Annotated in this window: 38 protein-coding genes, 2 tRNA genes and 1 pseudogene; 19 read left to right on the top strand and 22 right to left on the bottom strand. The window is 45.7% G+C overall.

Translation table 11 applies throughout. The features are described 5' to 3' along the window. Nucleotides 1-478: 478 nt before the first annotated feature. On the bottom strand, nt 479-739 hold the full coding sequence (locus RIG27_RS09885) for a hypothetical protein (RefSeq protein ID WP_446344698.1): 261 nt from the start codon (nt 737-739) through the stop codon (nt 479-481). A 193-nt stretch (nt 740-932) separates the two neighbouring features. Here RIG27_RS09885 and RIG27_RS09880 point away from each other — a divergent pair, with 193 nt between their 5' ends. After that, the gene (locus RIG27_RS09880; RefSeq protein ID WP_446344696.1) at nt 933-1,646 is read left to right on the top strand and encodes a tyrosine-type recombinase/integrase; all 714 of its coding nucleotides are present in this window, start codon (nt 933-935) and stop codon (nt 1,644-1,646) included. A 4-nt stretch (nt 1,647-1,650) separates the two neighbouring features. Further along, on the top strand, nt 1,651-2,649 hold the full coding sequence (locus tag RIG27_RS09875) for a deazapurine DNA modification protein DpdA family protein (RefSeq protein WP_446344694.1): 999 nt from the start codon (nt 1,651-1,653) through the stop codon (nt 2,647-2,649). Nucleotides 2,650-2,772: 123 nt separating this feature from the next. Here the strand turns inward: RIG27_RS09875 and RIG27_RS09870 are convergent. Further along, nucleotides 2,773-2,845 (bottom strand) — tRNA-Phe (locus tag RIG27_RS09870). A 216-nt stretch (nt 2,846-3,061) separates the two neighbouring features. After that, nucleotides 3,062-4,933, bottom strand: coding sequence for an alpha/beta hydrolase (locus RIG27_RS09865; protein WP_446344692.1), 1,872 nt, complete (start codon nt 4,931-4,933; stop codon nt 3,062-3,064). Between the two features lie 201 nt (nt 4,934-5,134). On the opposite strand from RIG27_RS09865, the gene RIG27_RS09860 reads away from it, so the two are divergent. Next, on the top strand, nt 5,135-6,058 hold the full coding sequence (locus RIG27_RS09860) for a nucleoside hydrolase (RefSeq protein ID WP_446344704.1): 924 nt from the start codon (nt 5,135-5,137) through the stop codon (nt 6,056-6,058). A gap of 470 nt (nt 6,059-6,528) precedes the next feature. Beyond that, nucleotides 6,529-7,617, top strand: coding sequence for a hypothetical protein (locus tag RIG27_RS09855; protein WP_446344690.1), 1,089 nt, complete (start codon nt 6,529-6,531; stop codon nt 7,615-7,617). 44 nt (nt 7,618-7,661) lie between these two features. On the opposite strand, the gene RIG27_RS09850 is transcribed toward RIG27_RS09855, so the two are convergent. Next, a complete protein-coding gene (locus tag RIG27_RS09850; RefSeq protein WP_446344688.1) occupies nt 7,662-7,817 on the bottom strand; it encodes a hypothetical protein in 156 nt (51 codons plus the stop codon). A gap of 459 nt (nt 7,818-8,276) precedes the next feature. On the opposite strand from RIG27_RS09850, the gene RIG27_RS09845 reads away from it, so the two are divergent. The 4 genes from RIG27_RS09845 (at nt 8,277) to RIG27_RS09830 (ending at nt 16,458) form a co-directional block, all read left to right on the top strand. After that, nucleotides 8,277-12,536 carry a two-partner secretion domain-containing protein gene (locus tag RIG27_RS09845; RefSeq protein ID WP_446344686.1) on the top strand — a complete coding sequence of 1,420 codons (4,260 nt, stop codon included), beginning with the start codon at nt 8,277-8,279 and terminating at the stop codon, nt 12,534-12,536. Between the two features lie 347 nt (nt 12,537-12,883). Continuing rightward, a complete protein-coding gene (locus RIG27_RS09840; RefSeq protein WP_446344684.1) occupies nt 12,884-14,827 on the top strand; it encodes a tetratricopeptide repeat protein in 1,944 nt (647 codons plus the stop codon). A gap of 180 nt (nt 14,828-15,007) precedes the next feature. Then, nucleotides 15,008-15,934 carry a CHAT domain-containing protein gene (locus RIG27_RS09835; protein ID WP_446344682.1) on the top strand — a complete coding sequence of 309 codons (927 nt, stop codon included), beginning with the start codon at nt 15,008-15,010 and terminating at the stop codon, nt 15,932-15,934. A gap of 203 nt (nt 15,935-16,137) precedes the next feature. Then, nucleotides 16,138-16,458, top strand: a complete 321-nt coding sequence (locus RIG27_RS09830) for a DUF433 domain-containing protein (protein ID WP_446344680.1) — start codon at nt 16,138-16,140, stop codon at nt 16,456-16,458. 221 nt (nt 16,459-16,679) lie between these two features. Here the strand turns inward: RIG27_RS09830 and RIG27_RS09825 are convergent, their stop codons facing one another. The 4 genes from RIG27_RS09825 to RIG27_RS09810 form a co-directional block, all read right to left on the bottom strand. Next, complete coding sequence (locus RIG27_RS09825) at nt 16,680-17,420, bottom strand: DUF928 domain-containing protein (protein WP_446344678.1); 741 nt, start codon at nt 17,418-17,420, stop codon at nt 16,680-16,682. Nucleotides 17,421-17,436: 16 nt separating this feature from the next. Beyond that, the gene (locus RIG27_RS09820; RefSeq protein ID WP_446344676.1) at nt 17,437-19,908 is read right to left on the bottom strand and encodes a CHASE2 domain-containing protein; all 2,472 of its coding nucleotides are present in this window, start codon (nt 19,906-19,908) and stop codon (nt 17,437-17,439) included. Nucleotides 19,909-20,068: 160 nt separating this feature from the next. Continuing rightward, a complete protein-coding gene (locus RIG27_RS09815) occupies nt 20,069-21,406 on the bottom strand; it encodes an AAA-like domain-containing protein (protein WP_446344674.1) in 1,338 nt (445 codons plus the stop codon). A gap of 503 nt (nt 21,407-21,909) precedes the next feature. After that, complete coding sequence (locus RIG27_RS09810) at nt 21,910-22,074, bottom strand: hypothetical protein (protein ID WP_446344672.1); 165 nt, start codon at nt 22,072-22,074, stop codon at nt 21,910-21,912. Here RIG27_RS09810 and RIG27_RS09805 point away from each other — a divergent pair. Next, the gene (locus RIG27_RS09805) at nt 22,073-23,005 is read left to right on the top strand and encodes a PEP-CTERM sorting domain-containing protein (protein WP_446344670.1); all 933 of its coding nucleotides are present in this window, start codon (nt 22,073-22,075) and stop codon (nt 23,003-23,005) included. The genes RIG27_RS09810 and RIG27_RS09805 overlap by 2 nt on opposite strands. Nucleotides 23,006-23,597: 592 nt before the next feature. On the opposite strand, the gene RIG27_RS09800 is transcribed toward RIG27_RS09805, so the two are convergent. The 3 genes from RIG27_RS09800 to RIG27_RS09790 form a co-directional block, all read right to left on the bottom strand. After that, nucleotides 23,598-25,040 (bottom strand): DUF4335 domain-containing protein, encoded by a 1,443-nt coding sequence (locus RIG27_RS09800; protein WP_446344668.1) that lies wholly within the window; start codon nt 25,038-25,040, stop codon nt 23,598-23,600. 63 nt (nt 25,041-25,103) lie between these two features. Beyond that, nucleotides 25,104-25,730, bottom strand: a complete 627-nt coding sequence (locus RIG27_RS09795; RefSeq protein ID WP_446344666.1) for a DUF3038 domain-containing protein — start codon at nt 25,728-25,730, stop codon at nt 25,104-25,106. 14 nt (nt 25,731-25,744) lie between these two features. After that, nucleotides 25,745-27,082: an RNA-guided endonuclease InsQ/TnpB family protein gene (locus tag RIG27_RS09790; RefSeq protein ID WP_446344702.1), complete on the bottom strand. Its 1,338-nt coding sequence runs from the start codon at nt 27,080-27,082 to the stop codon at nt 25,745-25,747. A 407-nt stretch (nt 27,083-27,489) separates the two neighbouring features. Between RIG27_RS09790 and RIG27_RS09785 the strand changes: the two genes are divergently transcribed. From RIG27_RS09785 to RIG27_RS09775, 3 genes are all read left to right on the top strand, one after another. Beyond that, entirely contained in the window at nt 27,490-28,008 is a 519-nt protein-coding gene (locus RIG27_RS09785) for an adenine phosphoribosyltransferase (protein WP_446344700.1), read from the top strand. A 58-nt stretch (nt 28,009-28,066) separates the two neighbouring features. Beyond that, on the top strand, nt 28,067-29,131 hold the full coding sequence (locus tag RIG27_RS09780) for an ABC transporter permease (RefSeq protein WP_446344664.1): 1,065 nt from the start codon (nt 28,067-28,069) through the stop codon (nt 29,129-29,131). A gap of 188 nt (nt 29,132-29,319) precedes the next feature. Further along, nucleotides 29,320-29,616 (top strand): hypothetical protein, encoded by a 297-nt coding sequence (locus RIG27_RS09775; protein ID WP_446343217.1) that lies wholly within the window; start codon nt 29,320-29,322, stop codon nt 29,614-29,616. Between the two features lie 162 nt (nt 29,617-29,778). On the opposite strand, the gene RIG27_RS09770 is transcribed toward RIG27_RS09775, so the two are convergent. Continuing rightward, nucleotides 29,779-30,177 (bottom strand): DUF6464 family protein, encoded by a 399-nt coding sequence (locus tag RIG27_RS09770; RefSeq protein ID WP_446344662.1) that lies wholly within the window; start codon nt 30,175-30,177, stop codon nt 29,779-29,781. A gap of 241 nt (nt 30,178-30,418) precedes the next feature. Here RIG27_RS09770 and RIG27_RS09765 point away from each other — a divergent pair, with 241 nt between their 5' ends. Then, on the top strand, nt 30,419-30,637 hold the full coding sequence (locus RIG27_RS09765) for a hypothetical protein (protein ID WP_446344660.1): 219 nt from the start codon (nt 30,419-30,421) through the stop codon (nt 30,635-30,637). A 172-nt stretch (nt 30,638-30,809) separates the two neighbouring features. Here the strand turns inward: RIG27_RS09765 and RIG27_RS09760 are convergent, their stop codons facing one another. Then, a complete protein-coding gene (locus RIG27_RS09760; protein WP_446344658.1) occupies nt 30,810-32,183 on the bottom strand; it encodes an aldehyde dehydrogenase in 1,374 nt (457 codons plus the stop codon). 53 nt (nt 32,184-32,236) lie between these two features. Between RIG27_RS09760 and coaE the strand changes: the two genes are divergently transcribed. Next, nucleotides 32,237-32,842: a dephospho-CoA kinase gene (coaE, locus tag RIG27_RS09755; protein WP_446344656.1), complete on the top strand. Its 606-nt coding sequence runs from the start codon at nt 32,237-32,239 to the stop codon at nt 32,840-32,842. Nucleotides 32,843-32,957: 115 nt separating this feature from the next. Here the strand turns inward: coaE and RIG27_RS09750 are convergent, their stop codons facing one another. From RIG27_RS09750 to def, 6 genes are all read right to left on the bottom strand, one after another. Continuing rightward, nucleotides 32,958-36,977, bottom strand: coding sequence for a S8 family serine peptidase (locus RIG27_RS09750; protein WP_446344654.1), 4,020 nt, complete (start codon nt 36,975-36,977; stop codon nt 32,958-32,960). A 524-nt stretch (nt 36,978-37,501) separates the two neighbouring features. Beyond that, nucleotides 37,502-38,275 carry a helix-turn-helix domain-containing protein gene (locus RIG27_RS09745; protein ID WP_446344652.1) on the bottom strand — a complete coding sequence of 258 codons (774 nt, stop codon included), beginning with the start codon at nt 38,273-38,275 and terminating at the stop codon, nt 37,502-37,504. Between the two features lie 127 nt (nt 38,276-38,402). Next, a complete protein-coding gene (locus RIG27_RS09740; RefSeq protein ID WP_446344650.1) occupies nt 38,403-39,797 on the bottom strand; it encodes a TldD/PmbA family protein in 1,395 nt (464 codons plus the stop codon). Nucleotides 39,798-40,014: 217 nt separating this feature from the next. Then, nucleotides 40,015-40,434: an HNH endonuclease gene (locus RIG27_RS09735; RefSeq protein ID WP_446344648.1), complete on the bottom strand. Its 420-nt coding sequence runs from the start codon at nt 40,432-40,434 to the stop codon at nt 40,015-40,017. Next, nucleotides 40,431-40,856, bottom strand: coding sequence for a hypothetical protein (locus tag RIG27_RS09730; RefSeq protein ID WP_446344646.1), 426 nt, complete (start codon nt 40,854-40,856; stop codon nt 40,431-40,433). Before RIG27_RS09730 ends, RIG27_RS09735 begins: the two co-directional genes overlap by 4 nt. Before the next feature lie 112 nt (nt 40,857-40,968). Further along, on the bottom strand, nt 40,969-41,496 hold the full coding sequence (gene def, locus RIG27_RS09725) for a peptide deformylase (RefSeq protein WP_446343236.1): 528 nt from the start codon (nt 41,494-41,496) through the stop codon (nt 40,969-40,971). Nucleotides 41,497-41,633: 137 nt separating this feature from the next. Here def and dnaA point away from each other — a divergent pair, with 137 nt between their 5' ends. The 3 genes from dnaA (at nt 41,634) to RIG27_RS09710 (ending at nt 47,015) form a co-directional block, all read left to right on the top strand. Next, nucleotides 41,634-43,013, top strand: a complete 1,380-nt coding sequence (dnaA, locus tag RIG27_RS09720; RefSeq protein ID WP_446343251.1) for a chromosomal replication initiator protein DnaA — start codon at nt 41,634-41,636, stop codon at nt 43,011-43,013. A 371-nt stretch (nt 43,014-43,384) separates the two neighbouring features. Next, the gene (gene dnaN, locus RIG27_RS09715; protein ID WP_446344643.1) at nt 43,385-44,587 is read left to right on the top strand and encodes a DNA polymerase III subunit beta; all 1,203 of its coding nucleotides are present in this window, start codon (nt 43,385-43,387) and stop codon (nt 44,585-44,587) included. A 592-nt stretch (nt 44,588-45,179) separates the two neighbouring features. After that, the gene (locus tag RIG27_RS09710) at nt 45,180-47,015 is read left to right on the top strand and encodes a CHASE2 domain-containing protein (protein WP_446344641.1); all 1,836 of its coding nucleotides are present in this window, start codon (nt 45,180-45,182) and stop codon (nt 47,013-47,015) included. Nucleotides 47,016-47,115: 100 nt separating this feature from the next. On the opposite strand, the gene RIG27_RS09705 is transcribed toward RIG27_RS09710, so the two are convergent. Next, nucleotides 47,116-47,189 (bottom strand) — tRNA-Arg (locus RIG27_RS09705). 52 nt (nt 47,190-47,241) lie between these two features. Between RIG27_RS09705 and moaC the strand changes: the two genes are divergently transcribed. Next, complete coding sequence (gene moaC / locus RIG27_RS09700) at nt 47,242-47,742, top strand: cyclic pyranopterin monophosphate synthase MoaC (RefSeq protein WP_446343242.1); 501 nt, start codon at nt 47,242-47,244, stop codon at nt 47,740-47,742. A gap of 859 nt (nt 47,743-48,601) precedes the next feature. Here the strand turns inward: moaC and RIG27_RS09695 are convergent. Next, entirely contained in the window at nt 48,602-54,463 is a 5,862-nt protein-coding gene (locus RIG27_RS09695; protein ID WP_446344639.1) for a beta strand repeat-containing protein, read from the bottom strand. A 495-nt stretch (nt 54,464-54,958) separates the two neighbouring features. On the opposite strand from RIG27_RS09695, the gene RIG27_RS09690 reads away from it, so the two are divergent. Then, nucleotides 54,959-55,240 (top strand): hypothetical protein, encoded by a 282-nt coding sequence (locus tag RIG27_RS09690; protein WP_446344637.1) that lies wholly within the window; start codon nt 54,959-54,961, stop codon nt 55,238-55,240. Nucleotides 55,241-55,545: 305 nt separating this feature from the next. Here the strand turns inward: RIG27_RS09690 and RIG27_RS09685 are convergent. Next, a pseudogene (locus RIG27_RS09685) lies at nt 55,546-55,670 on the bottom strand (transposase); the annotation flags it as partial.

Here is a 55,670-nt window from a genome sequence, read left to right as displayed (position 1 = left end):
GCGGGAAATGTCAGTAGTGAGACGGTTAAGCGTTACATTGAAAATCAGAAGACCAGATAGTTTGGTCATCTCCGTACCTCCGATGACCCGCCTTATATCCCACACCTAAAAGGATGTGGGTTTTACGGCGTTTCTATAAAGGCTTTAGACGGTGATGAAGGTCCTGGCGCTGAAACCGTAACCGGTGATGAAGGTCCTGGCGTTGAAACCGTAACCACCTCAGATATATTTGATCGGATTCAGGTAGGCGATCATTTGCAATCAATCAAGGACTCTACCTGTATTTGCATCAAGAAAACGCTCAATCCAAAACAAATTACAGTCAGGTGGGGCGGGGGGTCTGTAACCGAATTGGATGATGTTTGTATTGAAATCATGCGATTCCAAATCAAAACTTGCCTAAAACCTGGGCTGCGTGTACGTTATCAACATTGGCATGGACGTTTGAGTTCCAAGCTAAAAAATAATAAATGGTACGTCAACTGGGAGGGATTTCCCAACAAAGGATTACGCCAAAAATATGGGGAACCACCGACAAAGGCGATCGCACCCCAGGACTTTGAGGTAGTCGAATGACTCGCCGCCCAAAGGGAACCGTAGCAGTAGAGTCTGTGCAGGGACGGCTGCGGTTACGGCTCCCCCGCTCTTGCCCCATACGGTATCTATCTTTAAACCTTGCCGACACCGTTCGCAACCGAAAAATAGCATCAGCCAAAGCAGGGCAAATAGAGTCAGACATTGTATTTGAGCGGCTTGACGTCACTCTCAGCAAATACAAAAATCCATTACAGCTCCCCCAAAACAAAATTCCATTACTAGGAATCTGGGATGCATACGTTGAGACAAGGACAGTTAGCCAGACCACTAGAAACACCGACTTTAAGCGGGTACGTGATCGATTAACTACCCACCCTACCACTTTGGATAAAGCGGTGATTTTTAAACACTGGCTAGCTAAAAACTACAAGCCGGGAAGTGTGCGGCGAATCTTAAGCCAACTTCGATCGGCGTGTGAGTGGGCAGTGGAAGAAGGCTTAATCGAATCCAATCCGTTTAAGCAGCTTCCCAAGACCCAAACCACCGGATCTGCGCCAGACCCATTCACCCGAATGGAACAGTACATTATCATCAAAGGCTTTGAGGCAGACCGTTACTACAGCTATTACACGGATTTTGTACGGTTCCTTTTTTGGACTGGGTGCAGGACAAGCGAGGCGATCGCGCTTCAGTGGCGACACGTTGATCAGGAATTGAAATTTATCACGTTTGAAGAGGCGCTGGTCAACGGGGTCAGGAAGGATACCAAGACTCATAAACCCCGCCGATTCCCGATCAACACCGCTATCCGAAACTTATTGGAGAGCATCCAACCCGACCAACCCGACCCCACCCGATTAATTTTTCAGTCCAAGCACGGACTGGCAATCGACTCCCACAACTTTTTAAATCGGGCATGGCGATCGGTGTTGGGGGGATTACCTATCAGATACCGAAAACAGTATTGCACCAGGGCGACCTTTATCACTCTTTGCCTTGAAGAGTGCGTTCCAGTGGCACAGGTTGCCGCTTGGGTGGGAAATTCGCCTAAGACTATCTGGCAGCATTACGCCGGAATTGTCAGTGCGATCGCAGTGCCAGAACCATGAATACATGAATAATACAGCGGATAACGATAACGTACAAAATCGTTTGGCGATCGCGGGACGATTTTGTACAAAATCACAACAGGCGGAAAAACCTCTCTTCTTCATTGGAAGCTCTCCCAGTATGGCGGCTAAAATCATCGCCCCCGATTATCCGGCTGCGGGTGTGATGGTTAGCGCCAATGCCCTGCGATCACGTAAATCCGATTTTGCCGTGGGCAATTGGATTTTGGATAGTGGGGCTTTCACTGAAGTAGCACGGCACGGTGCATATCGGTCAGGGTCTCAATCTTATTACGAGCAAATTTGCCGATGGGCGGCTTGCGGTAACTTGCTAGCAGCGGTAGCCCAAGATTGGATGTGCGAACCGTTCGTACTTCAACGAACTGGGTTGTCCGTAAGTAAGCATCGAGAACTAACCATCAATCGATATGATGATTTACTTGACCTTAACCCCCCTGTGCGAATTATGCCAGTGATTCAGGGATACCAATCAAGTGAATATCTTCAACACTTAGTTGATTACGGCGACCGATTAACGCCAGGGGCTTGGGTGGGAGTTGGTAGCGTGTGCCGCCGTAACGGAAAGCCTGACGAAATTGCAAATATCCTCAGAACCATCAAGCTGGTTCGACCCGATCTAAAATTACACGGGTTTGGATTGAAGGCGACGGCGTTAGAGTCTCCTGAAGTGCGATCGCTTCTTTTCTCTTGTGATTCTATGGCATGGTCGTACTCACTTCGGTTTTCCGGTGTTGATGATTCCGTACAAAATCGTTCCCAGGTCGATATGGCGCATAAATATCAGGTTGGGGTGGCGGATAGAATAGCAGGGGCTTACCATCGCCCAATACCGAGAACTGCTGGAGCTGGAAACGGGCAGGGTCGGAAATCAAAATGGAACAGTGGGAAAACGATCGCCATTCGAGTGCCGGAAAAATTTGCCCCGAAACTGCTCGATCTAGCTAGGCGGTGGGATACAGAGCCTGACCCAGAGGACAAATAATATCCAAACCATATCCATTTTGACTCAAAACCCCTAAAAACTTCCCTCTAGCCACAATTAGTATATAAATACCAAAAAGCGCTACACTCTCGCCGCGTAGCGCTTTTTGGTGTGGTATATTGATGCCAGGAGGCGGACTTGAACCGCCGACACGGGGATTTTCAGTCCCCTGCTCTACCGACTGAGCTATCCCGGCTTGTTATCCTTGCGCCTTAACTAAGGTAGCAAACTTAACCAGGTGTTGGCAAGCCTGATCAGGAATAAATGTGATTTAGCCTATCAATTGAATCTTGCCATTAGCTGATTATAGACCAATCGATTACAATTCAACAACTAGATTTGAAATTTATTCGAGTGTCATTTCAGCTACGCTTTTACCACAGTTTAGCTTAATTGTCAAGGCATACAAGGGTTAGCTAATGCCCGTCAAACGCCGATTATAGGTATTCATGAAATTGGTAAAAATCTGATTGAGTTGTCCTGTACAGCAATCGGTTTGGGTGAGAACCTTGGGAGAATTGGCAAAAGGTGAAAAAAGCTTGCCGATCGCACCGTGATTCAGGGTGGGGAAGCGGATGGCAATCTTCTGGTTACTCACGTTTAACACTTGGAACCAAGTGGTTAAGCTGGGTGGGAGTTGAGTACTCAGGCGTAGGGATAAGCTGGGAGTGGAAAGCGATTGGGCGTAGGCGGGTGTCAAGAAGGGTTTATAACGTTGAGCTTCGGGGGTTAGCTGTTTAATGAAGGCTAAACTCACCCCTCGAAACAGCCGACGTAGGGGTTCGGCTTCTTGATCAGTGAGTTCTTTGACCAAAGTACTGCTGGTTACAGCTTCATTGAGACTAGCGCGATCGGTGACACTTAGGTGAGTTCCCCCTAATGCCACCAGCAGATACTTGAGTCCGCTTAACTGATCAAAAGCCCGAAGTTGGTGTTCCAGAGAGGGAGTAATCGCGTCATCGGTTCCCGTTAACAGCAACGTGGGAATTTTTATCTCCTCTAGACCCGTGCTACCAAATAAATGTCCCGTGACGGCGTTGAGAGCCATCACCTGAACCACCCGCCGATCGCGTAACTGCACATTGTCTTCCTGTAAGTCTGTGGCAGAACATTGAAACCAGTCAGCAGGTGAGCGTTCTAGAGGACTACGCTTTTGACAAAACTCTCGCAATTCCTCTAGGTCAAGTTGTCCTCCGGCTAAGGCTAAAGCGGTGTAGCCGCCTAGGGAATGACCAATAACTGTAACTTGTTCCGTATTCAATTTGCCCCGCAATGATCCGTAGCCTCGATTAATTCGCGCCAACCGATCTAAGACAAAGCTGACATCCTGAGGACGGTCGATAAACTCCGATGCGGGTAACACCTCTCCAATGTTACTCCTGAGAGAAACGCCACTGAGCCAGCTAAAATTACTGCCGGGATGTTCTATTGCCACAACGGTTAAACCATTAGACGCGAGATGACGTGCTAGGTAGGTTAAAAATTTGCGGTCAGACCCAAAGCCGTGGGAAAGAACGACCAAAGGTCCTGAAGTATTGCCCACCCAGTAAACATCCACGGGAATAGCCCGATCGCGATCGCGATCCCGTAACCTCAGGGTACGTTCCCGGACATATTGATAACCTGTCACTGTTGGATCAAAATCAGCCGTAAAAGTTGGCGTATCCGCTACCGTGAGTTCCTGTTCCAGGATCGGATTAACCACTTGAGATTGTAAGTAAGGCAGATTCATTTGCAGTACGATCGCGATCGCGGATGAGGCATTGATCGTGACCGTCTCTTCTGGGTAAGCTCTTAAAAAACTTAGCACCGACAATCCATTCGCTTGGCGTGCCGCTAAAAATAGAGCCGCTTTTAACTGATCAAGACTGCTATCCGGGAGTACTTTACCAATTTGATCCAGTAAGCGGGCGCCATCGGTGGACAGTAGCAAATCATTGATAAATTTCTCAGCCAGATTGGGGTCGAGTTGCAGGCGTCTGTTGAGTACCTGCTGGACTTGGGGGGTGAGTAAGGAACGGTAGGGTGTGAGAGTCGGCGGTAATTGACCCGTCTGTGCCCATTCTTCTAGATCCGCGATTTCCACCGATTGCTGAAACGGACCTAATTGCAGGGTAACTCGTTCCGCCGCATTCAGGGGAGTGGCGATTCCCCAAGAAATGGCGACGCCGAATAAAAAAATGTGGTGTTTAACTTTCTGGATTAGCCCTCTGGACTTCACTCCTTTTCTCGGTTGAGTACACCGAGAGTCTTTGCTATCAAACCGATTAACTTGAAACGTCATGATGTAATGATTTGACTGGGGTGGATGGAGGATAAAGACTTTCAAATAAAGCGACCCAACACCGTATAGATAAGTTTCCCTGACATTGTTCCTACTACCGCGAAAAAATACTTATGCTTTTCCTATATATATAAGACATCTAGTCAGGGATGAGAATTGAGAGATAATAATCAAGTGTATGCTTGCGGAAACTTTCTCCTCGTGTGCAAACCTCTCGTCCTCATGGATCATGATGGCGGTGTCGATGATTACTTGGCAACCGTCTTGCTGATGACAATGGATCACATCCAACCTTTGGGTATCGTTGTCACCCCAGCTGATTGCTATATTCAACCCGCCGTTAGCGCCACGCGCAAAATTTTAGACCTAATCGGATGTTCTCATATCCCCGTTGCCGAGAGTACGGTACGCGGGATTAATCCCTTTCCTCCCCTTTACCGTCGGGATGCGTTTATTGTGGATCATCTGCCGATTCTTAACCAGAATGACGCCATCCAAACCCCCCTGCTAAAGGAAACGGGTCAAGAGTTTATCGTGCGATCGCTGCGAACGGCTGACCAACCCGTTACCCTAATGGTGACAGGACCTCTCACCACTGTCGCCACCGCCCTCAACCTCGCCCCGGATAGTGCCGCGAAGATTAAGCAAATCGTCTGGATGGGGGGTGCGATTCACGTTGCTGGTAATGTGGAAAAAAGTCTAGAACCCGGACAAGACGGTTCAGCCGAATGGAACGCCTACTGGGACCCCCTCGCCGTACATCAGATTTGGCAAACTCAGATTCCTATTGTCCTTTGTCCCCTTGACCTCACCAATACTGTCCCCGTTACCTCGGAGTTTGTTTACAAATTGGGGAAACAGCGTCGCTATCCCATTTCAGATTTTGCGGGTCAATGTTACGCCTTAGTGATTCCCCAAGACTATTATTTCTGGGACGTTCTCGCCACCACCTATCTCGCCCATCCGGAGTTCTTTACCTGGCAAGAGTTGGAAACCTCGGTAATTCCTCAGGGTTCCAGTCAAGGTCGTATCCAGGTTGAGGCGGGAGGAAAACGGATTCGGGTTCTGGATACCGTCGATAAGACAGAATACTACTCCTATCTCTTACATCAGTGGGCAAGGTAACATATAAAGTGTGATTTAAGTCACTTTACTCACGCTCAGCCGAGTTGTCTGAGAATCATGCCTCCCCCCACCCTATCAACCGTTAACCCTTTCCTGGAAGGCGATTGAGGGGTTATCCCCTGCCAGTCTCACCCTTTGGGTGAAAACTAAATGAGAATGGTTCATTTCTTTTAATAATTGTGATCATCCTGTATTATAAATGATAAAAACAGCAAAAATATGACAGAAGCGATTTTTGAGCAGAGTCGTTACAGCAATACTCGCCCCCTGCTTGTCTGGGAGAAGGACTCAGACGCAGACTCTGCTCTTTTAGAGTTTCCACATAACATCCGACTTTTTTTAACGCTGAGAGAACGCTGAGAGGATAAATAATCAGTGCTGATTGACACTCACCTGACTACAGGTGAGACAAATTGGTTTTTTGTATCCTCTCCATTGAAGGGAAATTAGAGTGTAACGGGATTTTTACCATGACCTATTCTATCGCATCCACAGAACGTTACGTGTCCCAGCCGAGACCGCGTCAGCGTTCTACTGGTGGCAAACCACCCAACTCGTCAAAGTCCGACTCGTCAACATCCAACGTTCATTCCTTGGCGGTGCTTTGGGCGAGGAAATACTATACGGCTGTTACCAATCAAGACCAAGATGAGTCAGCCTCCAGTTTAGCGGCGGCGGATCTCAAGCAAACTGCCTCACTCGAAGCCAGAAAAAGCACGGCAGAGAAAATGATGCAAAAGCTCAACTTTGCCAGCGCCCAAGCGTGGTCATTGACCGAAACCCTGTTATCTGAGGAAATTCGTCGTCATGGTATTAATCCTGAATTAGTCAATCCCTTAGAAATTGCGGCTGATACCCGTTATCTGTTTCAAAAGACAGCAAATGCTTATGCTCAACGTGCAACACCCCGACGTTTATCGGTGATTGTCGGCAAAGATTTTGGTCAAGTGCGCCAAAAATATACGAGTGTTGACCGCCGTGCGATCGGGTTTGTCAGTATGCAGTTCCACTACACGGGTCAAAAGATACTGGATTGGCTCTCACCAGCGGAACAAAAACTGTGGCTTCCCTATTTAAAGGTAATGGATGACCACATGTATATGCCCCTACAAGCGGCGTATGATGCGGCTGCCAACCATCCCTACAATTCTCCGGCGCTATTAGCGGTGCAGAATTTGTTACCCATCAGTACGAAACTGGCTATTTCCGTTTGCCAACAAGTTTGCCGTCAGAATCCCAACTACGAAACCTACAGCGGTTCGTTGATGAGCAAAACCGTGAGAATTGCCAGTATCCGCGACGTGGAAATGTTTCAGGTTTATTTGTGTCTGTGTGTTTTAGAAGATGACATTCGGGCGGTGCAGCGAGAACTGTTTCCTTTATGCGTCATGCTTTATCCGCGTCTGCATGTCGGCTGGCGTTTAGTGCAGGATATGCTTAAAGCGATTGGTTGGGAAATGTACAATCGTCTATCTCCCGAAAATATGGCAACCTTTTTACCCTATCTGCGGACATTAACGGAGATGTTCTCCTGTGACGTGTTTCAAGAGCCAGAATAGTGTTGTATAGACATAACCTTGTAGAGACGTTGCATGCAACGTCTCTACAGTCTGGAAAAGAAGGGTTCTAGAATTTTATCGTTAAATCTGCGTTTAAAACTGCGCTTGCGTGAAGAGAAGCGAGTACGACGAATGACGAATGACGAATGACGAATGACAAATGACGAATGACGAATGACGAATGACAAACCATAAAGCAACAGCAACTCTCAAAACTAGCTTGCTTGAATGATTTCCTGTTTAAGTTAATTCTATCTGGAGTTGCACTAAAAATTTAGTTTTGAGTGCTTAATCTCCCTAGTTTACAATTTTAGGAAATCTCAGCAATTTGTTGAGCGTTGCTGTTACTTGTCAATGAGGAAATAGAGATGAAATTTATCAGTCGGCTTTATACCTCCTAATTTTATTTTGTCAGTTCAACTTCTGTCATTAGTAAGCCTTTCGGCTTCAATTTCTAATGTAATCACCTTTACGGGAAAGCACAAGTAAATGACATAGAAGTTTACGTTTCGATGATTAAAGGCTGTCGTTTATATTACAAATAATTTACGAATAGGGTTCTAAGCGCCAGATTTCCGTAATTCTACGGTAGCGATCGCATTTCTCCATCTGGCTTAATTTGAATATCAGTAGAAATACGGAGTCTGAGACAGGGTGTCATGGTGAGATTCAGGCAAAGTCAATCACGTCGGGGAATCCGTTTAGCCGCAGGAGTGGCGATCGCATGGGTTGTATCCTATTGGATAAATCCTACCTTTGCCCAAGTTATTCCTGATTCTACTCTAGGGGGGGAAGGCTCTGTGGTGACGCCGGATGTGATCATTGAGGGACTTCCGGCGGATCAGATTGATGGAGGGGCGATTCGAGGTGCGAATCTGTTCCACAGTTTCTCTGAGTTTAATGTGGGGGAGGGACAACGGGTTTATTTCGCTAATCCGACGGGAATTGACACGATTTTCAGCCGGGTGACGGGTACGGATGTTTCGGATATTTTGGGAACCTTGGGGGTTAATGGTAGGGCAAATTTGTTTCTGATGAATCCGAATGGGATTGTTTTTGGCGAAAATGCCCAGTTGGATGTTCAGGGGGCGTTTGTGGCGTCTACAGCAGAGGCGTGGGTGTTTAAGAATGGCACAGAATTTAGTGCAACGAATCCCCAAACACCGCCATTACTGACGATTAACCTGACGCCGGGATTGCAATATGGGTCAAATTATCAAGGTGCGATCGCAAGTTCTGGTAGTTTAACTGTAGGAGGGGATTTGATTCTCGCGGGTCGAACTCTCAACCTCCAGAATCAGGTACAAGCTGGGGGGGATTTGACTCTATTGGCGACGGATACGCTGAAGGTGCGGGATAGCGTAGCGAGTCCGTTTATTGCTTCAGCCATGGGTCAATTGTTGGTGCAGGGGAATCAAGCGATCGATATTTTTGCCTTGAATCATCCCGATAGTGGGTTATTTTCCGGTGGGGATATGGTATTTCGTTCTGGCAATACGGTTAGTGCGGATGCTCACTTCTGGAGTGGTGGAAATTTTCGGATTGAACAATTAGATAGTAGTTTAGGGAATTTGTCAAGTCCTTATGACCCAGTAATTCGGGCTAGTGGGGATGTGAGTTTCAATAGTTACACAGGTCCCTCTTTACATATTTTGGCTGGGGGGAGTGTCACGATTTCCGGGGATGTTGCTATAGAAGGTGTCGAGGCAAATGCTGATGCGATTAATGGGGATATTATCGTCTTATCAGATGGGACAGAAATCACGATTAATGGCTCGATAAGACCCACTTTAGATATCCGTGCGGGTACGACTAATTTTGGCACACCTGATGCTGCACCCATTGATAATTTTAATCCTTTTGGCGAATTCGATCCAGCACCGACGATTGACGCTGTAGGTACAGGAACGAGTGCGGATATTAGAATTGATGGTTTTATCGATATTCAGGCGGCGGATGGATTGGTGCTTTTAACCAATCAGTATCGCCCCAATCTTTCCTTGTCGGGGGGAGTGATTACTGTGCCAGGAATTTTTACCGATGATTTTGAACGTAGGTTTGTGGGAAATAGTGGCTCTATTTTTATTGACTCCAGAGGTGATATAGAAATGGGTCAGATTGATACCAGCAGCTTTTCCGGAAATGGCGGTGAAATCAGGATTATTTCTGACCAAAATATTACCTTTACAGACAATGTTGATTCTTCGGTTCGACCTGATGATGGCTTGGGATTTGGTGTCGGTGGCAATATTACCGTGACGGCTCAAGAAGAAATCGTTCTCCCTAGTGTAAATATCTCAATTATTAGCGCAACTCAAGGTCAAGGTAAGGGCGGTGATATTGAGATTAATACTAGGTCACTTTCCCTCGTAAATGGAGCTGGAATCTTTACGGTTACTCAACGTGAGGGAGAGGATTCAGGTCAAGGGGGTAATCTGACAATTAATGCCAGCGAATCTGTGGAATTAATTGGTGTAGGTATACCCCCAGGTGGCAATCAGCCGAGGAATACCAGTTTACAAGCCAGGACTTTGGGGGATGGTGATGCTGGAGATTTGACAGTAAACACGAGACAGTTGATTCTGCGAGATGGTGGGATACTATCAACAACTAATTGTGGAAGCGGAGCAGTTAGTCGGTGTGGCACAGCGCAGTCAGGAACATTGAGAGTTAATGCGTCTGAATTTATAGAATTGTCTGGTACACCAGATGTAGATGATGGTGTACTTTTAACCAGTGGTTTATTCAGTACGAGTGTGCTTGATGGGGATGGCGGAGATGTTTTTATTGAAACCGGGCGATTGATTATCCGGGATGGGGCGCAGATTGCTGCGGCTGCTGAGAAAACCAGTAGTGGTGCGGGTGGAAATATAACAGTAAATGCCTCTGATTTAGTAGAATTAAGTGGCACAAGACCTAATGGAAGATCAGGCGGTTTATATACGTTTGCTCTTAGTTCTGGAGATGCGGGAAATCTGACGGTTAATACAGGGCGATTCATTGTTCGGGATGGCGCATCTGTGGCAAGTAGTACGGATAGTACAGGGAATGCCGGAGATTTGGAAATAAATGCGTCTGAGTCTATGGAAGTCATTAATGCAGAAGTTCGTGCTACAACTACTTTGCCCGCTGATGATGCGGGTGATGCTGGCAATTTTTTGATTAATACAAATCAATTAATCGTGCGGGATGACGGATTAGTTTCAGCTAGCACTTCGAGTTCCGGTGATGCTGGCAATTTTTTGATTAATACAAACCAATTAATTGTGCGGGATGGGGCATCAGTTGCAAGTAGTACGGATAGTACCGGGAATGCTGGAGATTTGGAAATAAATGCGTCTGAGTCTATGGAAGTCATTAATGCAGAGGTTCGTGCTATAACGACTTTGAATGCTGAGAATGCGGGTGATGCTGGCAATTTTTTGATTAATACAAACCAATTAATCGTGCGCGATGACGGATTAGTTTCAGCTAGCACTTTGGGTCCAGGTGATGCTGGCACATTAGATATTAATACGAATCGATTAGTGGTTCGAGATGGGGCGAGAGTTTCTGCAGATACCTCTAGCACTGGTGAAGCGGGGAAACTGAATGTGACGGCGACTGAATCTGTTGAGGTTATTGGTACATCGGCTGATGGTCAAAGGGCTAGTAGCTTATTATTTGATTCGTCGGCTTCTGGAACCGGGGGAAATGCGGGAGAATTAACGATTGATACGAGTCGGTTAATTGTCCAAGATGGAGGATTGGTTTCCGCGACAACGGCGAATACTGGTGAAGCGGGAAAATTAACTGTAAATGCGTCTGAATCAGTAGAAGTTGTTGGTACGTCACCGAATGGTCAAACCCCTAGCCTTTTAGTCTTTGATTCCTCGGGTTCCGGTAATGCGGGAGAGTTAACGATAGATACTGGACGATTAGTTATCCAAGGCGGTGGACAAATATCTGCGACAACCTTTGACTCCGGAGAAGGCGGAATTATAGAGGTTGACGCTTCAGAATCCGTAGACGTTAACGATTCAGGAAGTGGTTTATTTTTTGATTCTCGAAGTTTGGCGAATGCCAGAGGAATTACCCTGAATACGGGTCGTTTAACCGTGGAAAATGGGGGACAATTAACCGTGAGTGGGAGTGGTTCTGGCACGTCGGGTGATTTGGAGATTACGGCTGATTCTATCTTTTTAACCAATCAAGGACGCCTACGGGCAACGACAACTGCTAGTCAAGGGGGTAATATTCGTTTAGATGTGACCGATTCTATTATTATGCGCTTCAATAGTGAAATTGCGGCGGAAGCGTTTGGTACGGCAAATGGCGGTAATATTACGATTAATGCTGGGGGAATTATTTGGGCAATTCTCTCGGAAAATAGTGATGTGGTGGCTAATGCCTTTGCGGGTCAAGGTGGAACCATTTCGGCGACGGCTTTACTAATTGAAGGATTTCGCCAATTTGAAGAACGCCGTACTCCAGAGAGTGACTTTATCGCTAGTTCTGAATTAGGGATTGATGGGACAGTAGAAACGAATACGGAAACTCGCCCTCAACTCGAACCTTTACCCCAGTTACAACCTGTAGACCCAATTGAACCAAGATGTCAAGTCGGTCAACGGCGTGGAACCAGTGAATTTATTATTTCGGGACGCGGAGGTTTACCACCCAATCCAATAAATAATGCCAGTTATCATCAGGGTTGGGTTGATTTCCGTGATCCGATAAGTTCGACAGAAAATCGGGTTAATTCTGGAGGAGATAATTCGCAAATGGAGACGAAATCAACTCAGATTATTGAGGCGCAAGGATGGATTATTAAGGAAAATGGAGAGGTTGAATTGGTGGCGAGAGTCCCGAATCCGACGCTGTATAGTTCCTGGCAAACTCCGATTTGTCCTGTACCGAATGACGCGATTGTCCCGTAGGGGCGCACCGACGTGCGCCCTGCACCGACGTGTCGGAAAGATAAACGTAGGACTTACGCAAAGGATCTATCTGTAGGGTGTGTTAGCGTAGCGTAACGCACCTTTGCAACTTAGGACTTAAGCACGATAATATCAAGGGCACGATAATATCGTGCCCCTACAGGTAGCTTGAAGGGTTAACTTCTTTCTCTTTCCCCATCGCAATTCCACTTTTATTGGTGGTAAGCTGTATCTTGGTCTGTCGCTATTGGGGGGAAAGCGTGACGATGAACTGGCGCTAAAGCGCAACTACGAGCGCAATTACGAGCGCAACTACGAACAAGGGTGAATGATTCTTATTATAAATTATGACTAAATTCCCATTTTTATGGCGTCATCTGAAATTATTCTTTAAATATGGGGTTATCGCTGTCTGTTTTACTCTATTGATTGGCTTGGGTCAAACTTATCTGACTCGTCAATCGGCACTGAGTACCGAACCCCCGCTAATTATTAGCCAAACTCCTATTGTTGATATCAATGGGTTAGTTCAACAAGGTCAAGGTTATTATCAAAATGGACAATTTACAGAGGCGGTAAGTCTCTGGGAAGAAGCCGTATCCCAATTGGCTGATGAAGGAAATCAACTTCAACAAGCGCGAGTCTTGGGTTATCTGGCTTTGGCTTTTCAAGAATTGGGAAAATGGCAGGAGGCGAAAGACGCGATCGCACTCAGTTTTAACCAACTCCAATCTCTTCCTGATTCGCCGGATAAATCTTTGATTTTGGCTCAAGTTCTTAATAATCAAGGACATTTACAACTCTCTCTGGGTAATGCGGCTGATGCTCTAAAAACTTGGGAAAAGGTACATCGCCTCTACACCCGCTTAGGGGATGAAACTGGAAGCACTGGTAGCTTGATTAATCAAGCCCAAGCGTTGCAAAGTTTAGGACAACTTCGGGAGGCATTTAAAACGTTAACTCTGGCAACTATGCGTTTACAACGCCAACCGGATTCTTTGCTTAAATTTACGGCTTGGTCTCGTTTGGGAGAATTGGTGCGGGTTGTGGGTAATTCTAATCCGTCTGATCCAAATTGGTTGTCTTTAAAAGAATCTTTCCAGTTCAATACGTTAACTAACTTAGAGCAATCTAAATACTTATTAGACAAAAGTTTGACTCTGGCGCAAAGCTTGGACAATACAGACGCGATGGCTGAAGCGTATTTCCAATTGGGAAACTGGGCGAAGGATACTTATCATCACCAGCGCAGTTTATACGAACGAACTCGCCCCTCTCTCCAGAAGATTCAACCTGTTCTGGATGCTGTGGCTCAAGCTGGTGATTATTATCAACAGGCAATAACTCTATCTAATTCGCCCCTAATTCCGCTCCAATCTCAGCTAAGTCACCTGAGTGTTTTATTCAATACCCAATACTGGTTACTTAAGCAGCGGCACTGGTCAAATGCTCAAACATGGTGGCAGGAAAAACTTGTACCGCAACTGCCGAATTTAACCCAAATTCAAGCCAAGATCAGCACATTACCCACTAATCACACCGCTATTGATTGCCAAATTCAGTTTGCTCAACTTCTGGTTACTTTAAACCAAATTCAGCAAACGGTTAGCCAAAACCAGGTACAGGTTCCCACAATTTATCGTCACAGCATTTGGACAAGATTGGATGGTTTATTAACCACAACTTTTGACAAAAATCAACAGATTATTCAACAATCTCACGATTTAGAGGATCGGCGCAGCGAAGCTTATGCGACGGGGATTAGTGGTAAACTTTATGAATCGAATCAGAACCTGGAAAATGCTCAAGAGTTAACCCATCAAGCCATTCAAATTAGCCAATCCATTCAGGCGTGGGATATTGCCTATCAATGGCAATGGCAACTGGGGCGCTTGCGGAAAGCCCAGGGAAATATTGAAGGAGAATCGGGCGCGATACGTTCTGAAAGAACACGCTCCGCGATCGCAGCCTATCAAGCGGCGGTGAATACACTCAATACGATTCGCCAAGATTTAGCCACCTTTAACCCCGATGTTCGTTTTTCCTTTCGAGATGAAATTGAGCCGATTTATCGAGAATTGATTGATTTACTTTTGCGAGAAGAAACCCCGTCACCGCAAAATTTAATCCAAGCCAGAGAGGTTTTAGCCCAACTGCAATTAGCCGAATTAGAGAACTACTTACAAGAAGCCTGTGCGTCATCAACCCCTGCTTTAATTGACCAAATTGTAGATAAACACGCCCCGAATACGGCGGTTATTTATACGATTCTTTTAGATGATCGATTATAGGTTATTCTTAAACTACCCCAGCCACCAGAAAGTATTGACGTTACCGACCACTGACAGAAATGTAGTGACGCGCCATGGCGCGTCTCTACACCATGGCGATCGAAAATTAATCCCAGTCATTCTAAATCTGGAACCCAGCCAACCTTACAGCACCATCGCGTCAAGCTTTCCCCCCGTCAGGTGGAAGAAATAGTTGATCAACTCCGCACTCAACTCACTAATCCTCAACGTACTTCTCGCTATACTCAAGCGATTCAAAATACCTCTCAACCGATCTATAATTGGTTAGTTGCTCCCTTTGAATCTCAGCTTAAGGCGAATGGGATAAATACCTTAGTATTTGTCCTCGATGGCGCCTTACAAACCGTTCCTATGGGAGTGCTTTGGGATGGGAATCATTATATGATTGAAAAATATGCGATCGCACTGAATCGAGAACCTCAGTTACTCGCCCCTGTACCCCTCTCCCAGCAGCCCTTACAGACGCTGGCGTTTGGACTATCTCAGGTACGCTCCGATTTCGCCCCTCATCAAAGCTTTTCACCCCTCACCAATGTTGAAATCGAACTATCACAAATTCCCTCAGATGTAAAGCTACTCAATCAGGCATTTACCAGTCAAGCTCTGCAAACTCAAATCAACGCCCGCCCCTTTTCCATTGTTCACTTTGCCACCCACGGACAATTTAGTTCTAATCCCAATGAAACCTTTATTTTGGCATGGGATAAACGGATTAAGGTGAATGAATTGAGTCACTATCTCAAAAGTCGCGAGGAAAGTTTACCTGATCCGATTGAACTGTTAGTGTTGAGTGCTTGTCAAACCGCCAATGGGGATACTCGGGCGACATTAGGGCTAGCGGGAATCGCGGTTCGTGCTGGGGCGCGGAGTACAATTGCGACGTTATGGGAAGTGAATGATAAATCAACGACTGATTTTATTCGGTTACTCTATCAACAGTTAACCAATTCCACGGAACCGATGAGCAAAGCGGAAGCGATACAGCGGGTTCAGAAGGTGTTTTTAAACAATGCCAATTATCAGCATCCTTATTATTGGGCGCCCTTTGTGTTAATTGGAAATTGGCTCTCGTTGTTTCCAGGATAAATTTATCCCTAAAACAGGGCGCGATAGTATCGTGCCCCTAATCCAATTAATAATCTTTACTCTTTGGTAGGGGCATGGCATTGCCATGCCCTATAATCACTATTGCCTATTACCTATTCTCTAGCACGTAGCGCTATAAGAGAACAAAATGATATAATTGTGCTACATTTTGCATTTTAACTTTGAATAGCAGGTAGCCCAATATGCAACTCGAAGACTATTTCAATATTCTCGCTCCCAATGATATTCGGCTTAAGGGTTCGCGGATTGGAATTGAGACAATTTTGTATGAGTACATTTATCGCGCTCGTACTCCAGAAGGAATTGCCAAAATTTATATCACTCTTTCTTTAGAACAAGTTTATGCCACAATCCTTTATTATCTGCATCATCAAGAAAAAATTAGTAACTATATGGAAGATTGGTTAGAGTGGGGGCAAAAAATGCGGCACGAACAACGACGTAATCCATCACCTGTCGTGAGCAAGCTCATGCAATTAAAGGCGGAAAGCGAGGCAATTTAAACCTGACAATACTCATCACTTCCCTAAAGTTCTACTCTCCTAGTTATTTATATTAGAATTATGTTTTTTGAATGCAGAGGTACGCAGAGAGAGTTTGTAGTTATTGTGTAGGGGCGGGTTTCACGATTATCTTTTCGGTTGCACCCAGATGTAACTAAACCCGCCCAGACGCGCCATGGCTATACAATAGTTTTAAGACTTCCCGTGAAAAGTCAGAACAGCTACTGTTTTTCTAGGGTGCAGCAGGGTATAATTGGTGTTTTCGTAAGTTGTTCCCAACCGATAGATTCTAGTAAGTTTGCCCAGGCTGTCTCGGTTTCTTGGGGGTTTTGGCGGTGCAGGTTGGCTAATTCGGTGACGGTATCAAACCATAAACCGTTTTGAGCATAAATGACTACTTTTTCTGGGGAAGTATTACCATTTAACGGCGTCTCAACCTGTACCCGTTTAATCCAGCCATCGACAAAAAAATTAGGCGCTGATGCTTGAGTCTGGCAATAGAGTTTCAATGACCAATAATACCATTTACCGGGTTCTAGTGGGGGTTCATTGGTGGGAATGGCTAGGTTAATAATTCCGGGAGTTTGGGGTAGATTGAATTGAAAGTTGGCTTGATAATCGGCTTCATTTTCGATGCTAAATTGGGCGACTTGAGCTGAGGTGGCTGTGGCTGGAAGATAAAACCAAAATGTCGGATGTTGACTCTGGGTTAATCCCCAAACATGAGTTTCTGATAAGCTGATTCCGGTTTTTTCAATGGCGGGGACAATGGCGACTAATTGATTATCGGTTTCGGCGGGTTGGGCGTCACAGGGTCCACGGGTTCCTGAATCCGATTGTTGTCCCGGTGTGTCTTTATCCGGTGGGGGTGGCGGTTGGTTGAAGATGAGGGCGTCGAGGGGCGATCGCTGGGCGATGATCAGAAGGGGTATGATGGTGAGGCTGAATAGTTTGTTTGTCATTTGTTGTTTGTCCTTTTTATTTGTTTTTTGTTATACTTGTGTCGTCACGATTTGAGGCTGGTAAAGGGCTAAAGCCCTTACTACAAACATTACTACAAACAATTAAGGCGATCGCGGATGGGATTAGGGGTATCCAATAGCCGTGAATTAATAGAATTAAACTTAGTCCTGATAATAGAATTAATGCTGTGCCTATGGCGAGGATTTGGTAGGGGCGTTTTGGGATTAACTGAATCAATAGTCCGCCAATTAAGGAGCATCCCCCAATCCACAATATCTCACTCCAGAAATGCCCAGGTTGAATTAAGGGACGTTGATCGAGTACCGCGCTGAGAATCTGACTCACCCCATGCGCCTGAATTTCTAATCCTCGCATTTCTCCGTAAGGGGTATGGAAGCTATCTTTGATACTGGTGGCGGTAACTCCAATTAATATTACCCGATTTTTGACCCATTGGGGATTAATTTTACCTTGGAGAACCTCGGTTAATGTCACGGATTGGGCGATGGGTTGAACCGCACGGTAATTAAGGAGGATTTGTTGACCTCTGGGATCATACCGTTGATATCCGCCAGCACGGGGTTTTAAATCGGCAAAAATAGTATCTCCAAGCTGCAAGTTGCCGTTTTTGGCGGTAAAGGTGGGTACTATAGTCTCGGCGGCTAAATAGCGAAAGGCGAGTTGAACGTTAAGGGCGTAGGGGGTGGGACAAGGTGAGGTTGAAGGGACTTTTTGATATAATAGCTGGCGGCGTAATAGACCGGTTTCTGTGTTTTGGCTGTCCACTAATACATTGCTAAAGCCGAGAGTTTGCCAGGGAAGATTGAGGAAAGAAGCGGTTCCTTGATCGCTTTCACTGCTAACCTTACAGATATGAATCACCCGATTGCTTTGGTGCAGATAGGTGGGTAAATCCAGGGAAGATTCTCGCTGTGCATTGCGATAATGAATCGGGTTATCTCGATAGATATCTAAGCCGATTACTCGCGGTTGCATTGATTCTAGTTTCTGCAATAATTTGACTAGCACGTCATCGGATAACGGATAGCGGTAGTTGTTGATATCGGCTTCGGTTATTTTCACCAGTAATAGGCGCGAGTCTAAGGCTTCGGTTGGGCGCAACCGGATTAATCCATCCAAGGCTTGCAATTCTAACCCTTGCAATAAACCGAGCGATCGCACTCCAATCACCGCAACGCTGACAACCCCACTGATGGCGGGAATTGTCCAAGCGGGGGTCTTGACAGAATGCTTATTTTGTGCTGGAAGTTGGGCGTTGACCCATTGGCGATTAAAGATTGATTTGTAGATGGGGTTATGAACTCTGAGTTTACCCTGACGCTGAACCACTAATCCTGAGAGGAGTAATTCTTGTTGGGTGTGACTCTCATCGGCGGGGATTTCGCCTCTGTGTAAGATTTGCTGATAGAGGTGGAGTAATGGTGTTGCACCATGATGACTGAGGAGGATGCGATCGCGTATAGTTCTTAGATGTTCGGGATGATCCGTGAATTCCCAGTTTAGCAGAATCTGCGATCGCACGATTTGTGTCACGAATTCCCGTTCATTGTTGTCGCGATGGATTTTACCCGTAAGGCTTCTCGATAAAACCCTTAACGGAACGAAACCCACCCTACTGAGAGTTTTCCCTATAAAATTATCGCAGTAATCGATAACTCGATTCACCCTACTCTTGTTGATAATTGGGTCTAACTGAGACTCACAGGACAGTTGCACCAACTGACACAATTTTTGGGTGAGAAAGGGTTGACCCGCTGTCCAATATAATATCGCTTCCAGCACCTTTCGCGGATGCTTAACCCTTCCGGCAAACCCTTGAGCTAAAACCAATGCTTCATCCAGTTTAAATCCCTGTAATTCAATCGCTTTACCAATATTAAACGGTGTTTTGGTTTTATCTTGGATTAAATCCGATGGGCTGGCGACTCCTAACAATGCAAAGGTTAAACGCTGATAGCGTTGCTTCGTATCTCGTCCATTATAGTAGGATCGAATTAAGGCAAAGAAATCATCGGTGGGAAAGGATAAATTTAGGGTACTGTCGATTTCATCAATAAAAATGACTAAGTTTTGAGGGATAATATCTAGGACAACCGCTTCAATAAATTCTCCCAACCGCTGTACAGGTGCTAAGGAGTCATGTTCATCCCACCACAGTTTCCATTTGACGCGATTCGCCAGTCGTAATTCACTGACTAAACGATAAGCAATTCCCTTATACCATTGTTGTTCGTTCGCCTGACGCCCAATCCGAGTTAAATCAACTACCGCACAGACAATTCCTTCGGCTTCGAGGCGTTTTTGGGTGTGTACTCGTAAGCTTGATTTACCCATTTGTCGGGAATTGAGGATATAGCAGAATTCGCCAGCTTTTAATCCTTCGTAGAGTTCTTTATCTGCTGAACGCCTCACATAACTTGTCGCATTTGGGGGTAAGCTTCCGCCTACATGATAGTCATTTGTCATTTGTCATTTGTCATTCGTCATTCGTCATTCGTCATTCTCGTTCCCAGATATACCGTAGGGTGGGCATTGCCCACCAGACTTAAGTCAATGACATTCCTCTTAAGGGAATGCTATTGGGGAGGCTACGCCTCCCGTCAAAGGCTAAAGCCATTACTACGAACTACGAAACCTCCCCAAAATTCGCCAAGCGAGAACCAAAATAGTCACGATAAAGCTCACATCGCATCATTACCTGATTTCCAGTTAAATTCACCAGCCCAAGACTTTCAAGCTGATAAGCAAGTTTGGAGGGTAATTTCACGCTATGGTTGGCTTCAATCACCTTTTTCAGCGCCGGAATCAAGGCTGGATTGTCCTGCAATTCGCGCCAAATCTTTCGTAAATAACTCCCATAAATCCCTGATTCCGTCGCCGCTTCATTCAATAGCTGAGTTAAGGTCATTGTCCCCAAGGTTTGTAGCCAAATCAACGCTTGTTTGATTAAACCCGGATGTCCTCCCACCCGATTCATTAATAAATTCACATCAGCCTGACTTAATCCCTGTCCATGCTTTTGAGCTAACTCAGTCACCTGTTCGGCTGTAAATTCGGGTAGGGAAATCGTTATTCCCACATTAAACGGTGAGTGATTGATATCCAGCGGAATATAAGCTTCGGTCGAATGAGACACAATTAATCGAAGTTTTTGCCAATTATCAATAATTTTACTATCTTCATGCCATGCCCGCAGCATTCCAAAGAAATCTTGTGCAATAGGCAAATGCGAGAAAAGGCGATCAACTGTATCCAAACCTAAAACGAGGGGGCAATCAATTTGTTCTAATAAATAGTCCTGAAAATAAGCCGAACAGTTATCATTACTACTGAGATCCACATCCCAATAGTCCTGGAGTTGCAGCGGTTTTTGTAGCTGACGACTGACACTGACACACAACCAACGCAAAAATTGATCGAGATCTTGCACTACCGATTCTTCCGGTTGGCACAAGTTTAAATAGACTTTGTGATAGCCTTGTTGTTGAACGGCATTCAAAACCCTTGCCATTAACTCTGTCTTCCCCATTTGTCGGGGTGCTTTAATCCGGAGCAACGCACCCGGTTTAAAAAGACTTTGATAGCATAGCGATTCAAACGGGGGACGTTCAACATAAGGAGAATTGGCGATTGGATAGGGATGACTTCCCGCCGTTTTGTTCATCCATAGAGTGCTATTCCCTTGACAGAGAATATACCCCTTTTTTAACCAATCTCTGACTATCTTAAATTTTCCCTTTTTATCGGTACTTAGCCGAGGACAACTGGTGACTAAATGAGTATACACTCCCTTTCCCAGTCGCCGTTGCAGCGTCACTTCACTAATATTTAAATCCTGTGCGACTTGGATATCAGAACGGGGTAAATTCCGCTCATTAAACCGAACTAAGAAAGCTTGTCGCTCATCTTCTTCAAACAAATCATGAGCATCAGCGACTCGTTTTAGAAATGCATCCCACAACATATAGCAAATTTCCTGTAATAACCTGTAGGGGCAAGTTTAGCCTATAAATCGAGGATACCACCGATAACTTCTTCACAAAACCCGCCCTGACTCAAAACGGTGATACCTTTTGATACCTTTTGATACTTTTCGATACCTTTTGATACTTTCTGCAAATTTCCGTGCTATAGGTTAGCGGGAAAATTGATAGGTTGCGGGGGGTTAAGGTGAGTCAGTCTGTTCTTTAATAAGGATAGTCAGAACATCCACGAATTGGATCTAGGCAAGCCTAATCACGCCGGATTTCCCATTTTCCAAGGACAAAGGCAAAATGACATAAGACGAACCTGAGTTTGTATCAGTTTATAAATAAAACGCACCCCTTTATACACGATGCAGTATTCTAGTCGTAGGGTGCGTTAGCAAAGCGTAACGCACCGCATCAGACTTGAGTTTTCAGGGAAGTAGCCGTGCTAAATTTAGTGCCTTAACTTAGCTGACAATGGTGACATCCTAGGACTAGGTTACAGAAAGCAGGCAACATCCAAGCTAACCCGATTTTGATTTCGTTCCAAGGGATTAACCGACTTACGTTGATAGGCTAAAGCTCTGACTACAGCCACGCCATTAAAACCAACATAATTTAGGGCTAAAGCTCTGACTAAATACCAGTTTAAGGAGAAAATCATGTCTAATCGTAACACACCCTTAATTGGCACAAAACTGATTAGTTTAACCGCTGCATTTGGCTTAATTTTTATCACAGGAGAAGCCGCCAAAGCTGCCACATTACGAGCGTTAAATGAAGGCTCTACTATCAATGTCTTTGAAGAATGTCTCAACGATGGCGGCGTAATTGATATCGACAAAAAACCCAGACCAAAACCTAGTGATGACGCCCCTTGGGATCATAGTCCAGATTCCCCCAATGATGGCGTTGATGGCAATATCATTGGGGGCGAAGAGAATCGCTATGAACTCTACGGGATGTCTGTCAAGGAAACAGTTGATAGCATTTTGGTTGTCCTCAATGGCAATATGCCTTTAACTGGTGTGGATGGAACGGGTGCAGATGACGCTAATACGGGTTGGGGTGATTTATTCATCAACTTGACGAATCAAGACTTTACGACAGCTAGCGACGCGGGTGATTTATTTGCCGTTCGTTTTTCTCCCAACAGTGATTCCGGCGCACCCCAAGTGGGTTTATACGCCAATGTCACCGCCAAAAGTGTTACCGGAGAAAACAATGGTTTTGGCAGTATAGCAGCCTATAATAATGCTGTGGTTACCCGAGACTGTATTCCCGGTTTATGTGAACCCAGTTTCGGGGATTTACCCGCCACAACAACCTATTTTGACCAAGCCCAAAGTCTCAACTCTATTGCATCGGGAGAGTTTATTGCCGATATTATGTATCTGAGTGACTCTGATTTAATAACGGCGGGGTATGACTTAGATCAGTTTGATGGCAACCACAATATTGCCTTTAAGTTTGACAAATCCGGTATTTGTGAACGAGATTACTGTGAATCTGTACCTGAGCCAGGTACCGTCTTTGGGTTAGCCACCTTCGGCTTAATTTTTGCTAGTCAAATCCGCAAGCGTCGTCGGATGTAAAGTCAGGGATTCTTGAGCCTTAGTTTTTAGAGTATGTGGCACAACGAAGGGAAGTAAGTTAGTTGAGTAGGAGATAATGTAGGGGCGGGTTTCACTACATCCGTGTCAACTTAAGCCAAAACCCTTGTCAATTCTGGTTTACAGCTATTCAAGAGAAGCATAGCCTCAACCGAGACATTTCCTTACAGCACTTTCCGCTCTTATGAGATACGTTTGATCCCCCTAAATCCCCCATGCAAAAAAAGCTCTCGCATCCTCTGTCCTCCGGAACGAGGGGGGGTTGGGGGACTTTAACGGTAGCAGGGTGTGTTAATACAGCCGTTACCCCTGTAATGTCAAGAATTCCTCTCATCCTTGTAGTGCGTTAAGCGAAGCCATGCCGCAGGCTTTGCATCTTGCTCGCTACCCATTCCCAATTTAAATGCGTGACAGCTTAGACCAACCTTCTATTGTAGGGGCGACCCGCACAAATTAACAACTGTGTCCACTCATCTGGCTCGGGTCGCCCTTTACCGGGTTAAACTGATACCTGAAAGTTTGGGGGTTAAAGTTAGGAAAGCTGTTCCCTGTTAAATGAGTAAATTTATTCTCATCAGAATCCCCGTAAAGGACTAACTTCCAGCACACCATTCGGCTTAAACACCACCTGAAACTGAGCTAAGGGTTTGTCGGGAACAAATCCAGTTTCTTCACTGCCAATACCAGCCGCTTCTGGGTTGGCTAATTCTGCCAACGGTGTTTCCTCGACATAATCCCAAGCTGGTTGATTGGTCGGTTCGTAGTCAGCAACTGTACCATCTTCAGTGACAGCCACTCGGTAATTTAATGGTCTTCGTGATAACGGTGTTCCTTCCCACCGTTCGTCTAACGTGTCGTAGAGTTGATTATTTAACTGTCTCAGTAACCTCCGCTCTGTGATTTCTGGTCCTAAACCCGGTTCTTCCTGATAGCCTTGCCAAGGACTGATTTGCAACACACCACCTGGCGTAAATACCACCCGGAACAGAGCAAAGGTTTCTCGGCTGGCTGTACCGCCTTCTGTGGGAATATAGCTCAACTCCGGTAAAGGCGTGTTTTCTGCACTATCAACAGGTGTATCATCAACGGGCTTATACCCGATAATATCTCCGTCTCCGCCAACCGTAACCTGATACTCTAAATTCTGACTTAATCCTTCCCGGTTATCCCACTCTTGATTGAGTTCTCTGTGCAGATAACGCTTCAAATAACTCAACTCCGTGGGATTCGTAATCTCTTGAGTGTCGGTTAATTCGTCTTCCAATTCAGCCGCCGAAGGGGGACTTGAGGTGGGGGTTGGGGTGACTTGACCTGGGCTATCTGGGGTTGGAGACGTTGTTTCCGTAGCATTAGACTCAGAGGCTGGCTTGGGAGGACGCACTTCTGGGAGAGGTACAAAGAATAACGCCAATGCTGCGACAGCTAAACTCGTCACGCCAATCGCAGCAGGTGCGCTTCTTTGGGCGACGGATTGGTCAGCTTTGCGATACCGTCGGGAAATCGGTTGTAAGGGTACAGCCAGATCAGGCAAGGTGTGCTGATCCGCGAGGAACTGATCGATCGCCTCAACTAAATCAAATAGCTGTACCGTGGTTAAATCAAGCTGTACAGGATTTTTGCCATCTATCCCTCCCGCAGAAGTCCCGGATGCGCTATGGGAATCAGCGGGAACACCCGAAAGTGCCTCTGCAGGTTGCCCCACCCTTAAACGGTGCAAGTTTTTATCCGGAAGTGATTGTAACTGCACCAAAGGTGGTTTAGCGCCATCAAGTTGAGGGTGAGGGATATGACTCAAAAATTCTTGAGCATAGCGACTAACCGACTGAACTAAGCTCTCAAAAAAATCTCGTCCGCCGCTAATGGGTTGCGGCTGACCCATAAAACGGCATTCTGCGTTAACCAGAATCGTCATTAGGGGACGAGCATCGAGCTGATCTCCCCCTGCGGAGTTTGTATCACTTAATCCCTCTAGGATCAGCGTACAGTTGGGCAAACTGTACTGGCGTCGAATTGTCATCGTTTTTTCCTTATGGAATCCACTATTATAGCTACGGACGCTCTCAACTTTGGTTCGGATCGTTCATCCGACTTCTCCATCAAACAAACTGATCCAAAATCGCTGCATACCAGAGGTTCCTGTACAAAACAGCAACTGCGCTAACAGCGACAATGCTAGCTCATTTAACTTTTCATCGGTATTGTAGACAGAAACTTTTGCCCGTCGTGGGTTCATCCGGCTGCGGAAATGCGCCCGGAATCTCTCTAGATAAGAGGACAAGCGAAAATGTTGTTCGATGGGAACCTGCTTTTGACTCAGTTGTTCATAAGCCAGGAGCAGTTGTCGGATCACAACCGTCATCCGGCGAGCCAGATAACTAGCTATAATCACTAATGCTTTGGCTTCTTCTAGATTCAGGGGACGGCGTGTGTGAGAGCGTCGCAAGGGATTAGTGCAGCGTAGACGCCAAAGAACCACACGATTGTTAATAATGTCCTGAAGTTCTAGCTGTTTGGCTACCAGCAGCATCGCCTCAGAACCGCCCAGTTCCAGCGCTTCAATGGCAAGTAAAATCAGGTCAATCTGCTGCCGAGTTCGTGACGGGCATCCCCGATCTGAGATACCAGGATCGGGTAAATTATCTAAAATGACGGGATGGGATGGAGCAGCAGGACTGTTTGTCGGCATTACGCTTACAGAAAGAATCATTCAACTACCCCAACTTACTCCGTTGAGCCTTGAGGCGTCACTTCGTTGAAGTTAGGGATTGCATCTTGGCTCCACCTCAGCCCTGAATACCTAAAGCGGTAATCAGTTTTGGTTTCATCACCAGATACATCAGGGACGGCTGAAATACGCCCCGTACTCTCCCACTCTTGGCGAGAGAGTAGCACTCTCAGTGCAACATTCCTAGCACCAACTAAATCAGCATGGAGAGTATAACCGCATTGCTGGCACACAAAAGTTAGACCCTTGTTGGGTCTATTTTCTTTAGATGTGTGACCGCAACACGGACAAGCCTGAGAAGTGTAATGAGCATTTACTTTTACAGCCAAGCTATCAGACAGTACAGCCTTGTAGTCAATAAAGCTGTGTAATTCTGCAAATGACCAGCTGGCTTTATTCCTGTTAGCTTTACGCTGTTTTTTCGATGCTTTTTTACCCTTCCTTTTCGGTCTTGTCCGCTCTCGAATGTGAGTTAAATTCTCCAATCCAATTAGCGTGTTAGGTGTTACAACTTGTTTGGCAATATAGTGATTTGTATCAGCGATAAACCGTCTCTCCCGTCCAGACAGTGCCACCAATCTACGAGTTGCACTACGGTTGCCTTTACGCTGCAAAGACTTTCTCGCTCTCACATAACGAGAAGCCTTGTGTCTCACCTCTTTGCCACTGAAAAACTGAGTCTTGTTCCGAGTATCTGCGGCAACAGCAATGTATCGCTCCCCAACATCCACACCCATGACTCGATTAATATCGGTTGGTATTAGTTTTGGTACTTCTACCTCCAGGCTTACTAACAAGTAGTAAGTTTTAGTTGGCTTGGAGTACCAGAGCTTTGCTGCTCCGATTTTGGCGACTCCAGAATTAATCATTTCGAGGTGCTTGGAGTAGCCTTGATAATTCACCTTGATCCGACCATTTAGAGTGATGACACTTACTTTCTGGTCTTTAACAAATGAGTAGTCACGTTGATAATTTAACGTGCAGGTGCGAGAAACAAATTTGGGTGGCTTGTCCAATCCCTTGTATCGTTTCTTGGTTCGACCTGCTTTAAGCGCCGCCTCGTTCTGTTTTAGTTTTGTTCGCAATGATTTGTAGACTGCTCCTACTTGTCGAGGAACATTGCAAGCCATTTGTGAGGGAAGATTGAACCGCTCTCGCAACGTATAATAAACTTCCTTCTGAATCTTCGTGCCGTTGTAGGTTTTACACATTTCAAAAGCAATCTCAGAAGTAAAGTTTAGGGCATCCCTATACGCCAAAGAAGCCACTCGAAGCATTTCTTTCTGCTCCGAAGTGGCTTCTAATTTTAATTTGGCGGTTAGGGTTTGCCCCATCAATTTTACGTCCCCTACTCAAGCAATAGTTTTACGAGTTTATTCTATATTACCATAGTCGTAAGAAACAAGCTTTGTGTTGGACGGCTCTGTACCTCCGCCGTCCCGCCATTCCTCCCCCATCTACGCTTCGTGAGCTGAACGCTCACTCGTCACTCGCTTTGAGGAGGGGAAATCCTGGCGAGTTTTATTGAATCGCCGCCCAGAATTAGGGTTATTGGCTAGGCACTTGCAGGACTAGCCCGTCTCATCGTTCAACCTCTGAACTTCTAGTGTACGATTTGGCTGGTAGCCAATGGCAACTCACTGACCCACCCTTTCCGATGCGATCATGGCACAATAATTCACAATCGGTCTCCTGCCTTGATTCAATTGTTAAACCCTTTGCTCAAGAAGCTTATCTACCTATGGATTTAAAGTCACTGATTCGGGATATCCCCGATTTTCCCAAACCTGGAATCGTATTTCGGGATATCACCCCCCTGCTGCGCCACCCAGAGGGACTACGGTACACGATTGACCTCTTGGCTCAAACCTGTAAACAGGCGGGAATCACACCAGATTATGTCGTCGGTATGGAATCCCGTGGCTTTCTTTTTGGTCCGGCTCTCGCCTGTCAACTCGGCGCTGGGTTTATCCCTGTGCGTAAACCGGGTAAACTCCCATCCGCCGTGCATACCATTGAGTATGAACTCGAATATGGTATGGATCGCTTAGAAGTTCATCAAGATGCCTTTGATTCCGGTTGTCGTATTCTGATTGCCGATGATTTAATCGCCACCGGAGGCACAGCCGCCGCTACTGCCAAGCTGGTGCAAAAAATTGGCTGTGAACTGGTGGGCTTTAGTTTTATCATCGAACTAAGGGATTTACAGGGGCGTCAGAAGTTGCCTGATGTGCCGATTGTTACCTTGGTGGAGTATTAGGCATTGGTGATCGGTGATGAGTGATTGGGTATCTTCTTCAGTAAAGCAATAAGAACGAATGACTTCTTCAACACAGGATTCTTCAACTCGCCATGGCTTAGATGGGGCGTGGACGGGGTTTATACGGATTGTCACCAGTGAGACGTTTCTCTACATCGTCAAACGTTTCCTGCAAGCCTTATTAACCTTATTTCTGGCATCTGCCCTCAGTTTTGCCATCATTCAATTGTCACCAGGCAATTACTTGGACACCCTGCGGCAAAATCCCAAGATTTCCCCGGAACGGATTGAGGAACTCCGACAACAATTTGGCTTGGATCAACCTGCCTACAAGCAATATTGGCGTTGGCTGGTGCGAGTGGTGACTCAGGGCGATTTTGGTGAGAGTTTTGTTTATTTTCGTTCCGTATCGTCTCTACTCTGGGAACGCATCCCAGCCACCTTACTGCTAGCCATTTCCTCAATTATTGTCACTTGGGCGATCGCGATTCCGTTGGGGATTATTGCCGCCGTCAAGCAAAGCCGCTTTGCCGATCGCGCTTTACAGGTGATTAGCTATACCGGTCAGGGTTTTCCCAGCTTTATCACTGCCTTAGTGCTGCTAATTATCGCCCAATACACCTCACCGCTGTTTCCTGTGGGTGGCATGACCAGTATTAATCATGCCGATTTGTCTCCCATTGGTAAAGTCCTCGATATTGGATGGCACATGATTTTACCAACCCTTGCCCTCTCAGTCACTAGTTTTGCCGGACTTCAACGAATTACACGCGGGGCAATGTTGGATGTTTTGCGGCAAGATTATATCCAAACAGCCCGTGCCAAGGGACTTCCAGAAAATCGGGTCATCTATGTCCATGCCTTACGGAATGCCATTAATCCCCTAATCACCATCCTGGGTTTTGAATTTGCTAGTTTGTTAAGTGGTGCGTTTATTGCTGAATTTTTCTTTAATTGGCCCGGTTTAGGGAGCTTGACGTTAAAAGCGGTCACGACTAAAGACACTTATCTGGTGATGGCAGCCTTGATGATGGCGGCAGCGATGCTAATTGTCGGTAACTTACTCGCTGATTTGCTGCTCAAATTTGTTGACCCACGCATTCGCCTCGAAAATCTCAAATAATTCATCAGAAGTCAAAAATATCAATTAGGCGTAGGTTGAGTTGAGGGGCGGGTTTAGCCCCATCTGGGTATAGAAAGAAAGGATAGTAGTGAAACCCGCCCCTACAGAAGGAATGACAAATTAATAATGACAAATGACAAATGACAAATTACGAATGACTAATGACTAATGACTAATGACCAATCAAAATGTTTAGCCAAATCTATTACTTAATTCTTTCCAGAGTTGATGGTCGCTATCTCATCGCCCAGCCTAATGCTAGGGATAGTGAGATGAGGGCAGGTTACTTATTGATGTTTCGCGAACGGTTTGAAGCCCTCAGCTATCTGAATACCCACGCCGCCGATCTGAGCGATCGCTTTGCCATTGAGTCCGTTTCGGGAACCCAGTTAAAAGGATTGCTTCAACGCTGGGGATTTCATGGGGTAGGGATTGTACAAGACCCCTTGATTCCCCAAATAGAGTTTCTATCGTATGGGGGATAATATTAATTGCTTCTGTCTAAGGGTAGATAGACTTTCCAAATTAGAAAACCTAATTCAAGATGGCGACAAATTCTATCTTTAGATAAGTGTTGACACTCCCCCGGTTAAAAACGCGGGGGATTCTTCGTTCATCCAATCACCTTAAAGTAGTAAAATCTAGCTTCAGCGACTTTTGCGGTAGGGAATGTCAGAATTGCTTAGGTTTTGTTGAATTGGTTCGTAGTAACGGCAAGACTGACAAGGACCATCTGGATTAACAGCACAACGCACAAGTTCAGAATTCGCATTATATTCACAACTCGCATCGCCGAGCACCCAGCGCCCATCGACCAAACTTTTCTCCGTCGGGCGCGGAGCTGATTGGACATACAGGGCAATTTTGTGTAAACGATAACGCCCAGATTTTAGAAGATACCGATGGCGACGCTCTAAGACAGCGTAGGTTTGACCCTTATAGTCAAGATAATTACCCGGTTGGGGAGTCCAATTTAATCGGATATTACCCAGACTCTGACGCGATTGCGTCAGGATTAGCTCTGCGGGAAGAGACTCTGGCTCCATAGTGATAGGTGTGATTATGACTACACTTGGATGGTATCGCAATCATTGTTGTCATTTGTCTTATGTCATTCGTCCTTTGTTGACTCCCCCAGCTCCCAGACGTAGCATGCTACGTCTCTACATGGCTCCCCCAGCTCCCCCAACTCCCCCGCCCCTCCACTGGGGTGTGGGGTCTGACCCATATCCCTCAAATGGTTAAGATGGTTCATATTGGATAAAAGTGTTGATTCAATACAACATTATGAAAATTTCAGTGAGACTTATACCTGGTGCGCTATCTGATTTATTCGCTCAAGTTAGCAGTTCTGGTAAAATTACGATCGCTGACCGATACGGATTAATGGCAGCATTGCTAGAAGAATCACTAACTGATGAAGAGAGAGACTCCCTAGAACGATTACTCCGCGCATTTCGCCGAGGGCGGATGAAGGTGGTCGATGAGATTTCTGCACTAGGATAGTAGAGATGTGCCATTGCACCCATGTTTGTCATCAGCATACCCTCGAAGGTCGTGAAGGTGAAGGGTCGATGAGATAATTTGAGCCAATATCTAAATCTAAAGCATCGCTATCAATTCTTAGCCTGATATGACTAAACCCGCCCTGACAACGTTTTGACTTTTAAGGTAAAGCCTAACCAATAATTCGCTTAAACAATGACAACTTGCCGTTGTAAGGTGGATACCGCCAATTTAAATCGAACCAGAATCCCTTTTTCAATACACTCTTAAAGTGAGAAAATGTATCAAAACTAGCTTTACCATGATAGTTCCCCATTCCACTATCCCCAACACCGCCAAAGGGTAAAGTTGTCACTCCAACTTGCATCACCGTGTCATTGATACATACACCACCGGATGAGGTTTGCTGTAAGACGTGTTGCTGTTTGTGTTTATCTTTGGAAAATAGGTAAAGGGCTAAGGGTTTAGGTCGAGCATTAATCTGCGCGATCGCATCATTCAAGTCCTGATACTCTAACACAGGCAGAATCGGACCAAAGATTTCCTCTTCCATGATCGGTGAATCCCAAGAAACTCCATCAATCACAGTGGGCGCGATATACTTGTCTTCTGGTCGAGTTTGTCCGCCAATGACAATTTTTCCATCCTTCAACAGAGGAACCAGCCGATCAAAATGTCGGTGACTTATAATTCGGGCATAGTCCGGACTTTTCTCCGGCTCCTGACCATAAAAGTCTGCAACACATTTTTGCAATTCTGTCAATAGGTCTGACTTAATTCGCCGATCAACTAACAGGTAATCTGGGGCGATACAGGTTTGTCCCGCATTCAGGTATTTACCCCAAGTAATCCGTTTCGCCGTGTCTTTGAGATCCGTATCCGCATCAACAATACAGGGACTTTTCCCGCCCAACTCTAACGTAACAGGTGTCAGATGTTTCGCGGCGGCTTCCATGACGATTTTGCCGATCGCAGTTCCCCCAGTAAAAAAGATGTGGTCGAATTTTTCGGCTAGCAGTGCTTTACTGGTTTCGGCGTCTCCTTCGACAACCGCGATATAAGCCGGATCAAAGGTTTTCTGGATCAGGTTCGCGATCGCACTTGAGGTATGGGCGGCAATTTCCGAGGGTTTGAGTACCGCACAGTTTCCCCCTGCGATCGCACCGACTAAGGGAGAAATCAATAACTGGAAGGGATAATTCCAAGGGGAGATAATCAGCACCACACCCAAGGGTTCAGGATAAATTTTCGCCGAGGCGGGGAATTGTTCTAATCCAACTCCTACTTTTTTGGGTTTAACCCAGGATTTGAGGTGCTTGATGGCGTAATTAATTTCCCCAATCGCCGCGATTTCAAAATACGCCTCAAACTCCGGGCGCCCTAAGTCAGCTTGAACCGCCTTGATAATCGCCTCTTGATCATCAACAACCGCTTGTTTGAGACGTTTTAGCTGTTCGATGCGCCACTTGACATCCTTGGTTTTCCCTGTGGCGAAAAAATCCCGTTGTTTGCGGATAATATCAGTAACTGGTACTTGGGTCAGCATTCTGGCGTCCTTTACGACTGCAACTTATACTTATTATGTGATAGCGTACTTTAATGTTGAAACGGATTATTGGTTTAACCGGAGGGATTGGCACAGGTAAAACCACGGTTTCTAATTATCTTGCCGATATCTATCAGCTTCCGATTTTAGATGCGGATATCTACGCCAGAGACGCAGTACAACCGAGTTCCCCTGTTTTGAACCGGATTATTACCCGCTACGGTTGTGAGGTACAATTAGCCGATCGCACACTGAACCGTAAACGCTTAGGGGAGATCGTTTTCCCGAACCCAAAGGAACGCCAGTGGTTAGAACAACAGATCCATCCTTATGTGCGCGATCGCATTAAGTCTCAACTTAATATCCTAGAGTCTCCGACTGTGGTTGTCGTGATACCCTTATTGTTTGAAGCCAATATGACCGACTTAGTGACCGAAATCTGGGTTGTCCGTTGTTCTGAGGAACAACAAATCCAGCGAATTCGGGAACGCGATCGCCTTTCTCTTAAACAAGCTCAATCTCGTCTCAATAGTCAGCTTCCCCTCGCCGAAAAAGTTGCGCGTGCTGATATGGTTTTAGATAACTCTTACACTCGCGACTCTCTGTTGCAACAAGTTGATCGGGCTTTAGCCAGGAATGGGAATAAGCAACACACATAATTGTATTTTTGTCAAGCTATATAATCCGTGTAGGGGCGGGTTTAGTAATTTCGTGAACATTGTCACCAGTAACGCCTCCACAAAACCCGCCCTGATTCAAATTGTTGGCATTTCGTTAGATCAAGACAAATGCATCAGCCGTCAAGGTACTCGCATTTACACCAGTCAAAACCGCTAAGGTTTCCTGATTAAAATCAATCCAAGTATTCTTACCATGTTGAGCAATCGACAACTGTTCAAATGTCAGTTCACCCGACAAGCCTAACACATCTTCAACGATGTGGAAATCGCGAATTTTGTCCGTTCCTTCACCAACGGCTAAGATAAACATATCATAACCTTGACCCCCAATTAACTGGTCATTCCCCAAACCACCCCAGAGTAAATCATTACCATCATCACCCCAGAGTTTATCATTGCCATCTTCGCCGAAAAGTTGGTCATTCCCGCCTTTTCCACGAAGTTTATCATTTCCGGTGCCACCATAGAGGATATCATCACCCGCGATCGCACCATTTAAGCAACCCTTATTCAAGTCACCGCGTAGGATATCATCACCCTCTGCACCATAAATTACATCATCACCCAAACTGCCAATCACGGTATCATTGCCAGCATCCGCGAATATGAATTCATCCTGTTGATTAGAACTGACTAATTTGTCGTTATCTGGAGTTCCTTGAATCGTATACTCTGGCGTAACTGTTTCAACGGTTGCATTGGGAATCGATAATCCCAGATTAGTTCCACTATTAGATATGAATGAGAAGTTATCAATGAGTAACCCTGAATCCACATAACTATCCCCCGCATCCATTAAACCCACGCCAATGGTAAAGATACCCGATTCGGTAAATTGATGGGTAAATGTGCCATAGCCAGTTTGAGAACCAAAGGAACCTGTGAAACGACTAAAGTTACCACTCGTATCCGCTAGTTCGGATAAGACACCGGATGTAATGGAAACGAAGCCAAAATCACTGAAACTACTCGCAGTTTCTTCATTGGTAATCAAATTCCAGTCAAAGCTAATACTATCTCCAACCTGAACCTTAATCGGTTGAAACTGTAACCCGGAACCTTCGATAACATCACCGTTACCCAGATTATCTAAGGCGCCAGCAGTTAAACCAAAGAACTGTTCCATATCTGTATCACTCACCGAACCCACACTATTAGTAATGAAAGCTTGGTAATTGCCGTCTGTAGGATTACTGCCAATAGAATTAGTTTCAATTGTGGTATTACCAATCGTTGTCCAGTTGGTAAAGTCCCCATTTTCAAAGCCAAAGTTGAAGAAAGGATCAGGGGTGATTTGGAAATGATCAACGAGAAGTCCTGAATCCACACTATTATCATCCGCATCGACTAATCCTAAACCGATGGTATAGGTTCCGGCTTGGGTAAACTGATAATCGAATGTGCCGTAATTTGTTTGTTTGCCAAAGGAACCTGTAAATCGATTAAATTGCTGGTTGGTATCTGCTAGTTCGGATAACAGGGTAGAACTGATGGAAATAAAACCAAAATCGTTATAGTTACTGGGAGTTTGCTCATTGGTAATAAAGTTCCAGTCAAAACTTACAATATCTCCCGCTTTGACGGTAATCGGTGTGAGTTGGAGGGCGGAACCTTCTATCGCATCCCCATTACCGAGATTGTCTAATTCACCTGAATTTAATCCCAGGAAGGTTTCCAAATTACTATCGCTAACTGAACCTTGACCATTGGTGATTAAAGCCTGGAATGTTCCATCGGTAGGTGTACTGCCAATGGTAGCAGTTTGGATTGTCGCATCTCCAATACTGTTCCAATCTGTAAAGTCTCCGGTTTCAAAACTGAAGTTAAGTTGGGGCGATAAATCCTGGATTTGTTGGTTGCCAAAGGTAATATTGGTCACTATTTCTCCAGAACTTAGATCAACCGTGTGAGTTCCAGGGACAAGGTTACTGTTCGATGGTATAGAAGCAACACTCCGAGTCCAAGATTCGTAAGTGCCAATCAGAGTTTTTGAAGCGTCGGATGGGTTGATTTGGTAAAGATTACTGTTGCTGTCGTAAACGCCATAGATAAAACCATCAGGAGCAAAATCAATATCCACGACATAGGTTCCCAAAGAGCCGACACTAGCAAGAATATTTCCTGTTGCTGGGTCAATTTCTACCAGGTTATTCCATGCACCGTAAAGTGTGCCATCGGGAGCAAAGTCAATCCCCCAAGTCGTCTGGGAAATTGTGCCAATTTCAGTAGCAAAAGCCGTGACTGGGTTGATGGTATAAAGGATATTGGTACTACTCGCATTCCCATACAAGGTTCCGTCTGGAGAAAAGGCAATGCTTCTCATCAAAATGGAACTGTTAGTAGCACTATGAATTGTACCAATAGTGCTGTAATAACCATCCGTTGAATCAATAATCCGCAAGGAAGAACTAGCACCATAAAGTAGTCCAGTTGTTGGATCAACATCTAAGCCAGTATAGAAACTAGAAGCACCAATGAGCATTTCCGCCACCGGATCAGTTTGCAATTCAACTAAGCTAAATTCATTGGTTCCACCACTTCCTGTACCCGCTACCAATTTAAACGACGGTTCTGAACCCGGAACAGTTTGTTGCCAACCGGGTAATAATACCTCGGCTACGGTGTAAGTATCAGCCGTTAATCCGGTGAACGAATAATTTCCGTTAATATCCGTAATGGTGGAAACTTCACCCGCATCCAATTGACTATTTTGATTCTGATCTAAATAAATAGTCCAATTACTTAAACCTGGCTCATTGGCATCCCAAATTCCATCGCCATCAATATCATTCCATTTACTCCCGTGAATCTCTCCTAAAGGAGAGGGTGGCGGTGTCGTTGGAGTCAAGGCATTATTGGCATTTAATCGTCCACCAGTTACCGTTTTTCCCTGCAAGGATGAAATCGGATCAACAGTGCTTAAAATCTGATTTTTTACCTCCGAAGCACTTAATTGAGGATTTTGCGACCAAATTAACGCCGCCACCCCAGAGACATGGGGAGTTGCCATAGATGTACCATTATAGCTAGCATATCCTTCCCCAGGAATAGTACTGTAAATATCTACCCCAGGTGCGCCTAAATCAACAGAAGTGACGCCATAATTAGAAAACGACGCCAAATTATCGCAATCATCAGTAGCGGCGACACAAATAATATTATCCAGGTCATAGTTAGAAGGGTAATGGGGAGTGACATCGTTATTATCGCCAATCCCATCAAAGCCACCATTACCCGCCGCCGCAATAAATAACTGTCCGGCTTGACCTGCTGCTGCGATCGCATCGTATAATCCTTGAGAGTATAAAGGAATGTGCCAACTATTATTCGTCAGGTTAACGCCCATCATCGTGGCATATTCTACTGCCTGAATTGCATCGAATGTGTCTCCACCACCGTTGGCATTTATCCACTTGAGTGCCATGATTTTGGCATTGGGAGCCACACCAATTACGCCACTATTATTATTTCCTTCAGCAGCAATTGTGCCAGCGACATGAGTTCCATGTCCTTCATCATCCCAGGGATCGCTATCATTATTGGCAAAGTCCCAGCCGTAGTAATCATCAACGTAACCATTGCCATCATTATCAATCCCATCTCCGGGAATTTCTCCGGGATTTGTCCACATATTGTTAATCAATTCTGGGTGAGTATAATCTACGCCTGTGTCAATCACCCCAACCACGATATTATTCCCAGTAGCACTATCCCACGCTTCTGGAGCGTCGATATCCGCATCTGGAATACCACCCGTTTGTCCGGTATTATTTAACCCCCAAAGTTGGTTGAAATCTGAATCATTGGGAATGGTTGTATTCAGACTAATCGTATAGTTCGGTTCAATATATTCAATTAGCGGATGATTACTGTACATTGAAATCGCTTGGGCAACACTGAGTCCATTAAGTTGCCAAAGCTGTGTTCCTAATGTATTCGTTGATTCGAGTACTGAGGCTTGCAGATTCTCTTGCAGCGTTTGCATCTGGGTTGACTCAATCCCTGACTTGAGCTTGACAATCACTTGACCGGATAAATAATCTGTGCCTTCAACGAGACTATTTAGGTTAAATGAGGCGACATTAAGTTCTGGACGTAAATCGTTAGTAGACATAGTCCTTAACCCTCGATATAATTGGTTTGTATGTGTGCGCTATTCAGTAATACCGTAGAGACGAAATCTAATTATTCCAGCCTAAAATTGTACCGAGTTGAGCAACTGGGTATTTTGAGCAAGTTTGGGTTGGGAAACTTGAATTCTTTGGACTGTCTGTTCCCAATCGACTTTATCTCTGACTCAAAGGGACTTATGCAGTTTCACCCTGAGTTTTGCTAAATAAGTTTGGGGAACCAAAACACGAATTTTTTCTGAAATGCTTATTCCCTATAGAGTTCTCAGCATCATCGTCAACATTATTTTCTGGTAATCGTAGGGATATCGATTACAAACCTTTACGACTTACTCAGAATTGAACCGCGAAATTAGCGATACCAACCAATATTTGTTGCAAAACTTTACTCTTGCTGAACTCTGAATCAAACAGAACGGGTTAGACCATTTGTATAGCAACCGCCCTAGCTCATTTATTGACTATTAGTCTAAGGCGGGACATTTTGGTAAGGATTGGGAACAGGGAACTACCAATCCTGTGTGGGAGTAAAGGTTACATCTTTGACTTCACCCATCTCTCCCAATGGTTTCGCGGTTTCTTGATTGAATGACACCCATACCGCCCCCGCATTTCCAGTTCGGATAGTTAATTCATTTTTAGCGTTCCAAAGAGTCGGGGAATCGTCCTCCGTTAAAATTCCCTCAAACTCAGTTTTACCATCCACGCTAACCCGCACCCAGGATTCTCCTTTGGCTTCTACTGTAATTTGAACCGGGAAATTGGGATCAGAGAGAGTCGGCGCAGGCGTTGAGGTGACGGCGGGTTGGTTGGGATTAAGCTGTTGCTCAATTGTCCCAGAATCTTGAGCGGGTATAGAGGGTTGGGGTTTGAAGACTTGGGTGAGCAGATACACCAATCCACCGATCGCGACGATTCCACCAATGCCAATGTAGAGAAGAAAAGGTTGACGCGATCGCGAAACTGGCGTCTCTTGAGCCATGTTGGGTTTAGCGTCAGGAGAATCAGAGGGTTGCGATACCACCTCGGTGGCAAAGCTTTGGAGTAACCTTGTGCTGTCTAAATTCAGTGTTTCGGCATACCGCCGAATAAACCCTTGAACAAAGACAGGTTCAGGTAAATCCTCACACCGTCCAGCCTCTAGCGCTTTCAACGAGCGTAAGGAGATAAAGGTTTTGAGAGCAATTTCCTCAATCGATTTCTCCTGCTCTTCTCTACAGTGTTGTAAATAGGTTCCGATGTTTTTAAGTTGCTCTTCTTGAGCTGTAGTTAAATGGTTCACCTGATCCGCCTATCAAGGATTACACATTTATCGCCAATAGCGCCCCCAGTATATCACCTGTCCGTTGTCCGTTGTCTATTGTTAAGGAGAAAGAACAACGGACAAAAGGCAAGTGACTGAAACAACGCTACTGACTACCTCCCACGACAACATTGCGAATTCGTAAAGAAGGACCGCCACACCCTACAGGTAAGCCACTCTGTCCGCCTTTTCCACAACCGCCTGACTCATCCCAGTGGAAGTCATTACCGATCGCTTCGATGTCGCCTAAGGTTTTAAACACATTACCGGATAGGGTAACATCCCGCACGGGTTCAGCAATCTGTCCCTCGCGAATCATCCAAGCTTCACCCGCGCTAAAGGTGAACATCTCCCCATTAGTCATCCCCCCTAACCAGTTGCGGGCATAAACCCCTTCGCGAATCCCTCGGATTAAATCCTTAACCGGGGTTTTGCCCGGTTCAATCCAGGTATTGGTCATGCGGACAATGGGCGGATAGTGGTAGTTTAAACAACGGGCATTGCCAGTGGGAGCTTCGCCTAACTTACCTGCGGTTTCACGGGAATGTAGACGCCCCACTAAAATGCCATCCTTAATCAGTTGAGTCGTTGTTGCCGGTGTTCCTTCATCGTCGTAGAAATAGCTACCGCGATGTCCCTCTGGAGCAGCACCGTCGAAGATTTGTAAATCCGGTGGACCAAAGCGACGCCCTTTGCTCATCACTTCCAACAGATCGGGGTTTTCATACGCCATATCCGCTTCTGAAAGATGTCCGAAGGCTTCATGAACAAATAAACCGGAGAGGATAGGATCAATAACCACCGTGTAAACCCCTCCCCGAACGGGTGACAGAGACAAAGCATTAACCGCCCGTTGCGCCGCCCCCTGTACTTGCATGTCAAGATCAGTGAGATCTTCGTAGCCATTGCGAGATCCGGTGGTTTCTCGTCCCGTCTGCACAATCTCATCCTTACGGGCGGTAGCCGAGAAACGCATTTCTAGATCTGCCCAAGATTGCTCAATCAGCGTGCCTTCGGATGTCGCAATAATGATCCGTTGATGGCTATCCCCGTAGCGGACAGAGGTGGTTGTAATTCGGGGATCAAAACTTTTGAGCAATTGGTTGTAGCGATCGCACAGCGCTTTCTTATCGGTTAGAGGCATCATCCGGGGATCAGTCCCAGTTAGGGGGAGTTGGCGAGTATCTTGCACGATCGAAATCGGGGCAAGTAGGGTTTCTCCATCCCCGACAATTCGGGCAGCGCTGATTGCTTCTTCCAGTCGCTCCTTAAGGGTAGAGAGTTGATTGAAACTGGCAAAGCCCCAACCGCCTTTATAACAGGCTCGCACCTGTCCACCAATAGCAAGCCCCTCACTCAAGGTTTCTACCTTATTGCCCCGCACGATAATGCTGGTTCCTTCAGATTCTTCCAGGCGAATCGCTAAGTAATCCACGCGAGAGCGATAGCGAGCGATCAGGTCTGCAATTAAATTTTGAGTATCCGCGAGTACAGTAGGCATGGTCTAGGGAACAAGCACGATAGAACTGCTTCTATTGTGCAATGACTCTAGCCTTGACTGCTATGGGGGCTACCCTTGTTGAAGATTTCAGTCCAGCCTGCCATCGCTTGATGTAGGGGAGCGAGTGCAGCTTTGCAGAAATCATTGAGCGCTGTGTCACGCCAGTAGGCTATCTATTACCCACATCTTCCCCAGGTTCTTTGACTGCTTGAATTTGTTAATTGGGTGGATGCCAACCGGCTGTCACCCAATTTTTCCGGACAGTAACAGCTAAATTATTATTTAATTTTAGGGCAGAGATGGTCGCCCGACCACAAGGGGTGAGACCGATAATTTCTGTCCCCTCTGTACTCCAAGTAAAATGATTTATCCACTCCTGTTGACGAGGATTAAATAAGGAAACAGTTTCCCCTGATTGAGGATCGACACCGACTGTTTGTATCCACTTATATTGATTACATAATTCACAGGCTAAACAGAGATTATCTTCTGTGTTACTTCCTCCTTTGGCTAGAGGATGTATATGATCAATTTGTAATCTCCCCATCATATAATCTTGATGGCTGAGGCAATATTCACAGCGATTACCGGCTCTTGTGCGAATCTTTTGGCGGAGAGTTTCAGAGATAAAACTCATGGAGATAAAGGGGTTCTTAATCCTCGGCGAACGGCTTCAGCCAATCCGGCTGATTTGCGGAATTGCCCAACTTGATAAATTGATAGTAAGATTAATAGTTCATAACGTTCTGATTCGGTCAAACCCATAGTTTTCCCTTTAGCTTGGAGTTCACCGAGACGTTGATTTTGTCCTGCCTCCATTTTTAAATTAGCTAATTCAATGACATCTTCATTGGCAAGCTGAGAAATTTCCGAATCCGTGATTTCCGATAAATTATTAAATGTTGGTAAAATAATTTCGAGGGTATCGACTAAAACCTCAGATAGATTTCGCGCTGTAGCGGCTCCCAGATATTGAGCCGATTCAACTAAACCTTCGGGTACGTTAATAGTTATTCTCACAGTTATGATCAAGTAATTAGGGGTTGCCTCTATTCTCATTATAGAGCAGTAGCTTGAACCGAAAACCTTGTATCTGATGGATTGTTTATCGGGCGAAAAGCAAGTGGATACAATTTTGTATTCCATAAACGTGAAAAGTGCTGTCAGCCGTTCAAGAACTAATCCGCCGTTGATATTCCTGCTCTGTGATTAAGTCTTGGGTACTCTCCACCCGGTCTACAAACACAAGACCATTGAGATGATCATATTCATGCTGAACGATTCTTGCCACAAAATCGGTTAACTGTTGTTGCTGCGGCTTACCCTGTTGATTGGTGTACTCTACCTCAATCGCCTGATACCTCGGCACTAACCCGCGAATACCGGGAATACTTAAGCAGCCTTCCCAACCTTTGACCATCTCATCTGAGTGAGCCACAATCTGCGGATTGATCATCGCTGTTGGTTCCATCGTCGGGGCATTCGGATACCGGGGATTGGGACGAGACGCTACGATAAACAAACGGCAGGATTGAGACACTTGAGGTGCAGCAATTCCTACACCGTTGGCAGCTAACGCCTTTGCCTTGAGAGCCTCAATCAGCTTTTGTATGGATTCATCCTGAACATTATCAATGGGTTGAGCGAGCTGGCGTAAGATAGGATTGCCTAACTGAGCGATTTCTAGGGATTGGGTCATAATGGGGTGAAATTAACCTGGACAGTTGCTATTTATTCAATGCTAAATCGCTATATATATCAATGTGCGCCGGAATATCTTGCTCATAGCTCGAATTAGGAGAACAAGCAACAATTACCGACAATAGAGGAATGCCCGTGGAAATGTCCCCCGAACAGCTCTGGATACAGGTATTGGAGCGTTTACAACTCCAACTCAGCCGACCCACCTTTGAAACCTGGCTCAAGGGAACAACCGCTCAGCAGCTCGACCAGAATTGCTTAGTGGTTTGTACCCCCAATCCCTTTGCCAGAAATTGGTTGCAAAAGTATTACATCAAAACAATCACTGATGTGGTGCAGGAGATCCTGGGACAATCGGTGGACATTTACCTTACCGTGATCACTGACAACGACAACACTACAATCAGCGATACAGGTATTTCCTGGTCGCCTCCGGTTGCCACCAACCCCGATACCGAACGTCCATCCCATCAACTCCCTAAACCCACAGAGTTAAATCAGAAGTACGTGTTTTCTCGCTTCGTGGTTGGTTCCAATAATCGCATGGCTCATGCGGCGGCGTTGGCTGTAGCCGAATCACCAGGGCGGGAGTTTAATCCTCTGTTTTTGTGTGGGGGCGTTGGTTTGGGGAAAACTCACTTAATGCAAGCGATCGCGCATTTCCGGTTGGAGAATTCTCCTAGTTCTAAAATCTTCTATGTGTCTACCGAACACTTTACCAATGACCTGATTGCCGCCATCCGCAAAGATAGTATGCAAAGTTTTCGGGAACACTATCGAGCGGCTGAGGTGCTGTTGATTGATGATATTCAGTTTATCGAAGGAAAAGAATATACTCAGGAAGAATTTTTTCATACGTTCAATACCTTACACGAAGCCGGTAAACAAATCGTCTTGGCATCCGATCGCCCGCCGCATCAGATTAGCCGCTTGCAAGAACGGCTATGTTCTCGCTTTTCAATGGGGTTAATCGCCGATATTCAGCCGCCTGACTTGGAAACCCGGATGGCAATTTTGCAAAAAAAGGCAGAGTATGAAAACATCCGGTTGCCGCGATCGGTGGTCGAGTATATTGCAACTCAATATAAATCGAATATTCGGGAACTCGAAGGGGCATTAATTCGAGTCGTCGCCTATATCTCGATTTCGGGAGTACCGATGAGTGTCGAGAACATTGCACCAATTTTGAATCCGCGAACCCCAACCGTACAAGCTGCACCGGAAATCATTTTGACCACCGTTGCCGATGCCTTTAACGTTTCGCTTGAAGACTTGAAAGGAAACTCCCGCCGCCGAGAAATTAGTTGGTCTCGGCAAATTGCCATGTATCTGATGCGGCAGCATACGGACTTGAGCTTACCCCGAATCGGTGAAGAATTTGGCGGTAAAGACCATACCACGGTTATGTATAGCTGCGATAAGATTACTCAATTACGAGAACGCGATCCCAGCGTGGCACAGAAACTGAGTCAATTGAGCGATCGCATTAATTTGGCAAGTCAAACTCAAAGCTAAGCTTAAAGGGAACAGGGAATGGGGAACAGGAAACTGTGCAGGTAGAGTGTAGGGTGTAGGGGCGGGTTGGACAGATAACATTTTGCGCCTTTCGGTGAAACTCGACTAAACCCGCCCTGGGCAGAAAAATTCCCGCAATTTTCCACAACCTTTTCCACAAGGACTCCATTCCTAAAACACGAAGAATTCAGGAATTGACAATCATCTGAGTCTAGTTTTTCCACAGTTTCCCCAAGGTCTGAATTCCATGCTAGAGTTGCCTCTGGATAGATGAGAGAGCCACGATTGTGCCTCATGTAGAGTCCAACTCATATCTCCCTGACTCTCCTTGACGAGAATTCTAGCTGTGCCAAACATTGACGATTCCTTCTATGAAACTAACTTGTACCCAAAGTGAACTCAATACCAATCTTTCTCTCGTAAGTCGGGCGGTTCCCTCACGTCCCACCCATCCGGTACTGGGTAATGTGTTACTCCAAGCCGATGCGAAAAATCAGCGAGTGAGTTTAACCGCCTTCGACTTGAGTCTAGGTCTGCAAACCAGTTTCAACGCCAACGTCGAAGCGGATGGTGCGATCGCGATTCCGGCTAAACTGTTCAATGACATTGTTTCCCGTTTGCCAGAGGGAGACATTACTCTCGAAGACTCCCTCTCCGAAGCGGAGAGTGATGCAGACACCGAAAGCCTATCGATCACCTTAACCTCGACATCAGGACAATACAAAATGCGAGGAATGAACTCAGAGGACTTTCCCGAACTCCCCCAAATCGAAGATGGAATGGTGGTTAAACTCCCGGTTGAAGCCTTAATTGAAGGATTGGGCGGATCATTATTTGCCACCAGTGCCGATGAAACGAAACAGGTGCTGACCGGGGTGCATCTGATGGTACAAGAAGATAGTCTCGAATTTGCCGCGACTGATGGTCACCGACTAGCGGTTGTGGAAACTCTTAACGCTAAACCAACCAGTGAGGAAAGCCAAGAGGATGAAGAGAAACCCGCCTCTGAAGATACCATATCGTCCTTTGAGCTAACCGTACCCGCTAGAACCTTAAGGGAACTTGAACGGATGTTAGGACTCTCTGAATCAAGCGATACCGTCGCCTTACAGTTTGAGGTGGGTCAAATTATCTTCCAAGGGGGTAATCATCGCTTGACCAGTCGAACCTTAGAGGGACAATATCCCGCTTACCGCCAACTCATCCCCGGTCAGTTTCAGCGTCAGGTGGCTATTCCTCGGCGTCAATTACTGAGTGCGGTTGAGCGAATTGCAGTTTTGGCTGATCAGAAGAATAATATCGTCAAGTTTGATATTGATGCCCAGGCGCAAACCATTGATCTGACCGTGGAAACTCAAGATGTTGGCAGTGCGAGAGAGTCACTATCAGCACAAGTTACGGGTGAAAGTATTGAGATTGCCTTTAATGTGAAGTACTTAATTGATGGCTTGAAGGCGCTGTCTACGTCAGATATTCAGCTCCAAATGAATGCGGCGAATACTCCAGTGATTCTCACACCTCTGGGTGGCTTAAAAATGACCTACCTGATTATGCCTGTGCAAATCCGGGATTGAGGTTTTTGTCTAGGGTTCATTGTTCATAGTTCATTGGTTCTTACTCTGTAGTTGCCTTGGACGATGAACGATGAGCTTTTTGAAACCATTCTTGATATCTGCTATTATCTATAAGCGAATTTTGCCTTTGAGAAGGTGCTATGGAATAGTGGAGTCAGCAAATGGTAAAAACCGACACGATTCTTTTATTGTAGTCCATTATACAGTTATCTAGCCAACCTAAAGTAAAGGATGAGTAAAAAAACAAGGCTGACAAATATGCCCAGCAAAGATTATTAGTTCAAAACTGATTTAGACCCGCTAGATCTTGCCATCAATAATTTTTTACCAACTTGAATCTGTCTTTGGGGTGCAATAGACAGACCCTTATAAGCCAGACAAGCGGCAATCAGGGTTCAATTTAAACATTTGCCGGACTTTTATATAAACTTTACAAAGTCTTCATTGTCCATTTACAAAGTCTTCATCATTACTTAACTTAATACTCCTGTCTCATTTTCAAATTCTTGATAACTGTAATGTAAACAGCAAGTTAAGCCAGCCAGGGTTCATAAGCGTGCTTACCTTCCCAATAGTCAATGATTAATCTGTGATGCAACCCGTAATCGATAAACAAGTTATCGTATCTGACCATGTGGTGACCATGGTGTTCACAGACCTAGTTAGTTCCACAGCGGTCAAAAAATATTTAAAGGGAAATGACATCACTACCCGCAATCGCCTCTACTTTGACACGATTCTCAAACCCCATCGCCAGCGTGTTGAAGCAAATTTAGTGGCTTACGGAGGGCGTGTAGTCAAGACCGAAGGTGACGCTTACTTTGTGGTTTTCGCCAATGCATCTCAAGCAGCTCAGTGGGCGGTGGCGCTGCAAATTAGTCACACCTGTGAACCCATTGACACCCCCCTGGGTCCGTTACAAGTCAGAATTGGCATGCACACCGGGAGTCCCTTACCCGACGGTGATGATTTTATTGGCGAGGAAGTTGACTACGCGGCTCGGGTGTCCTCACTTGCCCATGGGGGACAAATTCTGCTGTCGGAAGTGACAACAGACTTGATTCACGATGCGGGAATTACAGACTTAACCATTATCTCCCGTGGCAATCACTACTTAAAGGGTATCGGCAAAGCGCCGATTTTTGAACTGCTCTATCTCAAAAAACAGCAACGACAGCGTAAAAAACCCCGATCTTGGAAATCTCGGGGTCTTCAACTGTTGGCAAGTATAACCGGTGTCGGCGTGGCAATGGGTGTTGGTTTGACAGGTATGCTACAGCCTTTGGAACTGAAGGCGTTTGACCACTTGATGCAAATCCGTCCTCAACAGGAAAGTCCTGACCCACGCCTGCTGATAATTACCATTACAGGGGGTGATGTTCAAGCTCAATCCTCTGCCCAACGGCAAGGGTTATCCTTGTCGAATGCTAAACTGGCTCAACTCCTGGAAAAATTAGCCCAATACCAACCACGAGTCATTGGTTTAGACCTCTATCGCGATTTTCCAGTAGAACCTCAGTATCGTGATTTAGCGAATCGTTTACGCCAAGACAAGCGTTTAATAACCGTCTGTAAGGTGGGAGATACAACTGATAATCCGGGGATTTCGCCTCCTCCAGATATTCCTCCAGACTCTTTACCCGAACGAGTTGGGTTTAGTGATGTCATTTTAGACCCAGATGGCGTTGTGCGTCGTCATCTTCTGGGTTTAGCGCCTCCTGACCAATCTGAATGTCAAATCAGTAACTCTCTGAGTCTAGTTATGGCTTTGCGTTACTTAGAAGAGGAGGGCATTACGGCTGAGTTGACTGCCAATAATGATTTGCAGATTGGTCAGGTTGTTTTCCCAACCCTAAAAAACAATAGTGGAGGGTATCAGAATATCGATGCTGGGGGTTATCAAATGTTACTGAATTATCGGGCGACGAGTTCAGTAGAAGCGATTTCGCGTACCTATACATTAAAAGAGGTACTTGAGGAAAATAAATTAACGCCTGAATTGGTCAAAGACCGTATCGTTTTCATTGGTACCGTTGATAAAACCTTTCACGATATTCATGCCACGCCTTACAATCACAGCAACCGACCTGAGACGGCTGGGGTATTTCTGCAAGCCCAGATGACGAGTCAAATTATCAGTGCGGTTAAGGATGAGCGACCTCTTTTGGTGTGGTGGCCCGAGTGGGCTGAATATGTTTGGATTGGGGCTTGGTCTGTTGTGGCGGGTTTAGTCAGTTGGCGTTTCCGTTCCCCTCTGTTGCTGGGCTTGGCAGTAGCCGGAATGCTAAGTGTTCTCTATGGCTGCTCTTATGTGATCTTTATCCAAGGAATTTGGGTGCCGATGATACCATCGGGTATTGCGATCGTTGTCACCAGTGGTATGGTTAGTGTGTATTTTTCCCATCCTAGTTTAAAGTACTGGATCTGAGACCCAGGTAAGCCTAGTAGAGACGTGCCATGGCACGTCTCTACAATGGTGCCGAAAGTCCTAATCGATGTGTCTACTGCTATAAATGGAAACAATTAAACGGGCTAGGAGGGATTCGAACCCCCGACACCGTGGTCCGTAGCCACGTGCTCTAGTCCACTGAGCTACAAGCCCTAGCTGTGAGTTATTCACTCACCGATTACTTACAATATCATATCTTTATCCAATGATGCAAGACTCTTCTCAAAAATCATCCCTCAGCCATCTAAATTCTCAGGGTCAAGCCCAAATGGTCGATGTTTCTAGCAAACCCGCTACCCGTCGCCAAGCTGTCGCAGCGGCTCAAGTACGGATGCAAACGGCGACATTCCAAGCGATTGAAACAGGCAATGCGCCCAAAGGAGATGTTTTAGCCACCGCCCGACTAGCTGGAATTATGGCAGCCAAGCAGACGGCAAACCTGATCCCGTTGTGTCATCCCTTACCCTTACACCAAGTCGAGATACAAATCCAACCGGATGCTCAATTACCGGGGTATCAGATTCAGGCATCGGTGACAACAAAAGCCGAAACCGGGGTGGAAATGGAAGCCTTGACAGCCGTTTCCGTTGCCGCCCTGACGCTGTACGATATGGCAAAAGCCTTGGAGAAATCCATTCAAATTGAATCCATCCGCCTGTTGAGTAAGACGGGTGGCAAATCCGGCGAGTATCAATCCCCCAGTTGAGCGAAATCCCCCAGCTTCCCCTGCTCCCCCTGCTCCCCCTGCTCCCCCTGCTCCCCCTGCTCCCCCTGCTCCCCCTGCTCCCCCTGCTCCCCCTGCTCCCCCTGCTCCCCCCTATCCTCTACGTCTATTGGCGTAGGTAATTTCCGTAAATATACTGATGTCTATCATCCTCGCCTGCATTTACAGTAAAGTTTGGTTCGCTAGGTTGACTGAGTAGATTAGCCAAAACGAGCATTCTACTTTTTATATTTTGTAGCAGGAGGTTAGTCATCAATGATTTACTGTATAGGTATTATTTACTTAACAATGGCAACTCATTTGTTTACAAAGTGGTTTGAGTTGGCTGATGACATGAGGAATTTATCTGAGCAACAAAAAGTCCTCTCATGGATCACGCTGATTGTTGCGGCTGTATTTTGGCCCCTAGTAATACCTATTGCTTACACAAAGCTGGTGAAAGCTCAAACCTCTAAAAGACTAATTTGAACAAAGTCATATCCTAGAAAATTGACCAAAGTGGGTGGGTTTAAAAAATTTTAATCACCGGATAGAGTAACTAAGTAGGTTGGTGGAAATAAACTTAACTAGATTAAGTTATGTAAACAAGCCTCAAACCCTTACTGTTCCCTGTTCCCTGTTCCCTAATCTCCACCGCTAACTTTAATTGTGTCCACCTACTTATCAAATTTAGATAGTATGGCTTCAGCCCAAGGGAACACAGACAGGTAAGCTGTCATGCATTTAAATTGGGTATTAGTAGCGAGCAAGATGCTCGCACTACCATCCTTTCGCCATTATTGATATTAACGTTTAAATGCCGAACAGCTTAGGAGTTGGTTTCACTTACTTGAGATAACAACTAAACTGTGATGAAATTTGCAGATGTAAGTGTTGTGGTATCAAACCAACTCAAAACTGCTAGGGTTTGATTTCCTACCCAAATCTCTTCCCCAGAGAATGTCAATTGATCAAACATTAATCCTCCCGTCAAGCCGATTTTATCCCCTTGACCGATATTAAAATCGGTAATCATATCGATACTTCCATCTAGCGCTAAGACAAAGGTATCGGCACCTAAACCACCGTTGAGAATATCATCACCTAAACCGCCATTGAGGATATCCTCGCCAAAGGAACCATCGATTTGATCCCAACCATCTAAGCCGTTGATGCGATCATTTCCGGCGCTACCAATTAAGAAGTCATCGTTATCTGTACCGTCGATATTTTTCCCCACAGCCACGGTGACGGTAGCGGTATTGGTAAGACTACCATCACTGAGGGTATAGGTAAAGCTACCATTGCCACTAAAGCCCTGGTTGGGGGTAAAGATGATCAAATCATCGGTGGTATCATTGGGTGTATTGTTATCATCAAATACCGCTGTACCATTGGTTTCATTGCTAACCCCGGTAATAGTCAGAGAGGATTTAGCACTGTCAATATCTCGGTCATTTCTCAGTAGGGTACTGGTTTGAATCGTGACAGGGGTATCTTGGGCAGTGGTGGTGCGATCGCGTGTTCCGATTGGGTTATCATTGACTCCTGTTAGGGTAATCGTGATATCGGCGGTGACACCATCTAAGGCGCTAACTGTAAAGGTTTCAGTTTGGGTTTCCGCTTCACCGAGATATTGCACGGCACTGTTATCCACACTATAGGTGAAGCTGCCAGTATCGGTGATGGTTAAACTGCCTAAATTACTGGGTGCTGAAATTACCGTGGTACTGAATTTATCTTCGCCAGTGTCGGTATCGGTGACAGTTAGAGAACCCGTTGCGGTTAAGCTGGGGGTGCTACTATCTTCAATAACCGAGGCTTCCGCAATTCCCGTAATTACCGCCTGGTTATTTACCCCAGTTACGGTAATCGTGGCGGTGGCGCTACTGGTTTCCCCTTTCTCATCACTGATGGTATAAGTAAAGCTATCGGTGGCAGTTTGATTGACGCCGAGGGAGGCAAATTGACCATTGGGATTATAGGTATAACTGCCATCACTATTTAAGGTTAATAGTGCGCCACTGGTTAGGGTAATCTCGTTGCCGATATCAGTCTGATTACCATTAATATCTACCACTGTCAATACTGCAGTAGCATCGGCATCACTATCGTTGGTTAAAACATTGCCAGTCAGGGCAGTATTTTCATCGGTGGTGGGATTGTCATCTGTGGCGGTGGGTGTATCGTTGACGCCGGTAATCGTAATCGTGATATCTTCCGAGGCGGTGCCATCCAGGGAAGTAACGGTGAAGGTTTCGGTTTGGGTTTCGGCTGCACCCAGATATTGTACGGCGCTATTATCCACACTATAGGTGAAGCTGCCGGTATCGGTAATGGTTAAATTGCCCAGATTACTGGGTGTCGAAGTGACAGTGGTACTGAATTTATCTTCATCGCTATCGGTATCGGTGATACTGAGGGAACCGGTTGCGGTTAAGGTGGGAGTATTACTATCTTCGGTAACCGCCCCTGCAGCGATACCTGTAATTGTGGCTGGATTGTTAATACCTGTAACTTCAATCGTGGCAATGGCATGACTGATACCGCCATTCCCGTCACTAACTGTATAAGCAAAGCCGTCTATCTCGGTTTGATTGGCACCCAGGAATTCAAATTGATTGTTGGGATTGTAGGTGAATGTGCCATCGGTGTTGAGGGTGAGTAATGCACCGGAAAATAGTGTTACGGGTTTGCCCACTGCCCTGGGTGTACCATTAAGTTTGGCGATGGTGAGGATATCGCTATTGTCGATATCGGTATCATTGGTGAGAACATTCCCGGTGATGGCAGTATCTTCGTCTGTGGTGGGATTGTCATCAGTGGCGGTGGGATTATCGTTGGCGCCAGTAATCGTAATGGTGATATCTTCCGAGGCGGTGCCATCCAGGGAGGTAACGGTAAAGGTTTCGGTTTGGGTTTCTGTGGCGCTGAGATATTGGATGGCGCTATTGTCCACAGTATAGTTGAATGTTCCCGTATCCGTTAGGGTGAGACTGCCTAGATTATTAGGTGCAGCCGTTACCGTGGTGTTGAATACATTCTCTCCCGCATCGATATCATCCACAGTGAGGGAACCTGTGGTGGTAAGTATGGAGTTGCTGCTATCTTCGTTGACGGATGCCGTGGTGGTACCGGTAATCGTGGCGGGATTGTTTACCCCTGTATTTATCCCGGTAATTGTGACAATGATATCTTGAGAGGCTGTACCGTCGAGGGAGGTAACGGTAAAGGTTTCGGTTTTGGTTTGTTGGGTGCCGAGATAGGCAATGTCACTATTGGCAACGGTGTAGGTGAAGGTGCCGGTATCGGTGATGGTTAAGTTTCCCAGATTCCCGGTTTGGGAAGTGACGGCGGTGTTAAATTTAGTCTCTCCGGTATCGGTATCGGTGACAGAAAGGGAACCGGTGGCGGTGAGGGTAGAAAGGGTTTCACTTTCGGTGAGGGCGGCGGTGTTTGTGCCTGTAATCGTGGCGGTATCGTTAATCCCGTTAATTGTCACCACAATGGTTTGGCTGGCACTCCCATCAATGGATTCAACGGTGAAGCGATCGAGTTGGGTTTGCCCTGCACCGAGATATTGTACGCTGCTGTTGGCGACGGTGTAGGTAAAGCTGCCGGTTTCGGTAATGGTTAAGTTGCCGAGATTACCGACTGTGGGTGTGACGGTGGTGTTAAATTTGTCTTCACCGCTATCCGGATCAGTAACAGTTAAGGAACCGGTGGCGGTGAGATTGGGAGTATTGGCGTCTTCGGTAACCGAGGCGGTAGGATTGCCACTGATAACGGCTGTATCCCTATCACTACCGATTAATTGGAAAAGTTCCAGGGTGCCGTTTGAACCGATGTTGGTATGACCAAATACAACATAACTTTGTCCCGATTCGCTACCATTGATGTCAGCATCGGGGGCGCCAATGACTAAATCATCGATACCATCGGCGTTAATATCTCCTGCACCACTGACAGAAAAGCCAGAGTTATCATCGGCGGCGATACCGTTAATTTTAAATCCGTTTGTACCATCAAGGCTGGAGAGTTCAAGCGTGGCATTGAAACTGCTGGTTTTGCCAAATACAACATAGCTTTGTCCGGAATTGCTTTCTTTGGGATCTGCATTTGGTGCGCCGATAATTAAATCATCAATACCGTCTCCATTAACATCCCCGGCACTATTAACCGCATAGCCAGATTGATCATCGGCGGCGATACCATTAATTTGAAACCCGTTACTACCATTAAGGCTGGAGAGATCTAAGTTAGCACTAAAACCGCTGTTTGTACCGAAGACTACATAAGTTTGTCCGGAAGCGCTACCATTGGGATTAGCTTTGAGGGCGCCAATAATGACATCATCAATCCCATCTCCGTTGATATCCCCGGCGTGGTTAACAGACCAACCTGAATTATCATGGGGAGCGATACCATTAATTTTAAAGCCGTTGCTACCGTTAAGGCTGGAGAGACTAAGGTTAGTACCAAAGCCACTCAAGCTACTGTTCTTGCCGAATACGACATAGCTTTCCCCTGAATCCGCACCATGAGGATCAGCATATCTAGCGCCGATAATTACGTCATCAAAACCATCGTTATTAATATCCCCAGCGCGGCTGACAGAGTAGCCGGAATGATCAGAACTGTCGATACCTGTAATAGTAAAACCATTGCTGCCATTGAGGGTAGAGAGGTTTAGGTCAGGACTAAAGTCGCTGGTTTTACCAAATACCACATAGCTTCGCCCCCAATATCCTCTGTATCCAGCATTGACACCCCATGCCCCAATAATTAAATCATCAATGCCATCACCATTAACATCCCCAGCACCACTGACGGAAATGCCAGATTCATCACCGGCACTAACACCACTAATTTTAAACCCATTGTTGCCGTTGAGCGTAGAGAGGTCAAAGTTAGCGCCAAAGCCACTACTTTTGACAAACACCACATAACTCTGCCCGGAACGGCTACCGTTAGGATCAGCAAAGGGGGTACCGATAATCAGGTCATTAATCCCATCCCCGTTAATATCTCCCGCGTTACTTATCGAGATACCAGCTTGGTCATCCGCCGATATCCCATTAATTTTAAAGCCATTGCTACCATCTAGGGTAGAGAGGTCAAAACTGGAACTAAAGCCACTATTTTTGCCATAAACGATATAAATCTGCCCGGAATTACTGGCATTGGAATCAGCACCAGGGGCGCTAATGATCAAGTCATCAATCCCATCACCATTGATATCGCCAAAGCGGTTAACCGCATGACCTAAATTATCCCCAGGGGCAATCCCATTAATCTTAAATCCCAAAACCGGATTACTGGTATTATCGGGTTCTAAATTGGGGGCAAGATTGCCATAAATAACATAACTTTCCCCTGTATCGCTACCAATAATCACATCATCAATGTCATCCCCATTCACATCTCCGGCACTATTAACCGCATAGCCAGATTGATTATTGGCGGCAATTCCATTAATTTTATAGCCATTGCTACCATTCAGAGTAAACAGGTCAAAACTAGACCCAAAGCCACTACTTGTACCATAGACAACATAACTTTGTCCCGAATTATTACCATTCGGATCAGCCCCAGTGGCACCAATAATTAAATCATCAATCCCGTCTTGATTAATATCCCCCGCACCGCTAACGGAATCACCGGAATTATCAGTTGTGGTAATCCCATTGAGTTTAAACCCATTAACGCCATTTAGACTAGAAAGATTGAAGCTAGGACTAAATGTGCCAGTTTTACCAAAGATGACGTAACTTTGCCCCGAACTACTGCCATTGGGGTTAGCAAATTTGGCACCAACAATTAAATCATCAACTCCATCCCCATTGACATCCCCAACACCACTAACAGAAATGCCCGCGCGATCGCCTGCTTCAATGCCATTAATTGTAAACCCGTTACTACCATTCAGACTGGAGAGTTCTAGACTGGCACTAAACCCACTGTTCTTGCCAAAAACCACATAAGTTTGCCCAGAATTGCTCCCATTGGGGTCAGCATTAGGAGCGCCAATAACCAAATCATCGATACCATCGCCGTTAATGTCTCCCGCAGGACTAATCGACGTACCGGCTTGATCATCGGCGGCGATTCCTTTAATTTTAAAGCCATTCGTGCCATCTAAAGTGGAACTATCTAAGCTGGAGTTAAACCCACCATTTTTGCCAAAAATAACGTAAATTTCCCCAGAACTACTCCCATTAGGAGAAGCATCGCTGGCACCAATCATGAAGTCTTCAATGCCATCGCCGTTAACATCGCCCGCCGACTGAACAAATGTAGAACCGGAAATGTTATTAATGGTAAATCCATTGTTCCCATTGAGGCTGGAGACATTAAAGCTAGAAGTAAAGCCGGTGGTTTTGCCAAACAGGATGTAACTGTGCTCCAAACCGCCAATGAGTAGATCATTAATCCCATCGGCATTAATATCCCCAGCACTGCTAACGGTGGTGTTTCCGACGATTCCTTCAATCACAAAACCATTAGTCCCATCCAGACTGGAGACATTGCGAGTGAGATTAACATTGCTGCTGTCGCCAAATAGGACGTAGCTTTTGCCTAAATCGCCGATAATGATATCATCAATCCCGTCGCCATTGATATCTCCGGCGCTGTTAACGGATTTGGCGTTACTGGAAATTCCGTTAATTTTAAAGCCGTTGGTGCCATCGAGACTGGAGAGGTTGAAAAAGAAATTAGCCACAGTATTATCCAGTTTTATATTATATATAGATGTTGTTTCTGACTATCTCCCGAACAGGTGGAGCCTACCCGCTTGAAAGTCTTGAGTTAGCCAATGGTATTCGATATATGATAATGCTATTTTGAAAGCTATAATCTGAGTAATTAGAAAATTTAACCCGTTCTAATCTATAGTGATAATCTTTCTTATAAGTTAAAAATAGAAGTATCAGTTATGTTATTATAGTGTATCGGCAGACCTTATTTAATGTAGGGGCGCATGGCGTGCGCCCTTGACCAACCTGCGCCCAAGAAGTCGTAGAATTGACGAATTAATTGTAGGGGCACGGCAGTGCCCTGTTAAGGTAGTTTGGGCGATGAATTAGGCGTAGTTGAGCGGATGGGGGAAAGGCTCGCATCCCTGACTACGAACATCCGAATCACTGATAGTATAAGTAAACTGATCGGTTGCCGTTTGACCGACGCCGAAGCAAGCCAATTGACCATTGGAATTATTATGATCAGGATTACACTTGAACTTTCCTGCGAAACAGAAGCGAAACTCAGAGAAAGCCTTGCCCGTCATGACGCTACACAGATGCGCCAATTATTGGCTGAAGCGTTTACCTCCACAGTGGAGGCGTTGCTACAGCAAACATCTGAACCATCCAATGATGATCAGTTTGAGTTGATTGCCGATCAGTTAGCGGCAGAATTTGCCGCCTGTGTCGGATCGGATGCGCCCCTATTATCCGATTATGCGGTGAGTCGTGCAGGGATTTATCAGGATCATCCCTAGTTGTGATATATCTTGTAGACACAAATATCCTGCTACGCTTTGCTCAGCGTAATCATTCTCTACACCCTGTCGTGAGAACCGCTGTACGGAAACTTAGAAATGATCAACATCAGCTACAAATCACATCGCAAAATTGTGTAGAGTTTTGGAATGTGGTGACACGACCTAAACATAAAAATGGATTTGGTTTAACCCCTGCTGAAGCTGATCGACTTTTGCGTCTGATTGAACGTCTGTTCCCATTGTTACCTGATAGGCTGACACTCTACTCTGAATGGCGTCGGATTGTTTTGACACTCCCCGCCCTAAAAGTGCGGGGATTCTTCGTTCACAGATCCGGCTTGCTTTGACAGGATTTCTCCAATCAAAGTAGAGGTCGAGTCTCCAGAAGCGTTCGGATTTAAAATCCAAGTTCCGACATGCCCTGCCG

The sequence above is a fragment of the Coleofasciculus sp. F4-SAH-05 genome (assembly GCF_040222985.1).
Lineage (GTDB): Bacteria > Cyanobacteriota > Cyanobacteriia > Cyanobacteriales > Coleofasciculaceae > Coleofasciculus > Coleofasciculus chthonoplastes.
This window is presented reverse-complemented; position numbering and strand designations above follow the sequence as displayed.

Excerpts from the sequence above, each read along its gene's own strand:
- RIG27_RS09750 (WP_446344654.1), bottom strand. The coding sequence starts at position 36,977 with ATGTCTACTAACGATTTACGTCCAGAACTTAATGTCGCCTCATTTAAC.
- RIG27_RS09775 (WP_446343217.1), top strand. The coding sequence starts at position 29,320 with ATGTTTAGCCAAATCTATTACTTAATTCTTTCCAGAGTTGATGGTCGC.
- RIG27_RS09805 (WP_446344670.1), top strand. The coding sequence starts at position 22,073 with ATGTCTAATCGTAACACACCCTTAATTGGCACAAAACTGATTAGTTTA.
- RIG27_RS09830 (WP_446344680.1), top strand. The coding sequence starts at position 16,138 with ATGCAACTCGAAGACTATTTCAATATTCTCGCTCCCAATGATATTCGG.
- RIG27_RS09800 (WP_446344668.1), bottom strand. The coding sequence starts at position 25,040 with ATGACAATTCGACGCCAGTACAGTTTGCCCAACTGTACGCTGATCCTA.
- RIG27_RS09810 (WP_446344672.1), bottom strand. The coding sequence starts at position 22,074 with ATGATTTTCTCCTTAAACTGGTATTTAGTCAGAGCTTTAGCCCTAAAT.
- RIG27_RS09735 (WP_446344648.1), bottom strand. The coding sequence starts at position 40,434 with ATGAGTTTTATCTCTGAAACTCTCCGCCAAAAGATTCGCACAAGAGCC.
- RIG27_RS09760 (WP_446344658.1), bottom strand. The coding sequence starts at position 32,183 with ATGCTGACCCAAGTACCAGTTACTGATATTATCCGCAAACAACGGGAT.
- RIG27_RS09825 (WP_446344678.1), bottom strand. The coding sequence starts at position 17,420 with ATGACAAACAAACTATTCAGCCTCACCATCATACCCCTTCTGATCATC.
- RIG27_RS09885 (WP_446344698.1), bottom strand. The coding sequence starts at position 739 with ATGTCTGACTCTATTTGCCCTGCTTTGGCTGATGCTATTTTTCGGTTG.
- RIG27_RS09865 (WP_446344692.1), bottom strand. The coding sequence starts at position 4,933 with ATGACGTTTCAAGTTAATCGGTTTGATAGCAAAGACTCTCGGTGTACT.
- RIG27_RS09780 (WP_446344664.1), top strand. The coding sequence starts at position 28,067 with ATGACTTCTTCAACACAGGATTCTTCAACTCGCCATGGCTTAGATGGG.
- RIG27_RS09875 (WP_446344694.1), top strand. The coding sequence starts at position 1,651 with ATGAATAATACAGCGGATAACGATAACGTACAAAATCGTTTGGCGATC.
- RIG27_RS09855 (WP_446344690.1), top strand. The coding sequence starts at position 6,529 with ATGACCTATTCTATCGCATCCACAGAACGTTACGTGTCCCAGCCGAGA.
- RIG27_RS09740 (WP_446344650.1), bottom strand. The coding sequence starts at position 39,797 with ATGCCTACTGTACTCGCGGATACTCAAAATTTAATTGCAGACCTGATC.
- RIG27_RS09765 (WP_446344660.1), top strand. The coding sequence starts at position 30,419 with ATGAAAATTTCAGTGAGACTTATACCTGGTGCGCTATCTGATTTATTC.
- RIG27_RS09845 (WP_446344686.1), top strand. The coding sequence starts at position 8,277 with ATGGTGAGATTCAGGCAAAGTCAATCACGTCGGGGAATCCGTTTAGCC.
- RIG27_RS09710 (WP_446344641.1), top strand. The coding sequence starts at position 45,180 with ATGCAACCCGTAATCGATAAACAAGTTATCGTATCTGACCATGTGGTG.
- RIG27_RS09690 (WP_446344637.1), top strand. The coding sequence starts at position 54,959 with ATGATCAGGATTACACTTGAACTTTCCTGCGAAACAGAAGCGAAACTC.
- RIG27_RS09820 (WP_446344676.1), bottom strand. The coding sequence starts at position 19,908 with ATGACAAATGACTATCATGTAGGCGGAAGCTTACCCCCAAATGCGACA.
- moaC (WP_446343242.1), top strand. The coding sequence starts at position 47,242 with ATGATGCAAGACTCTTCTCAAAAATCATCCCTCAGCCATCTAAATTCT.
- def (WP_446343236.1), bottom strand. The coding sequence starts at position 41,496 with ATGACCCAATCCCTAGAAATCGCTCAGTTAGGCAATCCTATCTTACGC.
- RIG27_RS09730 (WP_446344646.1), bottom strand. The coding sequence starts at position 40,856 with ATGAGAATAGAGGCAACCCCTAATTACTTGATCATAACTGTGAGAATA.
- RIG27_RS09840 (WP_446344684.1), top strand. The coding sequence starts at position 12,884 with ATGACTAAATTCCCATTTTTATGGCGTCATCTGAAATTATTCTTTAAA.
- RIG27_RS09795 (WP_446344666.1), bottom strand. The coding sequence starts at position 25,730 with ATGATTCTTTCTGTAAGCGTAATGCCGACAAACAGTCCTGCTGCTCCA.
- RIG27_RS09815 (WP_446344674.1), bottom strand. The coding sequence starts at position 21,406 with ATGTTGTGGGATGCATTTCTAAAACGAGTCGCTGATGCTCATGATTTG.
- RIG27_RS09785 (WP_446344700.1), top strand. The coding sequence starts at position 27,490 with ATGGATTTAAAGTCACTGATTCGGGATATCCCCGATTTTCCCAAACCT.
- coaE (WP_446344656.1), top strand. The coding sequence starts at position 32,237 with ATGTTGAAACGGATTATTGGTTTAACCGGAGGGATTGGCACAGGTAAA.
- RIG27_RS09790 (WP_446344702.1), bottom strand. The coding sequence starts at position 27,082 with ATGGGGCAAACCCTAACCGCCAAATTAAAATTAGAAGCCACTTCGGAG.
- dnaN (WP_446344643.1), top strand. The coding sequence starts at position 43,385 with ATGAAACTAACTTGTACCCAAAGTGAACTCAATACCAATCTTTCTCTC.
- RIG27_RS09770 (WP_446344662.1), bottom strand. The coding sequence starts at position 30,177 with ATGGAGCCAGAGTCTCTTCCCGCAGAGCTAATCCTGACGCAATCGCGT.